The 55,425-nt window shown below is 75.9% G+C and carries 46 protein-coding genes and 1 pseudogene; 14 read left to right on the top strand and 33 right to left on the bottom strand.

Translation table 11 applies throughout. The features are described 5' to 3' along the window. From VGH76_RS05045 to VGH76_RS05005, 9 genes are all read right to left on the bottom strand, one after another. Positions 1-438 (bottom strand): VOC family protein, encoded by a 438-nt coding sequence (locus VGH76_RS05045; RefSeq protein ID WP_331555520.1) that lies wholly within the window; start codon positions 436-438, stop codon positions 1-3. Between the two features lie 21 nt (positions 439-459). Beyond that, entirely contained in the window at positions 460-1,734 is a 1,275-nt protein-coding gene (locus VGH76_RS05040) for a DUF6986 family protein (RefSeq protein ID WP_331555519.1), read from the bottom strand. After that, positions 1,731-3,080, bottom strand: a complete 1,350-nt coding sequence (locus VGH76_RS05035) for an 8-oxoguanine deaminase (RefSeq protein ID WP_414637670.1) — start codon at positions 3,078-3,080, stop codon at positions 1,731-1,733. The genes VGH76_RS05040 and VGH76_RS05035 overlap by 4 nt, the downstream gene beginning before the upstream one ends. A gap of 86 nt (positions 3,081-3,166) precedes the next feature. Beyond that, positions 3,167-4,660, bottom strand: coding sequence for an allantoicase (alc, locus tag VGH76_RS05030; protein WP_331555517.1), 1,494 nt, complete (start codon positions 4,658-4,660; stop codon positions 3,167-3,169). Further along, the gene (gene allB, locus VGH76_RS05025) at positions 4,657-6,042 is read right to left on the bottom strand and encodes an allantoinase AllB (protein WP_331555516.1); all 1,386 of its coding nucleotides are present in this window, start codon (positions 6,040-6,042) and stop codon (positions 4,657-4,659) included. The genes alc and allB overlap by 4 nt, the downstream gene beginning before the upstream one ends. A 40-nt stretch (positions 6,043-6,082) precedes the next feature. Further along, the gene (gene pucL, locus VGH76_RS05020) at positions 6,083-6,979 is read right to left on the bottom strand and encodes a factor-independent urate hydroxylase (protein ID WP_331555515.1); all 897 of its coding nucleotides are present in this window, start codon (positions 6,977-6,979) and stop codon (positions 6,083-6,085) included. A gap of 6 nt (positions 6,980-6,985) precedes the next feature. Next, positions 6,986-7,333: a hydroxyisourate hydrolase gene (gene uraH / locus VGH76_RS05015; RefSeq protein ID WP_331555514.1), complete on the bottom strand. Its 348-nt coding sequence runs from the start codon at positions 7,331-7,333 to the stop codon at positions 6,986-6,988. A 98-nt stretch (positions 7,334-7,431) separates the two neighbouring features. Next, positions 7,432-8,742 (bottom strand): AI-2E family transporter, encoded by a 1,311-nt coding sequence (locus VGH76_RS05010; RefSeq protein ID WP_331555513.1) that lies wholly within the window; start codon positions 8,740-8,742, stop codon positions 7,432-7,434. Positions 8,743-8,872: 130 nt separating this feature from the next. Then, positions 8,873-10,090: an NADP-dependent isocitrate dehydrogenase gene (locus VGH76_RS05005; RefSeq protein WP_331555512.1), complete on the bottom strand. Its 1,218-nt coding sequence runs from the start codon at positions 10,088-10,090 to the stop codon at positions 8,873-8,875. A 306-nt stretch (positions 10,091-10,396) separates the two neighbouring features. On the opposite strand from VGH76_RS05005, the gene VGH76_RS05000 reads away from it, so the two are divergent. Beyond that, positions 10,397-11,788, top strand: coding sequence for an AarF/ABC1/UbiB kinase family protein (locus VGH76_RS05000; protein WP_331555511.1), 1,392 nt, complete (start codon positions 10,397-10,399; stop codon positions 11,786-11,788). Here VGH76_RS05000 and VGH76_RS04995 read toward each other — a convergent pair. Genes VGH76_RS04995 through VGH76_RS04980 form a run of 4 tightly spaced genes read right to left on the bottom strand, consistent with a single transcriptional unit; the run spans position 11,760 to position 15,459 of the window. After that, positions 11,760-12,239 (bottom strand): DUF3017 domain-containing protein, encoded by a 480-nt coding sequence (locus VGH76_RS04995; RefSeq protein ID WP_331555510.1) that lies wholly within the window; start codon positions 12,237-12,239, stop codon positions 11,760-11,762. The genes VGH76_RS05000 and VGH76_RS04995 overlap by 29 nt on opposite strands. Positions 12,240-12,243: 4 nt before the next feature. After that, a complete protein-coding gene (locus VGH76_RS04990) occupies positions 12,244-13,104 on the bottom strand; it encodes a bifunctional methylenetetrahydrofolate dehydrogenase/methenyltetrahydrofolate cyclohydrolase (RefSeq protein WP_331555509.1) in 861 nt (286 codons plus the stop codon). An 8-nt stretch (positions 13,105-13,112) separates the two neighbouring features. Next, entirely contained in the window at positions 13,113-15,023 is a 1,911-nt protein-coding gene (locus VGH76_RS04985; protein ID WP_331555508.1) for an NAD-binding protein, read from the bottom strand. Next, a complete protein-coding gene (locus VGH76_RS04980; RefSeq protein ID WP_331555507.1) occupies positions 15,013-15,459 on the bottom strand; it encodes a hypothetical protein in 447 nt (148 codons plus the stop codon). The genes VGH76_RS04985 and VGH76_RS04980 overlap by 11 nt, the downstream gene beginning before the upstream one ends. A 305-nt stretch (positions 15,460-15,764) precedes the next feature. Here VGH76_RS04980 and VGH76_RS04975 point away from each other — a divergent pair, with 305 nt between their 5' ends. After that, on the top strand, positions 15,765-16,430 hold the full coding sequence (locus VGH76_RS04975; protein ID WP_331555506.1) for a GPR1/FUN34/YaaH family transporter: 666 nt from the start codon (positions 15,765-15,767) through the stop codon (positions 16,428-16,430). 137 nt (positions 16,431-16,567) lie between these two features. Here VGH76_RS04975 and VGH76_RS04970 read toward each other — a convergent pair whose 3' ends face one another. Then, positions 16,568-20,071 (bottom strand): error-prone DNA polymerase, encoded by a 3,504-nt coding sequence (locus VGH76_RS04970; protein WP_331555505.1) that lies wholly within the window; start codon positions 20,069-20,071, stop codon positions 16,568-16,570. A gap of 97 nt (positions 20,072-20,168) precedes the next feature. On the opposite strand from VGH76_RS04970, the gene VGH76_RS04965 reads away from it, so the two are divergent. Then, positions 20,169-20,612, top strand: coding sequence for a VOC family protein (locus VGH76_RS04965; protein ID WP_331555504.1), 444 nt, complete (start codon positions 20,169-20,171; stop codon positions 20,610-20,612). Here the strand turns inward: VGH76_RS04965 and VGH76_RS04960 are convergent. From VGH76_RS04960 to VGH76_RS04910, 11 genes are all read right to left on the bottom strand, one after another. Further along, positions 20,603-22,348: a DNA polymerase Y family protein gene (locus VGH76_RS04960; protein ID WP_331555503.1), complete on the bottom strand. Its 1,746-nt coding sequence runs from the start codon at positions 22,346-22,348 to the stop codon at positions 20,603-20,605. The genes VGH76_RS04965 and VGH76_RS04960 overlap by 10 nt on opposite strands. Then, positions 22,345-23,187, bottom strand: a complete 843-nt coding sequence (locus VGH76_RS04955) for a hypothetical protein (RefSeq protein WP_331555502.1) — start codon at positions 23,185-23,187, stop codon at positions 22,345-22,347. Before VGH76_RS04955 ends, VGH76_RS04960 begins: the two co-directional genes overlap by 4 nt. A gap of 111 nt (positions 23,188-23,298) precedes the next feature. Next, positions 23,299-23,832 (bottom strand): hypothetical protein, encoded by a 534-nt coding sequence (locus VGH76_RS04950; protein WP_331555501.1) that lies wholly within the window; start codon positions 23,830-23,832, stop codon positions 23,299-23,301. Between the two features lie 148 nt (positions 23,833-23,980). Further along, positions 23,981-24,223 (bottom strand): zinc-binding dehydrogenase, encoded by a 243-nt coding sequence (locus VGH76_RS04945; protein ID WP_331555500.1) that lies wholly within the window; start codon positions 24,221-24,223, stop codon positions 23,981-23,983. Between the two features lie 47 nt (positions 24,224-24,270). After that, positions 24,271-25,899, bottom strand: coding sequence for a bifunctional phosphoribosylaminoimidazolecarboxamide formyltransferase/IMP cyclohydrolase (purH, locus tag VGH76_RS04940; protein ID WP_331555522.1), 1,629 nt, complete (start codon positions 25,897-25,899; stop codon positions 24,271-24,273). A gap of 8 nt (positions 25,900-25,907) precedes the next feature. Next, positions 25,908-26,537 (bottom strand): phosphoribosylglycinamide formyltransferase, encoded by a 630-nt coding sequence (gene purN / locus VGH76_RS04935; RefSeq protein ID WP_331555521.1) that lies wholly within the window; start codon positions 26,535-26,537, stop codon positions 25,908-25,910. Between the two features lie 177 nt (positions 26,538-26,714). After that, a complete protein-coding gene (locus VGH76_RS04930) occupies positions 26,715-28,175 on the bottom strand; it encodes a DUF6350 family protein (protein ID WP_331555499.1) in 1,461 nt (486 codons plus the stop codon). Between the two features lie 129 nt (positions 28,176-28,304). Continuing rightward, positions 28,305-30,104 (bottom strand): DUF5336 domain-containing protein, encoded by a 1,800-nt coding sequence (locus tag VGH76_RS04925; protein WP_331555498.1) that lies wholly within the window; start codon positions 30,102-30,104, stop codon positions 28,305-28,307. A gap of 94 nt (positions 30,105-30,198) precedes the next feature. Next, positions 30,199-31,080, bottom strand: coding sequence for a succinate--CoA ligase subunit alpha (gene sucD, locus VGH76_RS04920; protein ID WP_331555497.1), 882 nt, complete (start codon positions 31,078-31,080; stop codon positions 30,199-30,201). Between the two features lies 1 nt (position 31,081). Continuing rightward, positions 31,082-32,254 carry an ADP-forming succinate--CoA ligase subunit beta gene (sucC, locus tag VGH76_RS04915; RefSeq protein WP_331555496.1) on the bottom strand — a complete coding sequence of 391 codons (1,173 nt, stop codon included), beginning with the start codon at positions 32,252-32,254 and terminating at the stop codon, positions 31,082-31,084. Positions 32,255-32,466: 212 nt separating this feature from the next. Continuing rightward, positions 32,467-34,404 carry a hypothetical protein gene (locus tag VGH76_RS04910; RefSeq protein ID WP_331555495.1) on the bottom strand — a complete coding sequence of 646 codons (1,938 nt, stop codon included), beginning with the start codon at positions 34,402-34,404 and terminating at the stop codon, positions 32,467-32,469. A 130-nt stretch (positions 34,405-34,534) separates the two neighbouring features. On the opposite strand from VGH76_RS04910, the gene VGH76_RS04905 reads away from it, so the two are divergent. The 3 genes from VGH76_RS04905 to VGH76_RS04895 all read left to right on the top strand — a co-directional run bounded on the left by VGH76_RS04905 (position 34,535) and on the right by VGH76_RS04895 (position 37,722). Beyond that, the gene (locus VGH76_RS04905) at positions 34,535-35,509 is read left to right on the top strand and encodes an esterase/lipase family protein (RefSeq protein WP_331555494.1); all 975 of its coding nucleotides are present in this window, start codon (positions 34,535-34,537) and stop codon (positions 35,507-35,509) included. A 380-nt stretch (positions 35,510-35,889) separates the two neighbouring features. Next, positions 35,890-36,960 carry a M23 family metallopeptidase gene (locus VGH76_RS04900; RefSeq protein ID WP_331555493.1) on the top strand — a complete coding sequence of 357 codons (1,071 nt, stop codon included), beginning with the start codon at positions 35,890-35,892 and terminating at the stop codon, positions 36,958-36,960. Between the two features lie 33 nt (positions 36,961-36,993). After that, entirely contained in the window at positions 36,994-37,722 is a 729-nt protein-coding gene (locus VGH76_RS04895; protein ID WP_331555492.1) for a carotenoid oxygenase family protein, read from the top strand. Positions 37,723-37,739: 17 nt separating this feature from the next. Here the strand turns inward: VGH76_RS04895 and VGH76_RS04890 are convergent. After that, a pseudogene (locus tag VGH76_RS04890) lies at positions 37,740-38,054 on the bottom strand (oxygenase MpaB family protein); the annotation flags it as partial. Positions 38,055-38,084: 30 nt separating this feature from the next. On the opposite strand from VGH76_RS04890, the gene VGH76_RS04885 reads away from it, so the two are divergent. Then, on the top strand, positions 38,085-38,261 hold the full coding sequence (locus tag VGH76_RS04885) for a hypothetical protein (protein ID WP_331555523.1): 177 nt from the start codon (positions 38,085-38,087) through the stop codon (positions 38,259-38,261). A gap of 19 nt (positions 38,262-38,280) precedes the next feature. Here VGH76_RS04885 and pcrA read toward each other — a convergent pair whose 3' ends face one another. Continuing rightward, positions 38,281-40,815, bottom strand: a complete 2,535-nt coding sequence (gene pcrA, locus VGH76_RS04880; protein WP_331555491.1) for a DNA helicase PcrA — start codon at positions 40,813-40,815, stop codon at positions 38,281-38,283. A gap of 280 nt (positions 40,816-41,095) precedes the next feature. On the opposite strand from pcrA, the gene VGH76_RS04875 reads away from it, so the two are divergent. From VGH76_RS04875 to VGH76_RS04860, 4 genes are all read left to right on the top strand, one after another. Beyond that, complete coding sequence (locus tag VGH76_RS04875; RefSeq protein ID WP_331555490.1) at positions 41,096-41,416, top strand: chorismate mutase; 321 nt, start codon at positions 41,096-41,098, stop codon at positions 41,414-41,416. 68 nt (positions 41,417-41,484) lie between these two features. After that, the gene (locus VGH76_RS04870; RefSeq protein ID WP_331555489.1) at positions 41,485-41,805 is read left to right on the top strand and encodes a hypothetical protein; all 321 of its coding nucleotides are present in this window, start codon (positions 41,485-41,487) and stop codon (positions 41,803-41,805) included. Between the two features lie 378 nt (positions 41,806-42,183). Beyond that, positions 42,184-44,184, top strand: coding sequence for a hypothetical protein (locus tag VGH76_RS04865; protein ID WP_331555488.1), 2,001 nt, complete (start codon positions 42,184-42,186; stop codon positions 44,182-44,184). A 122-nt stretch (positions 44,185-44,306) separates the two neighbouring features. Continuing rightward, complete coding sequence (locus VGH76_RS04860; protein WP_331555487.1) at positions 44,307-45,923, top strand: serine/threonine-protein kinase; 1,617 nt, start codon at positions 44,307-44,309, stop codon at positions 45,921-45,923. 70 nt (positions 45,924-45,993) lie between these two features. Here the strand turns inward: VGH76_RS04860 and VGH76_RS04855 are convergent, their stop codons facing one another. Further along, a complete protein-coding gene (locus tag VGH76_RS04855) occupies positions 45,994-46,665 on the bottom strand; it encodes a response regulator transcription factor (protein WP_331555486.1) in 672 nt (223 codons plus the stop codon). Continuing rightward, positions 46,662-48,041 carry a PspC domain-containing protein gene (locus VGH76_RS04850; RefSeq protein ID WP_331555485.1) on the bottom strand — a complete coding sequence of 460 codons (1,380 nt, stop codon included), beginning with the start codon at positions 48,039-48,041 and terminating at the stop codon, positions 46,662-46,664. The genes VGH76_RS04855 and VGH76_RS04850 overlap by 4 nt, the downstream gene beginning before the upstream one ends. 193 nt (positions 48,042-48,234) lie before the next feature. Here VGH76_RS04850 and VGH76_RS04845 point away from each other — a divergent pair, with 193 nt between their 5' ends. The 3 genes from VGH76_RS04845 to VGH76_RS04835 all read left to right on the top strand — a co-directional run bounded on the left by VGH76_RS04845 (position 48,235) and on the right by VGH76_RS04835 (position 51,648). Beyond that, on the top strand, positions 48,235-49,524 hold the full coding sequence (locus VGH76_RS04845) for a PspC domain-containing protein (RefSeq protein ID WP_331555484.1): 1,290 nt from the start codon (positions 48,235-48,237) through the stop codon (positions 49,522-49,524). Next, complete coding sequence (locus VGH76_RS04840) at positions 49,517-49,810, top strand: hypothetical protein (protein ID WP_331555483.1); 294 nt, start codon at positions 49,517-49,519, stop codon at positions 49,808-49,810. The genes VGH76_RS04845 and VGH76_RS04840 overlap by 8 nt, the downstream gene beginning before the upstream one ends. Positions 49,811-49,995: 185 nt before the next feature. Further along, complete coding sequence (locus VGH76_RS04835) at positions 49,996-51,648, top strand: amidohydrolase (protein WP_331555482.1); 1,653 nt, start codon at positions 49,996-49,998, stop codon at positions 51,646-51,648. Between the two features lie 52 nt (positions 51,649-51,700). Here VGH76_RS04835 and VGH76_RS04830 read toward each other — a convergent pair whose 3' ends face one another. The 4 genes from VGH76_RS04830 to VGH76_RS04815 all read right to left on the bottom strand — a co-directional run. Continuing rightward, positions 51,701-52,939 carry an FAD-dependent monooxygenase gene (locus tag VGH76_RS04830; RefSeq protein ID WP_331555481.1) on the bottom strand — a complete coding sequence of 413 codons (1,239 nt, stop codon included), beginning with the start codon at positions 52,937-52,939 and terminating at the stop codon, positions 51,701-51,703. Between the two features lie 33 nt (positions 52,940-52,972). Beyond that, positions 52,973-53,929 carry a hypothetical protein gene (locus VGH76_RS04825; RefSeq protein WP_331555480.1) on the bottom strand — a complete coding sequence of 319 codons (957 nt, stop codon included), beginning with the start codon at positions 53,927-53,929 and terminating at the stop codon, positions 52,973-52,975. A 90-nt stretch (positions 53,930-54,019) separates the two neighbouring features. After that, positions 54,020-55,150: an aminotransferase class I/II-fold pyridoxal phosphate-dependent enzyme gene (locus VGH76_RS04820; RefSeq protein ID WP_331555479.1), complete on the bottom strand. Its 1,131-nt coding sequence runs from the start codon at positions 55,148-55,150 to the stop codon at positions 54,020-54,022. A 65-nt stretch (positions 55,151-55,215) separates the two neighbouring features. Then, the coding region (locus VGH76_RS04815) for a hypothetical protein (protein ID WP_331555478.1) at positions 55,216-55,425 on the bottom strand (210 nt) is incomplete at its 5' end.

The following is a 55,425-nucleotide window of genomic DNA, read 5'->3' as shown; positions in this document are numbered from 1 at the left end:
CTAGTCCAGGCAGAACTCGTTGCCCTCGGGGTCGGCCATGACGATGTTGCCGCCGATCAGCGGTGGGTCCGGCTCGACCCGCAGCAGCCGGGTCGCCCCGAGGGCCGTGAGCCGGTCGCACTCCGCCTCGAGCGCCGCCATCCGCTCGCCACCGGTCAGCCCGGGGGCGGCCCGCACGTCGAGGTGCACCCGGTTCTTGGCCGTCTTGCCCTCCGGCACGCGCTGGAAGAACAGCCGGGGACCCTCGCCGTCGGGGTCGGTCGCCGCGGAGGCGTCATCGTGGCGCTCGGGCGGGACGCCCCACGCCGTCAGCGCCTCCGGCCAGGTGGCGAACCCCGGGGGCGGGGGCTGCACCTGGTAGCCGAGGACCTCCGCCCAGAACGCGGCCAACCGGCCGGGCGCCGCGGCGTCGAACGTGACCTGCACCTCGCGTGCCATACCGGACATCCTGCCCGCCGGTCAGGGCCCGGCCGGCGACCCGGCCTCGTCGTCGTCGATCGCGCCGCACGCGAGCCCGCGGCGCAGGAACCCGACCAGCGCACGCTCGGTGGCGGGCTCGTCGAGCACCCCGTCCGACGTCCCGCGCCGGTAGGCCCGCAGGCGGCCGACCACGGCGTCGAGACCCTCGCGATGGAAGGCGACGACGACGGCGAGGCGGGCCGGGACCATCGCCGGGTGCATGTCCCAGCCCTGGGTGATGCCGAGCTCGAGGGCGCGGCGCACGGTCCGGGCCTGGACGCGCCAGGCGGCGAACACGGCGTCGCGGTCGCCCACGGCGAGGATCGCCGAGGACCCGTCGCACACGGGGACACCGGCCGCGGCGCCGGCGAGCGCCATGAGGTGCTTGGCGTGCTCGGCGGCGGGGTGGTCGGCGCGCTGCTGGTCGGGGGCGACGCCGAGGGCGGCCGAGTAGTCGTACGTGCCGAAGTGCAGGCCGGCGGCGCGGGCCCCGGCGGCGGCGACGAGCTCGTCGACCCGCTGCGCGCCGCGGGCGGTCTCGATCTGGAGCTCGACCGGCAGCGGACCGATCCCGTGGTGGGCCTCGAGCGCGGCGCAGCCCTCGACGAAGGCCGCGACCTGCTCCGGGGCGGAGATCTTGGGGAGGGTGACGCGGAGCCGGGTCGGGTCGCCGTGGGCGTCGAGGAACGCGGCGGTGAACAGCGCGAGGGAGCGCAGGCCCCGACGACGGGTGGCGCGTTCCATCGACTTGAGGCGCGGGCCGGCGCGGCGGGGTGCCCGGGGGCCGCTCAGGATCGTGGCGGTCGCCTCGCCGGCCGTGACCGCGTGCTCGTCCTCCTCGGCGCCGTCGCGGTGGCCGTAGCCGTCCTCGAGGTCGGCACGCAGGTCGGCGACGGGCTGCCGGTCGAGCACGGCCCGGACACGCGGGAGGGCTTCGGCCAGGGCGGCCGGGTCGAGGCCGAGGACGGCGGGCAGCTCGGCGTCGTCGGCGAAGCGCTCGAGGACGGCGACGGCCTCGTCGCCCCAGTCGGTGGCGGTGGTCGCGGTGACGCGGTCGGCCGGGACGTAGCAGACGTCGACCGGCTCGGGGTCGCGGGCGGCCGCGCGAGCCCGGGCGGCCTCGTCGGCGTCGAGGGCGGCGTCGGTGACGGCGAGGCGGGTGTCGAGGGCGTCGAGAAGGCCGTCGGACAGGCCCGGCGCGCCGTGGGTGAACGACCCCGTCCTGGCGTCAGAGGAAGGGGAGCACGCCGACAGGGTGCCGTTGCTGTCACTCACCCGGCCAGCCCCCGCACCCGGGTCGCGACCTCCCGGTGCCGGACCAGGACGTCGTCGAGACCCGGCGCGGTGACCACGCCGTCGCGCACCACCGGCCGTCCCGCCACCACGGTGTGCCGCGCGACCGTCGGCCCGCACCGCAGCCACGCCGAGACCGGGTCGGCGAGCGCCCCGGCGAACGCCGGTCCGGTCTGCGGCCACACCGCGAGGTCGGCGACCGCGCCCGGGCTCAGCTGCCCGATCTCGCCGTCCCGGCCGAGGCAGCGGGCCCCGTCGCGGGTGGCCATCGTGAGGACCTGCCGCGCCGAGGTGGCCTTCGGCCCACCGCGCAGCCGCCCGAGCAGCATCGCGTGCCGGGACTCGACCCACAGCGAGGCCATGTCGTTCGACGACGACCCGTCGCAGCCCAGCCCCACCGGCACGCCCGCCGCGCGCAGGTCGGTCACCGGGCAGATGCGGGTGTTCCCCAGCACCGAGTTCGACGACGGGCAGTGCGCCACCCCGACGCCGGCCGCGCCGAGCCGGGCGATCTCGGCGTCGTCGGGGAAGACGCAGTGCGCCACCCAGGCCCGGTCGGTGAGCCACCCGACCTCGTCGAACTGGTCCACCGGCCGGCGCCCGAACGTCTCGAGGCAGTAGGTGTCCTCGTCGGCGTCCTCGGCGAGGTGGGTGTGCAGCCGGACGTCGAGGCGCTCGGCCAGCTCCGCGGTGGCGCGCATCAGGTCCGGGGACACGCTGAACGGCGAGCAGGGGGCGAGCGCGACGCGGACCATCGCGCCGAGCGAGGGGTCGTGGAACGCGGCGACCAGCCGCTCCGAGTCGGCGAGCACCTCGTCGTCGTCCTGCACCACGGAGTCCGGCGGCAGCCCGCCGTCCTTGACCGAGCGCGTCATCGAGCCCCGTGTGGGGTGGAAGCGCATCCCCACCTCACCGGCCGCCCGGATCTCGGCGGCCCACAGGTCCCCGGCGCCCCGGGGGGCGACGTAGAGGTGGTCGGTCGAGGTCGTGGTGCCGGACAGCGCGAGCTCCGCGAGCCCGACCCACGCCGAGAGGTACGCGCCCTCCTCGTCCAGCCGGGCCCACACCGGGTAGAGGCCGGTCAGCCACTCGAAGAGCGTCCCGTCGGGATACAGCCCGCGGGTGAGGTTCTGGTAGAGGTGGTGGTGGGTGTTGATCAGACCCGGGGTGACGAGGCAGCCGGTCGCGTCGAGGACCTCGGTCGCGTCCGGTTCCGGGCCGGTACCCACCTCGGCGATCACCCCGTCGCGGATCGCCACCCACCCGCCGGGGAGCTCGGTGCCGGCGTCGTCGCAGGTGGCCACCAGGGTCGCGCCCCGGACGAGCAGGTCGGCACGGCTGAGCGGCGCCGTTCTCGCATCAGAGGAAGGGGAGCACGCCGATAGAGTGCCGTTGCTGGCATCGGGAGACGGGGTCACGGCGTCCACAACCCCTCGATCCGCAGTGCCGTGATCTCCGCGAGCTGGGCCCGCACGACCTCCGCCTCAATCTCGGGATCGTGACGCAGCCGGTCCTCGAGCAGGGCGAGCAGCTCCTCGCCCGACCGGCCGGCCGCACGGACCAGGTAGACGTGCCCGAAGCGCTCCTCGTAGGCCCGGTTGCCCTCGGTCAGCGCGCGCAGCCCGGCCTCGTCGAGCCCCGCGACGCCCGCCTGCTCCCGGGCGCCGGGCCCGCCCTCCGGCGCGCCGACGCGGGCGTGCCCGGCGAGCGCCGCGGCCAGCCCCTTCTCGTCGAGCGCGAGGATGCCCGCGGTCGCGGCGGCGACCAGCGCGTCGAGGTCGGCGTAGGGCCGCCCGGCGACGACCGCGGCCGCCCAGTCCGGCGCACTGCAGCACCCCAGCAGCACCTGCTCGGCCACCACCGAGGGCATCGCGTGGAAGCGCCGCAGCCCCGCGGCCGCCGCGGCCTCGGGGGTCGGGCGCCCGAAGAGCCGCAGCCGCGCGAACCCGCCGTCGGGACGGACCTCCACCCGGACCCGGTCGACGACCAGGCCGTCGTCGAGGCCGTCCGGGACGCCGAACCAGTGCTCGGCGTCGGGCTGCACCGGGGTCTCGGGCAGCAGCTCGACCTCGCCCAGGCCACCCGCGCCGGGCCCGCCCAGACCGACCAGCCGCACCGTCCCCGGCGCGTTGCCGACGAAGTGCGTCGTGTCGACGACCACCTGGTGCACCCGGCCGGCGACGCCGAGCGCCACGTCCACCCAGTCGAACCCGCCCTCCCGACGACGACGGGTCTCCCAGCCATCGCCCATGTGGCCCGCGGTCCCGGGGAGCAGGAGGTTCTCCGGCGGCGAGTAGTGGCGGTTCGAGGCGTCCAGGACGCGCCCGCCCGCCGCGAGCGAGGCGAGGTCGACCCCGATGCCGCGCCAGCGCCGCACGTCGGGCAGGACCTCGCCGAGGACCCGCAGCCGCGCGACCCCGCCGTCGGGATGGATCCGCAGCCGCACGTGGGTGGCCGCGCGCGGGTGCTCCACCTCCACCGTGTGCGCCGTGTCGCCCTGCAGCGGCGTGCCGCAGAGCGGCTCCCACGGCCCGTCGACGACCTCGGCGGGCGAGGGGTGCCCCTCGATCCAGCGGACGTCGACCTCGGCCGAGACCGGGTGGTTGCCGTCGAAGAACGCGGTGTCGACGACGACGCGGTGCACGATCCCCGGCAGCCCGAGCCGGATCACCGCCCAGTCGTCGCCCGCCGGGTCCATCGGCCCCGGACCGTCGGGGACCGCCCGACGACGCCGGGTCTCCCACCCGTCGTAGATCTGGCCCTTGTGCCCGAAGGTGTGCGCCGCGTGGGTCGGGGCGGCGGTGGTGACGAGGTTCTCCTTCTCCGCGAAGGTCTCGTCGCTGGCGGCCACCACCCCGCCGCCCGCCGCACGCACGGCGAGATCGACCCACGCCCCGGACCCGCTCACGCGTTCCCCTTCCGTTCCGGGGCGAGCAGCCGCCCGCTCGGTGAGTCCGTTCCGCCCCGCTCGGTCCCGTGCAGCCACACCCGCCGCACCGCGCCGCGCAGGGCGAGCCCGGCGTACGGGGTGACGGGGTGGCGGTGGTGCAGCGCGGCCGGGTCCACCTCGGCGATCTCGTCGGGCGCGAACGCCACCAGGTCGGCGACGCGGCCGGCCGCGATCGCGCCCTTGGCCCCGGGTCCGCGGTCCAGGCCGGCGAGCGCGGCCGGGGCCGCGGCCATCCAGCCGACGAGGTCGTCGAGGGTGTGGCCCCGCGCGTGCGCCCCCGACCACACGACCCGCAGCGCGACCTCGAGCGAGGACACCCCACCCCATGCCTGCCCGAACCCGCCGTCCTTGAGCTCGGGCGGGCAGGGCGAGTGGTCGGAGACGACGGCCTGCAGCCGGCCCGCCGCGAGCGCGCCCCACAGCAGCTCGCGGTTGGACTCCGAGCGGACCGGCGGGCAGCACTTGCCCGCGGTGCTGGTCATCGTCTCGGAGGCCAGGGCGAGGTAGTGCGGGCAGGTCTCGCCGGTCAACCGGAGCCCGGCCGCCCGGGCCGCGCCGATCTCCTCGGCGGCCTCGAACGCGGAGACGTGCAGGACATGGACGTGGGCGCCGGTCCGAGCGGCGATCCCGGCGAGCCGCAGCACCGCCGTGGTCTCCGCGCCGGGCGGGCGGGAAGCGAGGAAGGAGCGGTAGTCCTCGCCTGCGGGCGGGGCCTCGCCGAGCACCCCGTCGTCCTCGGCGTGCACCACCAGCGGCACGTCGAGCTCGGCGCACGTGCGGGCGGCGAGCCCGAGGTCGTCGTGCGAGACGGGCGGGAACTCCGGCACCCCGGAGCCGGTGAGGAAGCACTTGAACCCGCAGACGCCGGCGTCGACGAGCGCGGCCATCCGGTCGGGGTCGACGGCGCCCGCGGCGTCCGGAACGCCGTCGCACAGCGGCACCGCGCCGCCCCAGAACGCCACGTCGACGGCGACCTGGTGGCGAGCCGCGTCGCGCTTGGTGATCAGCGCGTCGACGTCGACGGTCGGCGGGATCGAGTTGAGCGGCATGTCGACGAGCGTGGTGATCCCGCCCGCGGCGGCCGCCGCGGTCGCCGTCGCGAACCCCTCCCAGTCGGTGCGGCCGGGCTCGTCGACGTGGACGTGGCTGTCGACCAGCCCCGGGAGCAGCACCTCGTCGGCGGCGAGGTCGACGACGACGGCACCGTCCGGCGCCGGCGCCCCGTGGTCGAGGACGTCGGTGATCCGGCCGTCGGCGACGACGACGGCGGCCGGAGCGGTCCCGGTGGGCAGCACCGCGCGGCGGGCGCGGACGACGAGGGTCTGGCGATCGGGCTCCATCGCCTGGCGAGACTAGCCGTCCCGGATCCGGGGCCGGCGCTCAGCAGAACCCCGTGATCCCGGCCCAGGCGGCGTCGTCGGCGGGCAGGTCGTCGCGGGTGACGGCCGCCTCGATGAGTCCATAGGGGCGGTCGGCGGCGTACCAGACCTCGTTCGGGTTCTCGAGGCCCCAGGGCGAGAGGTCGACGAGGAAGTGGTGCTTGTTCGGCATCGAGAACCGGATCTCGGCGATCTCCGGATGGGCCTCCAGCACGCCCTGGCCCATCGCGTAGAGGGTCTGCTGCAGCGAGTAGCTGTGGGTGCCGGCGAAGCGATCGAGCAGGATCTGGCGCACCGAGGCGAACGACTTGTCCCAGTCGACGTCCGAGCTCGTGTACCGCCACCGCGACGACACCGCCGTGGCGAGGATGCGGTCGGTCGTCTCGACCAGCGAGGTGTACTCGACCTCCGGGAAGCCCCAGAACTCGCTGCCGGTGCTCTTGAGGACGACGAGGTCGGTCAGGCCCGAGATCACGGTCTCGTCCTCGCCGCGTTTGGTGACGACGACGGTGCGGATCTCGGTGCCCGACCGGACGAAGGCGTGATCGTGCGGGTCGGAGTCGGACGTCTCGATCCGGCCCCAGCCGTACTGCTCGATCTCCTGCCGGGCCCCGATGACCTGGTCGTACTTGTCGACGAAGTTGCGCGCCATCCGCAGCGCGAACTCCTCGATCGTCGTGATGCCCCCGGTGCGCGCCAGCGCGTACACGGTGTTCTTCTGCGTGTCGGTGGCGATGACCGCGGCGTTGGAGCCGGTCAGGTGCGTCTCGGTGAAGTCGCCGAACAGCTGGCTGGTGACGTTGACGTCGGTGATGACGTGCCGCGGCGTCGAGCGGTCCACGTGGACCAGCCGCACCTCGGCCTTGCCGTACTGGTTGGTGCCCAGGACGATGCCCACTCGCGATCAGCTCCCCAGGTAGGTCGTGTGCGAGAACGGCCCGGCCAGGACGGGCAGGTGATAGTGGCTCCGCCGGCCGTCGAGCCGGACGTGCACCGTGATCCGGGGGTGGAAGACGGTGCCGTGCGTCCGGGCGACGTAGTGCTCGACGTCGAAGGTCAGCGTCACGTCCCCGGGCGGGATCGGCTCGTCGTTGAGCCGCGCGACCCGGCCGTCGGCGTCGGTGGTCCCGCGTCCGAGCACGGCCTGGTCCGCGGCGCGCACCAGCACGACCGGGACGCCGTCGGCGGGCCTCCCGGTCGCGATGTCGAGCACGTGGGTCGACAGCCGCTCGACGGACTCGCTCTCGGGCAACGGGATCGGTGCTCCTTCCGGCGGGCCGGCCGTGGTCGCGACCGAGTGAAGGCCAGCGATGTTGCCCCGTCGTGAACACCTCCGTCACCCGGGGAGGTTCACTCGTTCGTCGCAGCGCTCCCGGTGGATGCCACGCCGTTCGGTGCCGACCCGTCGTCGGGGGCCTCGATGCCGTCCGGACCGGCCTCGCCGTCGGCGCGGCCGTTGCGCCGGCTCCGCACCTTGCGCAGGATCGACCAGCGGCCGGCCCCCTGTTTCGAGGGCGCCGGCGGCGCGGTGTCGGACGGGTGCTCCTCGTCCGAGCGGGCCCGGGCGTCGATCTGCTCGTTGATGTAGCGCGCGATCTCCGCGGTGACCGCGACGACGGGGACGGCGAGGAACGCCCCGACGATGCCCGCGACGCTCCCGCCGCCGGTCACCGCGAGGATGATGACCGCGGCGTGCAGGCCCAGGCCCCGGCCCTGGACCAGCGGCTGGAGCAGGTTCCCCTCGATCTGCTGCACGGCGAGGATGAGGACCAGCACGATGAGGGCCGTGGTGAAGCCCTTGGACACCAGGGCGATGAGCATCGAGAGCGCGCCGGCCGTGAGCGCCCCGACGATCGGGATGAACGCGCCGAAGAAGGTCAGCACGGCCAGCGGCAGCGCGAGCGGCACGCCGATGATCACCAGGCCGACGCCGATGCACAGCGCGTCGATGAAGCCGACGATCGCCTGGGAGCGGATGAACCCCCCGAGGCGGTCCCACGCGCGGGCCCCGACCTCCGCCAGGTGCTCCCCCGCCCCGGCTCCGACCTGGCGGCGCAACCAGGGCAGGAACCGGTAGCCGTCCTTGACGAACAGGAACGCGAGGACGAGCGCGAGGACGGCGTCGATGACGCCGTTCGCGATCGTCGTGAGCCCGGTGAGCACCGTGCCCGCGATGGAGGTCGCGGAGCTCTGCAACTGGTTGACCGCGCCCTGGATGACCCCGCCGATCTGGCTCTGCCCGAGACCGAAGGTCGACGAGACCCAACGCTCGACGTCGGAGAGGCCCGCCGTGGTGCCCGCCGCGAGCTGCGGGACCTGCGCGACGACCTGCGGCGCGATCACCGCGATCACCCCGCCGACGATCGCCAGGGCCCCGAGGACGACGATCAGCGCCGCGAGCAGCGGCGGCACGCGGTGCAGCCGCATCCAGGTCGCCGGCGGCTCCAGGACGGTCGCGATGATCAGGCCGAGGAGCACCGGCAGCACGATCGACCACAGCTGGCCGATCACGACGCCGATGAGCGACAGGCCCAGCGCGGCGAGGATGAGGCGCAGGCTCCAGCGGGCGGTCCAGGACAGCCCGTCCCCGATCAGCCGGCCCCGGCTCTCCCGCCGGGCAGGCGGGGACCCACGGCCACCCCCGGCGTTCGGCTGCGTCACGTCGTCATCCCTCCGGACCGAGCCCCGGGCGCGGTCGCTCGGAGGATGCCCTGTCGTACCCACAAGCGCACGAAGGGCACCCCCGGATTCTCCTCCGGGGATGCCCTTCGCCGCGGTGTCGGCCGGGAGGTCAGTCGGCCATCGCCTTCTGCAGGCCCTCGTCGAGCGCGTCGAGGAAGTCCTGGGTGTTGAGGTAGGGCGCGTCCTTGCCGATCAGCAGCGCGAGGTCCTTGGTCATCTTGCCGTCCTCGACGGTCTGGACGCAGACCTTCTCGATCTTCTCGGCGAAGTCGACGAGCGCGTCGTTGCCATCGAGGCGCCCGCGCTGGGCCAGACCCCGCGACCACGCGAAGATCGACGCGATCGGGTTGGTCGAGGTCTCCTTGCCCTGTTGGTGCTGGCGGAAGTGCCGGGTCACCGTGCCGTGGGCGGCCTCGGCCTCGACCGTGCCGTCGGGGGTCATGAGCACCGAGGTCATCAGGCCCAGCGAGCCGAAGCCCTGCGCGACGACGTCGGACTCGACGTCGCCGTCGTAGTTCTTGCAGGCCCAGACGTAGCCGCCCTCCCACTTGAGGGCCGCGGCGACCATGTCGTCGATGAGGCGGTGCTCGTAGGTGAGCCCCGCCTTCTCGAAGTCGGCCTTGTACTCGGACTCGAAGACCTCCTCGAAGGTGTCGCGGAACATGCCGTCGTACGCCTTGAGGATGGTGTTCTTCGTCGACAGGTAGACCGGGAAGTTCCGGTCCAGGCCGTAGCGCAGCGAGGCGCGGGCGAAGTCGCGGATCGAGTTCTTGAAGTTGTACATGCCCAGCGCGACGCCCCCCTCCTCGGGGAACTTCGCGACCTGGAACTCCATCGGCTCGCCCTCGCCGTCGGGCGTGTAGCTGATGGTGACGGTGCCCGGGCCGGGCACCTTGAAGTCCTGCGCGAGGTACTGGTCACCGTGGGCGTGACGGCCGACGACGATCGGCCGGGTCCAGTGCGGGACGTAGCGCGGAATGTTGGAACAGACGATCGGCTCACGGAAGATCGTGCCGCCGAGGATGTTGCGGATCGTGCCGTTGGGCGAGCGGTACATCCGCTTGAGGTCGAATTCCTCGACCCGCGCCTCGTCCGGGGTGATCGTCGCGCACTTGACGCCCACGCCGTACTTCTTGATGGCGTTCGCGGCGTCGACCGTGACCTGGTCGTCGGTCTCGTCACGGTGCTCGATCCCGAGGTCGTAGTACTCGAGGTCGATGTCGAGGTACGGGTGGATCAGCTTGTCCTTGATGAACTGCCAGATGATCCGGGTCATCTCGTCACCGTCGAGCTCGACGACGGTGCCCTCCACCTTGATCTTCGCCACGTCTGCGGGCTCTCCTCTCGCGCCGGGTGACGGCGCCGCACGGATGTCCGGGGGCGTCGCCGGGGCTTCCCGAGGGTGCCCGTGCGCTCCCACTGGGGACGCACGCTATCAACGCCGATCGGTTGGCGACGGTCCACAGGGCGTCGCCCGGGTCACCGGTCCGGGGGCGTCCGCGGGTGCCGGCGGCCCTCGCGCGGTCGGTCGCGACGTCCCGGGGACCGCAGGCCCGTTCGGCGCACGGTGCTCTGGCACCCTGAGCAGCCACTGCGGCCACCTGCCGCGCTCGGCGGAGAGGTGGTCGACGCCGTGATCGACGACGGACGCGGGGACGTGACTCGGCGCGTGGTCGGCGGTACGGCCCGCCGGGGCGGTCGCCTGGCCGCGCTGCCGCTGGGTGCGGCGGGCCGCTCGCTCGCCGGCTGGGGCCGCCGCGCCCTCGGCGGCGACCCCGAGGCGCTCGGCCGTGAGGCCCTGGCGCGCAACGCCGAGCAGGTCTTCGCCGTGCTCGGCGAGCTCAAGGGCGGGGCGATGAAGCTCGGCCAGACCCTCGCGGTGTTCGAGACGATGATGCCCGCGGAGGTCGCCGAGCCCTACCGCGAGGCCCTCACCCGGCTGCAGACCACCGCCGAGCCGATGCCCGCCGCGACCGTGCACCGCGTCCTCGCCGAGCAGCTCGGGCGGGGCTGGCGCTCGCGGTTCGCCGCGTTCGACGACGAGCCCGCCGGCGTCGCGAGCCTCGGGCAGGTTCACCGCGCGGTGTGGAGCGGCGGCCGGGGGCGGGACGACCGCGAGGTCGCGGTGAAGGTGCAGCACCCCGGCGCGGACGTGGCGCTGCGCTCCGACCTGGCCCTCCTGCGCCGCACGTCCTGGGTGCTGGCGCGGCTCATGCCCGGACTCGACGCCCGGGCCCTGCTCGACGAGATCGCCGACCGGACCGCCGCGGAGCTCGACTACCGCCGGGAGGCCGACCACCAGCGCGCCCACGCCGCCGCGCTCGCGGGCGACCCCGAGGTGTGCGTCCCGGCCGTCGTGGCCTCCTCACCCCGGGTCCTCGTCTCGGAGTGGCTCGACGGGGTCCCGCTCTCGGCGTGGAGCATCCGGCCGGCGACGACCGCGGCGGAGCAGGCCGAGCGGGACCGGGTGGCCGGGGCCCTGGTGGAGCTGCTCTTCTCCAGCCCGGCCCGGGTCGGGCTGCTGCACGCCGACCCCCACCCGGGCAACGTGCTCGTGCTCCGCGACGGCCGCGTCGGGCTCGTCGACTTCGGCGCGGTGGCCGAGCTCCCGGACGGGGTGCCGGCCGTGCTGGGCCGGCTGATGCGGATGCTCGCCGACGACGACCCGGGGGTCACCGCGGCCGCCCGGGCGGCCGGGTTCCTCACCGGGGACACCGGGGACGAGGACCTTGGCGCCTGGGTCGGCGGGATGGCGGACCCGCTGAGGGACGAGACGTTCCATTTCACCGAGGCGTGGATGCGCCGCCAGGGCCACCGGGTGGTGTCGCCGTTCGGGGCCGCGCACCGCGGCACCGGCCGCTCGCTCGACCTGCCGGCCCGCTGGATGTCGCTGCTGCGCGTGACGGGCGGCTGGATGAGCGTGCTCGCCCGCCTCGACGTGACGGTGCCGGTGCGCGGGTGCGCCGAGGCGTGGGTGGCGGGGTTCGCCGACCCCGTCATCGACTCGCCAGCGGTCCCCCGGTGATCGTGAGGGACACGAGGATGACGACGAGCCCGAACGCGGTGTAGGTCGCGACGTCCACCCGGCGCGGGCGGACGGCGAGCAGCCCGGCGGTGCGGTCGGGCAGGGCGGCGCGCAGGACCGCCGCGAGCAGCAGCGCGAGGCCGAGCTCCGTCGTGCCCTCGCGCCAGTGCTGCAGCCCGATCCGGACGAAGGCGATCGCCACGACCACGAGGACCGCGGTGAGCGCGGCCTGCGCCCGGACCCGGCGGCCGAGCGCGCGCACGTAGTGGGCGGTGGTCCGCGGCGGGCGCGCGTGGCGGCCGGCGCCGGGGCGACCGCCGTCGCCCTCGGGGAGGACCGTGGTCGGGAGCGACCCGGTGCTCGTCGCCGGCCCCTCCGCCCGGTCGCCGCCGGGGAGCCCGTGCTCGGCCGCGGCCGGCTCGGCGGGGGCGCCGCGGTCGTCGTCGCTCACGCGGTCACGCCCCGCTGCCGAGCAGCGCCTCCGCGCGCTCGACCACGTTGGTGAGCAGCATCGCCCGCGTCATCGGCCCGACACCGCCGGGGTTGGGCGCGACGTGCCCCGCGACCTCGCGCACGTCCTCGGCGACGTCGCCGAGGATGCCGTGGGGACCGCGGGAGACGCCGACGTCGAGGACGGCGGCACCGGGCCGGACCATGTCGGCGGTGATGATGCCGGGCACGCCGGCGGCCGCCACGACGATGTCCGCGGCCCGCACCTCGGCCGCCAGGTCCCGCGTCCCGGTGTGGCAGAGGGTCACAGTCGCGTTCTCGGTGCGGCGGGTGAGCAGCAGACCCAGCGGCCGCCCGACCGTGATGCCGCGGCCGAGCACCGTGACCTTCGCGCCGTCGAGCGGCACGTCGTAGCGGCGCAGCAGCTCGACGATGCCCCGCGGGGTGCAGGGCAGCGGCGCGGGCTCGTTGAGGACCAGGCGCCCGAGGTTGGTCGGGTGCAGCCCGTCGGCGTCCTTGTCGGGGTCGACGCGCTCGAGCACCGCGTTGGCGTCGAGCCCCTTCGGCAGCGGCAGCTGGACGATGTAGCCGGTGCAGGCCGGGTCGGCGTTGAGCTCGTCGACGGCGGCCTCGACGTCGGCCTGGGTGGCGTCGGCCGGCAGGTCCCGGCGGATCGAGGTGATCCCGACCTTGGCGCAGTCGCGGTGCTTCGCGCGGACGTAGGACTGCGAGCCCGGGTCCTCCCCCACCAGGACGGTCCCCAGCCCCGGGGTGCGGCCCGCCGCGGCGAGCTTCGCGACCCGCTCGGAGAGCTCGCCGATGATGGTCGCCAGGGTCGCCTTGCCGTCCAGGATCGTCGCGGTCACGGCGCCCATCATCGCGCGCCGGGCGCGCTGGTGTCCCGGGTGCTCGTCGCCGCGCCCGCGCGCGAGCGGGCCAGCACCTCGAGCAGCTCCTCGTCGGGGCCCACGAGGAACGCCTCGTCCCCGGCGGCGAAGCGGGTGTCGCGGCGCGGTGGGTGCTCCAGCGGCGCCCGGCCGTGGAGGTCGACGGCCCGCCGGAGCGCCACCACCCGGGTCCGCAGCGACAGGTCGCGCATCGCGAGCCCGTCGAGGCCGCTGCCGGCGCCCACCCGCAGCCGACCGAGCAGGAACGCCTGGCCGTGCACCGGGAAGGTGCCCAGCACGTCGAGCCCGAGGGCGGCGCCGACGAACCACGGGGCCGCGAGCTCGACGATCGAGCGCACCGATCCGAAGCCGAACCGGTGCGCGACCGTGCGGGCGAGCTCCCGGTCGAAGAGCCGGAGCACCACCGGGACCTCCCCGCGGCGCTCCCCCAGCAGGTCGCGCACCGCGAGGCCGGTCTCGATGTTGGCCATGTCGTCGCTGGTGGTCACCGCGACGGCGGCCGCCCGCCCGATCCGCGCGTCGCGGAGCGGGGTCGCCGTGGTCGCGTCGCCGAACACGACCGGGACCCCGAGGGCGCGCGCCCGGGGCAGGTGACGGTTGGCCGGGTCGGACTCCACGACGACGACCTCACACCCGCGCCCGTGCAGCGCCTCGACCACCGACACCCCCACGGCGCCCAGCCCGACGATCACGACGTGCCCCACGTACGGCGATGCCGCGCGCCGGCCGGCCGTGGCCGAGAGCCGGCGGCTGATGAGCATGTCGGTGAAGAACGCGATGGGGATCGCGGTCGTCACGACGCCCGCGAGCATGAGGAACACCGCCCAGAGGCGCAGCCACACCGCCTGGTCGGCGAAGCTGTAGTCCCCGAAGCCGACGGTGGCGACCGACTCCACGGTGAAGTAGAGGGCGTCGACCAGCCCGAGCCCGTGCCCGTCGGGATACCGGTAGCCGAGCCTGATCACCGTCGTCGAGACCACCAGCAGCGCGACGAGCGCGGCGATCGCCCAGCGCAGCCCGCGGTCGGACTCCCGGCCGAGCGCGAGGAGCGCCCCGGCCGCACGGGGCAGGATCCCGGCCCGGCCGTGGACGGCGTCGGGGTCGTGGCCGCCGCCGCGCCGGGTGGTCGGGCCGCGCCGCGGTGCCGCGGCGGGCGCGGTCTCCACCCCGATCTCGGCCAGATCCTCGTCGGTCCCCAGCACGGTGACCCGGTCGCCGGCCGCGACCCGGTGGTCGCGGCTGGGGCACAGCGTGGTCGTCTCGGGATCCGTGGTGACGGCGAGCGGGGCGAGGTCGCCGTAGAGGGCGCGCAGGGTCGCGGGGGCCCGCGCGGTCGTGGCCGCGGCGACGAAGCGGGTCCCGGCGACGTCGAGCGCGTGCACCGGGCTGCGCAGGCACGCCTCGACGAGGGCCGGGGTCACCAGGGCGGCGACGTCGAGTACCGCCCCGGGCCCCGGGTCGGCGGCGACGGCGCGCCCGATCGCCGCGTTGCCCAGCGAGGTCACGACGCGGACGTCGGGGCGGCGCTCGCGGACGTGCAGGGCGACGTGGAGGTTGCGCAGCTCGCCCTCGTCACCGGCCATCACGCACACCACGGCGCGGGCCGTGCCGAGCCCCGCGGCGTCGAGGCTGCCCGGCACCGTCGGGTCGGTCTCGATCAGCGGAACGCCCCAGGTCTCGAGGACGTGGGCGCCCCGGGCGTGCCCGCGGTCGTCGTCGACGACCACCACCGGCTCGCCCCGGTGGTGCAGCTTCTCCACGATCCGCAGCCCGAGGCCGCCCAGCCCGCAGACGACGACGTGGCCCTCGAGCGCCGGCCGCGCGGCCGCCCGTCCGTCCTCGGCGGCCCCGGGACGGGCGACGACGTCAGGGCGCACGACGCACGAGCACGGCGTCGGCGCCGGCGACCGCACCGGCGTAGACCGCGTGCTGGACGAGGCTGACGGTGAGCAGGCGGGGTCCCCAGCGCCAGGGCACCGGGGTGTCGCCGAGCACGGGGAAGAGACCCAGGGCCATGACCTCGCAGCCGACGAAGAAGACCACGCCCGCCGCCGGCTCGCCTCCGAGGCGGTGGCGCAGCTCCGCGTGCACCGCCCCGACGGCGGAACCGTATCCCCAGTGCACCAGCCAGAACAGCGTCCGCCGGCCGCGCGTGCTGCGCGGCGCCCACCCGACGACCCGGCGCAGGACCGTCGACGCGGCCACCACGACGTGGTCGGAGTCGTCGTAGTCCAGGAGCTCGGTGATCTCCTCGGGCCTCATGCCGCGCCGGCGGGCGTACACCTCGCGGTAGGCGCGACCGGTCGCCGACATCGCGGCGGTCCCGGCCGCTCCGGCGATCACCCCGGTTACAGCTCGACGAATCACCCGGACGGCCCTGTCCGATCGGAGGGTTGGTCGCGGCGCGAGGGGGAGCCGGCCGGAGCGTCTCATGGCTCCTGAGCATGCCTGAACCGGTTCACGAACCATACCGACGGGACCGGTACCCCTACGGACGGTCGGTACCGCCTACGCAGTGCGTGAGATCACACTCTGACGGTCAGCGGGCGGTGACGGCACGAGGGCGACAGCGTGCGTCAGGGACGCCCGTCGGAACCGCGCGAAGGAGTGTCGAGTCGATGACCACAGTCGACGAGGGTGCCGGGGCTCATGCCGCCCAGGCCCCGGCCGCAGATGCCGCTGCCGCGGAGGCGGCCTCGGCAGCGGCGAACCCCGCACTGGTCGGCGTCCCCACGTTCGTGATCGGCTCGGTCGCGCTCGGCCTGTACCTCGTCGGGTTCACCGGGTCCGACAACGCCGTGCTCGGCCTGGTCCCGATCCTGTTCATGTGCACCGGGATCGGCCAGATCATCGGGTGCCTCTGGGCGATCCGGACCCACGCCGGCCCGGTGGCCGCGATCTTCGGCATCTTCGCCGGGTTCTGGCTGAGCTTCGCGGTCCTGGTGACGAGCCTCGGCCACAACTGGTTCGGTGACGCCACCGCCACCGGGGCGGCGACCGGAGCGAAGGAGACCTTTCTGCTCACCTGGCTGATCGGCATCGTGATGCTCACGCTGGCGACGCTGCGGTTGCCGTCGGTCTTCACGCTGCTGTTCGTGCTGGTGGATCTCGCCCTGCTGCTCGTGCTGCTCGGCACCGCCGCCGGCTCGACGGGGCTGCTGGCCATCGGTGGGATCGCGGTGTTCGCGTTCACGCTGGTCGGTGTGTACCTGTTCTTCGACGCCATGAGCGTCGCGAACGGCGGGACGTCGCTGCCGATGGGGCCGCCGCTGATCAAGAGCTGACCGCCCGCTCGACCGACCCCGAGGTCGGTCGGATCGCTGACCTGGTGGGGGTGCCTCCGGCCGTCGGAACCGGCCGGAGACACCCCCATCAGTGTCCGTGGTGTCCGGAATCGTCGACGGCCAGGGTTCCGTCACGATCACTGGAAGTCCCGGGACCGCGACGGCACCACCAGGTCGAGCCGCTCCACCCGGTCGGCCACGAGGTTGACCACGGTGGGGGCGTCGGGCGCCCGCTCCACCCGCCCCCGGATGACCAGGGCCGCGCTCGTGCGCGCCACCACCCGGTGACGGGCCCAGAGCCCCTCCGAGCAGACCACGTTGAGCATCCCGGTCTCGTCCTCGAGGTTGAGGAACGTCGTCCCGCCCGCGGTCGCGGGACGCTGCCGGTGGGTGACCACCCCGCCCACCTCGATCCGCTCCCCCTCCCCGACCGCGGCGACCCCGGCCACGCTCAGCGCGCCCCGCTCCTCGAGCGCCGCCCGCAGGTGCGTGACGGGGTGGCCGTCCGGGGTCACGCCCGTCGCCCACACGTCCGCGATCGTCAGCTCCACCGCCGACATGCCCGGCAGCGCCGGCGCGTCGAGCCCCACCGCGGTGTCCGGGAGCCGGTCGTGGCGCTCGCCCGCCCGCACCGCCGCCGTGCCGGCCGCGGCCGCCCCCGCCGCCCACAGGGCCTCCCGGCGCTCGAGCCCGAAGCAGCCGAGCGCGCCCCCGGTGGCCAGGGCCTCCAGGTGTGCGGTGGTGAGGTCGGCCCGCCGCGCCAGATCGGCCGCGCCGGCGAAGGGTCCCCCGCCGCGGGCCTCCACGATGCGCTCCGCGACCTCGTCCCCGAGCCCCCGCACCGACGCCAGCCCGAGCCGGACCGCGACCCCGCCCTCGCTGCCCGGGTGGGCCTCCAGGTCGGGCCCGGCCCGGCTGCACGTCACGTCCGGACCGAGGACGACCACCCCGTGGCGGCGGGCGTCGGCGACCAGGCTCTGCGGGGAGTAGAAGCCCATCGGCTGGGCCCGCAGCAGCGCCGCGCAGAACGCCGCCGGGAAGTAGTGCTTGAACCACGCCGAGACGTACACCAGTGACGCGAAGCTGATCGAGTGGCTCTCCGGGAAGCCGAAGTTCGCGAACGCCTTGGTCTTGGCGAAGATCCGGTCGGCCACCTCGCCGGTGATCTGGTTGGCCGCCATCCCCGCGTAGAACCGCGCGCGCAGCCGCTCGAGCCGTTCCTCGGACCGCTTCGCCGACAGCGCCCGGCGCAGCTCGTCGGCCTCGGCGGCGCTGAACCCGGCGACGTCGGTCGCCAGCTGCATGAGCTGCTCCTGGAACAGCGGCACCCCGAGGGTCTTGCGCAGCGCGGGCTCGCAGAGCGGGTGGTCGTAGACGACCCGCTCCTGCTTGTTCCGCCTGCGGATGTACGGGTGCACCGACCCGCCCTGGATCGGCCCCGGACGGATGAGCGCGACCTCGACCACCAGGTCGTAGAACTCCCGCGGCTTCAACCGGGGCAGGGTGGCCATCTGGGCGCGGGACTCCACCTGGAACACGCCCACCGAGTCGCCCCGCGCCAGCATGGCGAAGACCTCGGGGTCGGTGGGCTGCAGGTCGTGGAGCTCGACGCGGCGGCCGTGGTGGGCGGCCACGTAGTCGCTCGCGTAGTGCAGCACCGAGAGCATGCCCAGCCCGAGCAGGTCGAACTTCACCAGGCCCACCGCGGCCGCGTCGTCCTTGTCCCACTGGATGACGCTGCGCTTCGCCATCCGTGCCCACTCCACCGGCACCACCTGGTCCACCGGCCGGTCGCAGATGACCATTCCCCCGGAGTGGATGCCGAGGTGGCGGGGGAAGCCTGCGATCTCCTCCGCCAGCGAGGCGACCGCGCTGGGCATCCCCGGTACCTGGTCGCCCAGGGCTGTACCTCCCCCTCCGGGCAACGGGCCCCACCGGTCGATGAGCTTGCTCCACGCGTCCTGCTGGCCCTGGGCGAAGCCGAGTGCCCGGGCGGCGTCGCGGACCGCCGAGCGCGGCCGGTAGGTGATGACGTTGGCGACCTGCGCGGCCCGGTCCCGCCCGTAGCGCTCGTAGACGTACTGGATGGCCTCCTCGCGACGGTCGGACTCGATGTCCAGGTCGATGTCGGGGTAGCCGTCGCGCTCCGGGGAGAGGAACCGCTCGAAGAGCAGGCCGGCGGCGACCGCGTCGACGTGGGTGATCCCGAGCGCGAAGCACACCGCCGAGTTCGCGGCCGAGCCACGACCCTGGCAATAGATGTTCGCCTCGCCGCAGAACCGCACGATGTCGGCGACGATGAGGAAGTAGCCGGGGAAGCCCTGCCCCTCGATGATCGCCATCTCGTGGTCGATCACCTCCCACGCCCGCGGGTCGTCCGCCCGGCTGCCGTACCGGTCCCGGGCGCCGTGGTCGACGAGGTGGCGCAGCCAGCTCGCCTCGGTCTCCCCCTCCGGCACGCCGAACGGCGGCAGCTCGGGGGCCAGCAGGGACAGCTCGAAGGCGCACTCGCGCCCGAGCACCGCTGCGTGCGTGACCGCCTCGGGGTGACGGGCGAAGCGCACGGCCATCTCGGCCCCGGAGCGCAGGTGCGCGGTGCCCGGCGGGAGCCAGCCCTCGGCCTCGTCGAGGCTGCGCCGCGCCCGGACCGCCCCGAGCGCCGCGGCGACCCGGGCGCGGTCCGGGGTGGCGTAGTGCGCGGCCGTGCTCGCGACCGTGGGCAGCCCGGCGCGGGCGGCGAGCTCGGCGAGCAGGTCGTTGCGCTCGACGTCGACGGGCAGCCCGTGATCGGTCAGCTCGACCGCCACCGACCCCGCCCCGAACAGCCCCACCAGCCGGTCCAGGGCCCGGGCCGCGGCATCCGGGCCCCTATCGGCGTGCTGAGTCGAATTGCCGTCGAGGGCCCGCCGCACGTGGCCCTTGCGGCAGCCGGTGAGCACGACGACCCGGTCCCGCAGCGTCGCCGCGGTGCGCTCCAGATCGTGCACCGGGCGACCCTTCTCGGCGTCCCCGTGCATCGCGGCCTCGGTGATCGCCCGGGAGATCGCCCGGTAACCGGCGGGATCGCGGGCCAGGACGAGCAGGTGCTCCCCCTCCGGATCGGCCACCCCGTTCTGCGGCGCGGAGAGCCCCAGCGAGAGCTCGGCGCCGAACACCGTGCGCACCCCCAGCTCCTGCGCGGCCTCGGCGAAGCGGACCACCCCGTACATCCCGTCGTGGTCGGTGAGCGCGATCGCCTCCAGGCCGAGGCGGTGGGCCTCCTCGACGAGCTCCTCGGGCTGGCTCGCGCCGTCGAGGAAGCTGTAGGTGGAGTGCGTGTGCAGCTCGGCGAAGGGGACCGTCGGCGGGACGGCCCCGGTGTCCGGCCCGGCCGGCGGCCGGTAGGGCGCGCGGGTGCGGCTCCAGGCCGGCGAGTCCCCTCCGTCCCCGGGATGCGGCACGTCGCGCGACCGGCCCCGGTGCCCGCCCTCCCGGGCCCCGACGGTGCCCACGTCCGCCGGGTGGAGCGTGCCCGGGCCGTCGACCTCCGGGGCCCCCGCGCCACCCGCGCCGGCGCCGGACGTGCGGCCGGACCGGACCGGCTTCCCCGCGAGGATCCGCTCCATCTCCGACCAGCTCACCGCCGGATTGCCCCAGCCCATCCCGCCTCCCGATCCCGCTCGACTCGAACACCTGTTCGATGTGAACGAGGGTAACGCCGAGGTCCGACAGCGTGGGCGCGGGCCGGGGATCCCGATGATGGACTCGACGGTCCTGGTCTGCTATCACCACTGCGTGCCCGTTCCCGTGGTCCTCGCCCTGCCCACCGACGACCGGGTGCGGGCGCACGCCTTCTACCGCGACGGCCTCGGGTTCGCCGCGGTCGGCGAGCCCGCCGACGACGGCGTGCCCGAGCCGCTGCAGGTCGTCGTCTCCGACGGACTGCACCTCATGCTGATCCCCCGGGGCGGTTTCGGGTGGGTGACCGGCGATCACGGGGTAGCCGCCCCCGGCACCAGCGAGTGCCTGCTGAGCCTCCCCGCCGCCGACGACGCCGAGGTCGACGCGGTGCTCGCCCGGGCCGAGGCGGCGGGCGCCACGGTGGTGACCCGTCCGACGACGCTGCCGTGGGGCCACCTCGCGACCTTCGCCGACCCGGACGGCCACCTCTGGCAGGTCATCCACGCCCCCGCTCAGTCGTAGATCCCCTCCACCGCCCACCGGTCGTCGCGCAGCACGAGCAGCAGCGCCAGGCCCACCGCGTCGGCCGAGGAGGCGGCCGGATCCGGCGCCAGGTCGGCCGCCGGGTCGGGGTCGTCGCCCCCGTCGGCGCGGGGACCGTCCCCGAGCTCGCCGGTCGTCCCCGCCGCCGGCCAGGAGACCGGGGGGACGCACACCACCTGCACCCGCAGGCAGCCGGCCGGGCCCCGCGGGTCCCACCACCGGCCCTCCTCCGGCCAGGGGCCGCCCCAGGCCCGCACGGGCGCCGGTGGGCTCCCGTCGCCGAGCGCCACCTGGGCCGGGGCCGCCGAGAGCCCGCCGCGCGGGGCCGCGCGGACCGGGCGTCCGTGGGCGTCGAGGACCGAGGCCGGCAGGGGCGCGGGCGGGACCGTGGACGGCGAGGGGGCCGGCAGCATCCCCGGCCAGGGAGCCGCCGGATCGAGCGACGGGGTCCGCTCGTCGCCCCACGGCACGGGCACGACCCGCTCGGCCGGCCCCCGGCCGCCGCCGGGGACCCCGGTGAGCACCTCCTCCGGCCCGAGCAGCCCCTGCACCCGCACCAGCGCACGCCCGGCCCGCTCGTCGGCGACCCCGGTCTCTCCCCACAGCCCGAGCTGCAGGCGGCCCGCGTCGACCACCTCCTCGGGCACCAGCCGGAGCACCGTGAGCCCCTCGCCCCCGTGCGACGGCGTCTCCCGGCGCCGCGACAGCCAACCCTCGAGCTGCCAGCGGACCCGGTCGGCCGTGGCCGCAGGGGTGAGCGGCTCGGCGCAGCGCCAGGTGCGGGCGAGCTCGTCCCCGGACGTCGTCCTGGCCTGGACGCCGAGGCGGGTGCAGGCGAGCCCGGCGTCGCCCAGGACGGCGTGGAGCCGCTCGGCGAGCGCCCGGGAGGCGAACGCGGCGGCGTCCACGCGGTCGACCGGGGGATCGAGGGGCACCTCGACGGTGAGCTCGTCGGGCACCCGGCGCCGGGAGGGCGGGCGCTCGTCGAGACCGCGCGCGAGCCGGTGGGCCCGCACCGCGGCGGCGTCGAACCGCGAGGCGACGTCCGCCGCGGACAGGGCGGCGAAGTCCCCGAGGGTGGTCAGCCCCAGGCGGCGGAGCAGCCCGACGAGTTCGGCCCGGGCGGTCGCCCCCGGGACGTCGGCCCCCGCGGTGTCCGGCTCCACCCCGGGCTCCATCTCGAGCTCGGTGACCGGCCGCGGGGCGAGGAAGGCCGCCGAGCCCCCCGGCGGGACGAGCGCGCTGCGCCGGGCGGCGAGGGCGGCCGCGAACACCCCGTCGGCCACCCCGACCTGGCACTCGACCCGGGCGCGGGAGGCGACGTGGTCCACGAGGCGCTCGGCGACGACCTCCTCGCTCCCGAAGTAGCGGGCGGGACCGCGCGCCGCGAGCACCACCAGCCCGGGGCGGATCACCTCGACGCCCGGGGTGATCTCCTCCACCGCCGCGGCGACGACCTCGAAGGCCCGCGCGTCCCGGTCGGCGTCGCGGCCGAGCACCGCCAGGTCCGGGCACCGCGCCTGCGCCTCCCGCCGGCGCAGGCCCCGGCGGATGCCCTGTGCCCGGGCGGTGGCCGAGCAGGCGACCACCCGGTGGGCCACGAGGACCGCGGCGGGCCGGTCGGCAGGGATGCCGGACTCGGCGCACGCGGCGACGACCGGCCAGTCCGGGCACCACAGCGCCACCACCCGGATCGGGGCCGCGGCGTCGTTCACCCCGTCCTCGCGGGCAGGTCGGCCGGGAGCTCCGCGATCGCCCCCTCGGACCCGGCGACCCCCGCGACCCGTCCGTCGGGACCGGGGAGCAGGACGTCCTCGCGGTGGTCCCGGGCGCGGCCCCGGGCGGCGCAGCGCAGGTGCACGCGCCGCGACCGCAACCGGCCCGCCCCGTCGCCCAGCAGCCCCGACCAGGTGCCCCCGGTGGCGTGCAGCTCGACGTCCGCCCCCGGCCAGGCGCCCACCGGGACCAGCACCGCACCCTTCTGACGCACCCGCGCGGCCAGCCGCTGCCGGTCCCCCGCCCGCCACGCCGAGGCGCCCCCGAGCACCACGACGTCCAGCCCGTCGACCAGCGCCGCGACGACGCTCGCCGGCCGCGGGCCGGGACGGGGGACCAGGGCGGTGCGCGCCAGGTCCAGCCCGGCCTCACCGGCGGCGGCCAGCCCCACCCCCGGCAGCCCGACCAGCGCGCACCACGAGCCGGCCCGGGAGGCCTCCGCCACCAGGGCGAGCAGCAACGCCGTCGACCCGTGCACCGACACCGTCGACCCTCGCCGCAGCCCACCCCACGGCAGGAGCCCGGTGAGCGGCCCGGACACCGGCAGCAGGGCCCGCTCCGGGTCCCGCGCCGGCTCCGGCTCCGGTTCCGGATCCCGCTCCGGCTGCGGCCCGCGCGGGGCCGGGTCCGCGTGCGATGCTGCGGCCCGGACCGCTCGCCCCGGCCCCGCCCTCCCGGGCCCCGCGCGGCCGGCCAGCTCGGACGCCCGGACCAGCCCCAGCTCGGAGACCCGCCGGGAGAGGACCTCGCGCGCGGACGCCTCGGCGGACGGGACCATGACGACCTCCCCGTGTCGAACACTATCTCGAACACCTGTTCGAACGAGGAGAACGCTAACCCACCCCACCGACAACGCGCCACGACGGCGCGGACACCGACGGGGTGACGCTCAGAACGTCGGCGTCCTGTCCGCCGTCGTGCCCGCCGTCGTGCCCCCGTCCTGCCGCTCCCGGCGCTGCTCGGCCAGGCGCCGCTGCCGGGCGGCCTGCCGTTCCGCCTTCGCCGGGCCCGCAGCGGTCGTGGCGTGGGCCGTCGCGGCTGGCGCGGCGGCGTCGGCGACGGCGTAGCCCGCCCCGAACCCGCCGCCGAGCAGGACCAGGCCGGCCAGCGTCGCGGCGGCCCCCGTCCGGACGCGCGACGACCGCCACCAGCGGGGTCGAGCCGGCGGACCGACCCGGGTGCTCCGCGCCGTCGGGGGGTCCTGCGGCGGCGTCCCGCCGGACGGGCCCGCCTGCGACAGCACCGACTGCGGCGGCACCGGCGGCGACGGAACCGGCCCGGTCGCCGGATCCGTCGGACCCGACGCGGCACGTGCCTCGTCGCCCTCCCACGCGGGCGCCGGCTCGGCCTCCTCCGCGTGGTCGCTCGGCTCGTCGTGCCCGGTGCCGTACCAGGGCTCCTCCGGATCGTGCGGTCCGGTCACGGTCTCCTCCTGTGCGCCGACGTCGACCCGGAGACTCCGCCGAACCCGGGGGCGGCCGCGACCGATCGGCACCACCCTTCAGCGCAGGATCAGGGACCGTCCGGGGCGACCAGCTCGCCTTGTCGCGCAGGACACCCCGGGACCCGGATCAGCCGACCACCAGCACCAGCCGGCCCCGCACGTGGCCGTCCTCGCTCACCCGGTGCGCCTCGGCGATCTCGCCGAGCGGGAAGGTGCGGTCGACCGGGAGCCAGAACCGCCCGGCCTCGACCAGCTCCCCGATCCCGCCCAGCGCACGGAACCCGTGACCGTCGACCGACCCCTTCCCGCACACCACGCGCCACGCCGCCGAGCTGACCGCGGGCGAGGGCCACCAGCGGTTCGACTTCACATCGGCCCTCGTGATCGACGGGTTGCGGCCGGGGACGTCGTAGAGGATCAGTGCGCGAAGTGCCGCGTCCCCGTCAGGTACATCGCGACGCCGGCCTTCTCCGCCGCCTCGATCGTCTGGCTGTCGCGCACCGACCCGCCGGGCTGGACCACCGCGGCGACGCCGGCCTCGGCGAGCACCTCGAACCCGTCGGGGAAGGGGAAGAACGCGTCGGAGGCGGCGACCGAGCCGCGCACCCGGTCGCCGGCGCGGGCCACCGCGAGCTTGGCCGAGTCGACCCGGTTGACCTGCCCCATCCCGACGCCGACGGTGGCGCCGTCGTGCGCCAGCAGGATCGCGTTCGACTTGACCGCCCGGCACGCCCGCCACGCGAACGCGAGGTCGGCCAGCACCTCGTCGGACACGGCCGCGCCGGTCGCGAGCGTCCACGACGACGGGTCGTCCCCGGGCGCGTCGACGGCGTCGCGCTCCTGCACGAGCGTCCCGCCGGAGATCGGGCGCTGCTCGACCGCCGGCGGCGACCACTGCGCCGTCAGCACCCGGATGTTCTTCTTGCGGGCCAGCACCTCGAGTGCGCCCTCGGCGTAGGACGGCGCGACGATCACCTCGGTGAAGATCTCGGCGATCTGCTCGGCGGCCGCGGCGGTCACCTCGCGGTTGACCGCGATGACGCCGCCGAACGCCGACGTCGGGTCGCAGGCGTGGGCCCGGGCGTGGGCGTCCGCGACGTCGTCTCCCCCGTCGCTGCGCTCGCCCCGGATCGCCCCGACGGCGATCCCGCACGGGTTGGCGTGCTTGATGATCGCGACGCAGACGCGCTCGTCGCCGTGGTCGTGCGCGGCGCGCCAAGCGGCGTCGGCGTCGACGTAGTTGTTGTAGGACATCTCCTTGCCGTGCAGCTGCACCGCGCCCGCGAGACCGGACGTGTCCCCGGGCTCGCCGTAGAGCGCCGCGGCCTGGTGGGGGTTCTCGCCGTAGCGCAGGCTCTGGCGCAGTCGGCCCGTCGTCCCCACCCAGTCCGGGAAGCCCTCGGCCGGCGGCGCGAGTACCGACCCCATCCACGTCGCCACCGCCACGTCGTAGGACGCGGTGTGCCGGAAGGCCTCGGCGGCGAGCGCCTGGCGGTCGGCGCGGGTCACGCCGCCGGCCCCGGCCTCGGCGAGCACCCAGGCGTAGCGCTCCGGGTCGGTGACGACGGCGACGGTCTCGTGGTTCTTCGCCGCTGCGCGGATCATCGCGGGGCCGCCGATGTCGATCTGCTCGACGCAGTCGTCGGGCGACGCGCCGGACGCGACGGTCCGGGAGAACGGGTAGAGGTTGACCACGAGCAGGTCGAACGGCTCGATCCCCAGCGAGGAGAGCTGCTCGACGTGGGTGGGCAGCCGCGAGTCGGCGAGCAGCCCGGCGTGCACCCGGGGGTGCAGGGTCTTGACGCGGCCGTCGAGGCACTCCGGGAAGCCGGTGAGCTCCTCCACCCGGGTCACCGGCACGCCGGCGTCCGCGATCCGGGACGCCGTCGAGCCCGTGGAGACGACTTCGACGCCCGCGGCGTGCAGGCCGGTCGCGAGGTCGAGCAGGCCCGCCTTGTCGAAGACGCTGACGAGGGCGCGGCGGATCGGGCGGCGGCCCTCGGTCCCCTGGCTGACGGGGGTGGTCTGCCGGGCGGCCGAGTCGATGGCGGAGCTCACGGGATCCTCACAGTTCGTCCGGTGATGGTGGCGCCGTGCCGCACCAGGGCGGCCACGGTCTCGACGAGCATGCGGCGCTCCACGACCTTGATCCGTTCGTGCAGCGTCTCGGGGGAGTCGTCGGGATCGACGACCACGGCCTGCTGGGCCAGGACCGGCCCGGTGTCGACGCCCGCGTCGACGAGGTGGACGGTCGCGCCGGTGACCTTGACGCCGTAGGCGAGCGCGTCCGCGACCCCGTGCGCCCCCGGGAAGGCAGGCAGCAGCGCGGGGTGGCTGTTGATCGTCCGGCCGCCGAAGCGGGCCAGGTAGGCGGGCCCGAGGACCTTCATGAAGCCGGCACAGACGACGAGGTCCGGGTCGTGGACGGCGACGGCGGCGGTGAGCGCGGCGTCCCACGCGGCCCGGTCGACGGTGCCGTCACCCGCCCGGTGGTCGCCGAGGCGGACGACCACGGGTTCGGCCTTCGCGTCGACCGCCCGGTCCAGCGCGGGGACCCCGGGGCGGTCGGAGACGACCGCGACCACCTCGACGTCGATGGCGGCGGCGTCGTCGAGCAGGGCCTGTAGCAGGGTGCCGGAACCGGAGGCGAGGACGACGACGCGCGCCGGCGCCCGGACCTCCAGGCGTGTGCCACCGGGGGAACCACCCCGCTCACCCGGGCCCGCGTGCGTGCTCAGCGCGATCTCCCTGCCGCCGGTGCACAGACCTGGGCTCCCGGCGTCTCGACGATCCTCGCCCGCGAGACTAACCGGGCTCCCGGCGACGCGGCCGTGGTGGTCTTCACACCCGGCGGCGCCGGGTCAGTCGCTCCCGCGTCCGTCGTCCTCGGTGGCGGTGTCGCGCGTGTCGCCCATGGCGTCCGTGTCGTCGGCGTCCTCGTCGTCCGAGTCGTGCTCGGCGACGAGGTCGTCGTCGGGCCCCCCGGGCGCCGGGGCCTCGGACCCGCGAGCGACGGGCCGCACTGCCCGCGGCGGCGCGCCCGCGGGAGCGGCGAGCAGGGCGACGACCACCCCGGGCACCGCGATCCACGCGAACGTCGCGACCAGGACCGCCCCGGCCGGGACGACGACGGGGTCGAAGGGCCCGGACCCGAGCCGCCCGCCCGCGAGCGCGGCCGCGAGCGCGAGCACCGCCGCGGTGACGAGGGCGGCCACCAGGACCGGACGGACCCGGCGGACCAGGTCCCCGCCGGCGGCGCCCACCGGGGCCAGCAGCCACCCGACCACCGACCCGACCGCCAGGGGCAGCGCGAACACCAGGCCCGCCCACGACGGCGGTGGCCCTGCCGGGAGCAGGACGGCGAGCGGCACCGGCGGGACGAGGCCCGGGGTGGCCCCGGTGGGCGCGGCGGCCACCGCGCCCACCGCGTACCCGGGGCCGAGCAGCCAGGACGTGGCGGCGACGACGGCGTTGGGCAGGTATGCGGCATCGAGCAGCCACAGCCCCGCGCCGCTGCCGGCGTCGGGCGCGACGGCGGCGAAGGAGCCGGCGACGGCATCGGCGTGGGCGAGGAGCGCGACGAGCAGCAGCGCCGCCCCGCTCGCGACGAGGGCGACCGCGCCCCCGAGGCCGACCCGCAGGCCGCGCCCCACCCACTCCGGGCACGCCCGCAGCCGCGCCCCGAGGCCGCACGGCCCGGCGACCCCGCCCGCGGCGGCCAGCGCGGCGAGCAGCCCGGCGACCGTGCCCGCCGTCGCGGGCGACGCGTCCGCCGGGATGGTGCCGGAGTCCGGGGTGAGCAGCGCGGCGGCGAGCACCCCGGCCGCGGCGTGCACAGCCGCGACCGCCGCGACGACCGGGACGGCGTGCGAGGTCCAGCGGTCGTGCAGGTCCGTCTCGGTACCGTCGTCCTCGACGCCCGGGAGCACCCCGAGCCGGACGACGCCCCGCCGCGCCAGCACCGCGACGAGCACCGCCACTCCCGCGGCCGGGGCCAGCGGCAGCATCCCGACGGGCACCCCGGAGAGCGTCAGCGGCACGAGGTGCACGGCCAGCCACAGCGGCACGCCGGAGCCCAACGCCTGGGCGAGGCCGGGCTGACCGCCGGGGGTGGTCCCGGACGCGGAGGCCGTGACCAGCGCGGCGAGCACGACGACCGCGGCGTACGACACGACCACCGGCACGAGGGCGACCTCGGCCAGCACACCGAGTCGGGGTGGGATGCCGCCACGACGGACGGGGCGGGTGCCCCGGGAGCCGGACCGGTCCGGGGCGGACGTCCCGGGCGTGGAGACGCCGGAGGTCGGGGCCACTGCGCTCACGCGGCCCCACGATTCCACCCGATCGGGCGCGCTCCCGGGTGCCACGCCGCCGGGCCACCGAACCCGTCCGGAGCCGGCCGGCCGGCGCGGTTGCCTCGGAGGTGCCGGCGGCGCGGGGTGGTGTCCGCTCTAGTCGGCCTCGTGGGAGCCGCGACGCTCCCGGCCGTCGACCTCGCCCGGGGACGCGTCGGCCCCGTCCACCGGCACACCCCACCCGCTCGGGCGCGGGATGCCGGAGGGCGGGGTGTCCTCGCCGGAGCCGTCGGCGGCCGTGGTGGCCTCCGGTGTGGAGCGGCCGGCGGCCTCCCCCGAGGACGGGGTGGCGGCGCGCTCGGTGAACGACTCCCCGCCGAGCATGGTCGTGGCGGGCCGTTGACCCTCGACGGTCGACGCCGACGCCGACGCCGCGGAGGGCCGCTCGACGGTGGTCTCCGAGGAGCCCGCGGGGGCCTCGTGACCCGAGGTGCCGGTCGGCGCGGCGCGGCCGTCGCTCAGCGGCGCCGCGGTGGTGGGGGCGGGGAAGGAGCCGGACGGGTCGCCCGAGGCCGGCGTCCGGGCCTCCGACGGCGCGGCGGCACCCGACTGCGCCGCTCCCGACTGCGCCGCTCCCGACTGCGCCGTTCCCGACTGGGCCCGCGGCACGACCTGCGTCCGGGCCGCCGCGTCGTCCGCCGAGGGCTCACCCGGCCGGCCGACGGCGGGGAACGACGACGACGGCCAGGGGCGCTGACCCTGACCGGGCCCCGACGGGCCCCCGCCGTGCGGCCCCACCGCCTGCTGCGGCGCCGAGGCCGGACCCACGGTCCGGCCGACGCGCTGGGTGGTCTGCTCGCCCGGGGGGAAGGGGTTCGACGCGGTGCCGCCGGGCTCGGCCGGGGAGCCGGCCCCGACCCCGGGACGTCCCGGCGGGGTCCCCGGAGCGGACCGGGTCGGCTCGGTGAACACCGGGGGCGAGTTCCCCGCGACCGTGCCGCCGGCGCCGCGGGGAGCGGAGGTCCCCCCGGCGAGCAGGCCGATCGCGGACAGCGCCGCGACGACCGCGGCGGCGGCGGCGAGGATCGCGAGCACCACCACCGCGATGTCGAACCCGTCGCTCACCTGCAGCGTCTGGAGGCTGACCAGGGCGGCGGTGACCGTCAGCACCGCGCCCGGCAGCACGGTCCGCGGCGCGGCGGGCAGCACGGCGACCCCGACCGTCAGACCCCCGCCGAGCAGGAGCGCGGGGAGCAGCCCGCCGGGATCGAAGCTGGTGAAGAAGGTCCCGAGGAACGCGAGGACACCGAGGCCCGCGGCGGCGAGCGCGGCGGTGCGGCCGGTCCCGACGGGCACCCCGGTCGCGCCACGCGAGGTCTGTCCGGGGGAGCCGGACGCCGTCGGAGACCCCGACGACGACGGCGAGGGTTGCGCGCCGGCCGCGGGTGCCGAGGGCACCGTCGCTGCTGCGGCGGGGTTGCCGCCCTGACGCTCGGCCGGCATCCCACGCGAGGGCGTGGGTGGCGGGGCCGGACGCCCCCAGCCCGGCGGCTGGCCGCCCTGGCCTCCCTGACCGCCCGGGGCCTGCCCCGACGGCGCCGGTCCCGAGCCGGGTCCGCCGGCGCCGGCCCACGACGAGCCGCCGTACGGGGAGACGCCCCCGAACGGTCGACTCGGCGGCCCTACGGCGGGCCCGGGCTGGGAGGGCGGACCGACCGCGCCGGGCGCGCCCTGGCCCGCGGGTCGGTTGCCGTGCGGGGGCGACGGTGGCACCTGCTGGCCCGGAGCCGCCTGCCCCGGGGCCTGCCCCTGTGCCGCCTGCCCCTGGGCCGCCGGTCCCTGGGCCGTCGCGTCCGGGCCGGGCGACGAGACCGTCTCGGCCCCCGGCGACTCCTGACCGACGGCCGCGCCGCCCCACCGCTCGGGCGACCCCGGGTTCGAGGATCCTGTGCTCATCGGTTGTCCTCCTGCGGACGGCGTCGTCGGCCCCCGGACCGGCCGCGTCGGGTGACGCGGCCGGTCTGGCGGCCCAGCCTCCTACATCCCGCCCCTAGGAGACGAGGGAACGCGCGAGGTCGGCGGTCTCGGTCGGCGTCTTCCCGACCTTGACGCCCGCCGCCTCGAGGGCCTCCTTCTTCGCCTGCGCGGTGCCGGCGGACCCGGACACGATCGCGCCGGCGTGACCCATCGTCTTGCCCTCGGGCGCGGTGAACCCGGCCACGTAGCCGACGACGGGCTTGGAGACGTTCGCCTTGATGTAGTCCGCGGCGCGCTCCTCGGCGTCGCCACCGATCTCACCGATCATGACGATGGCCTCGGTCTCGGGGTCCGCCTCGAACGCCTCGAGGGCGTCGATGTGCGTGGTGCCGATGACCGGGTCGCCGCCGATGCCGATGCCGGTGGAGAAGCCGACGTCGCGCAGCTCGTACATCATCTGGTAGGTCAGCGTGCCCGACTTGGACACCAGACCCATCTTCCCCGGGCCGGAGATGTTCGCCGGGATGATGCCCGCGAGCGACTTCCCGGGCGAGATGATCCCCGGACAGTTCGGGCCGATGATCCGGGTGCGGTTGCCGTTGGCGCAGGCGTGCGCCCAGAACCACGCGGAGTCGTGCACCGGGATGCCCTCGGTGATCACGACGGCGAGCCCGATGCCGGCGTCGATGGCCTCGACCGCGGCGTCCTTGGCGAACTTCGGAGGCACGAAGAGCACCGAGACGTCCGCCCCGGTCTCCTTCATGGCCTCCTCGACGCCGCCGAAGACCGGCACCGAGGTGCCGTCGACGTCGACCGACGTGCCGGCCTTGCGGGCGTTGACGCCGCCGACGAGCTGCGTGCCCGCGGCGAGCATCTTGCGGCCGTGCTTCATGCCCTCGGAGCCGGTGAGGCCCTGGACGATGACCTTGCTGTTCTCGTTGAGGAAGATCGACATGTCAGGCTCCCTGCGCGGCCAGCTCGGCGGCCTTGGCGGCGGCGTCGTCCATCGTGCCCACCACGGTGACCAGCGGGTGGTTCGCCTCGGCGAGGATCCGGCGGCCCTCGTCGACGTTGTTGCCGTCCAGGCGGACGACCAGCGGCTTGGTGGCCTCGTCGCCGAGGATCTTGAGGGCCTCGACGATGCCGTCCGCGACTGCGTCGCAGGCGGTGATCCCGCCGAAGACGTTGACGAAGACGCTGCGGACGTCGTCGTCGCCGAGGATGACGTCCAGGCCCGCGGCCATGATCTCCGCGGAGGCGCCGCCGCCGATGTCGAGGAAGTTCGCGGGCTTCATGCCGCCGTACTGCTCACCGGCGTAGGCGACGACGTCGAGCGTGGACATGACCAGCCCCGCGCCGTTGCCGATGATGCCGACCTGGCCGTCGTCGAGCTTGACGTAGTTCAGGCCCTTTGCCTTGGCCTTCGCCTCGAGCGGGTTCTCGGTGCGCTCGTCGACCAGGGCGGCGTGCGCCTCGTGGCGGAACAGGGCGTTGTCGTCGAGGGTGACCTTGCCGTCGAGGGCGATCACCCGGTCCTGCGGGTCGCGGACCAGCGGGTTCACCTCGACGAGCGTGGCGTCCTCGCCGACGAAGGTGTCCCAGAGCTTGACGATGACGTCGGCGGCCTCGTCGGCGACCTCGGTGGGCAGCTTGGCCTCGGCGACGATCTCGGAGGCCTTGGCCTTGTCCACCCCGGCGATCGCGTCGATCGGCACGCGGGCCAGCGCCTCGGGCTTCTCGACCGCGAGCTGCTCGATCTCCATGCCGCCCTCGGCCGAGGCCATGGCGAGGAAGGTGCGGTTCGAGCGGTCGAGCAGGAAGGAGAAGTAGTACTCCTCGGCGATGTCGCTGGCCTCGGTGACGAGGACGCGGTGCACGACGTGGCCCGTGATGTCCAGGCCGAGGATCTTCTCGGCCTTCTCCTTGGCCTCCGCGGGGCTCTCGGCGAGCTTGACGCCGCCGGCCTTCCCGCGGCCGCCGACCTTGACCTGGGCCTTGACGACGACCGCGCCGCCGATCTCACCGGCGGCGGCCTCGGCATCGGCTGCGGTGTCGACGGTCCGGCCGGGCAGGACCGGCACTCCGTGGGCGGCGAAGAGGTCCTTCGCCTGGTACTCGTACAGGTCCACTCGTGAACTCCTCCATCACTGACCGGCAGCATCCGTCGGTGGACTCCGGCGGCGGCCCCGCCCCGGCGAGGCGGCCCGGCCCCACCGCAGCGGGCGGCGGACGGCGCGGACCCGATCGGCGGGACCGAGGGCGACCCTAGCGGCGTGTCGCGGACCCGGGCGCGGCACCGGGGGCGACCCCCGCCACACCCCGCCCGATCGCGCGACCGGCGCTACGCGGCCGAGGGCTCCGGCGCGCCGGGGTGCTTCGCCTCGCGGATGCGCATGATCGCGACGCCGGCGGCCGCCAGGGTCACGACGAGACAGGCGACCGCGGCCCAGGTGCCGATACCGACGCTCTCGCCGGGACGGGGCGGGGTCAGGACCAGCGCGGACAGCCGCACGACGAGCAGCGCGCCCGCCGCGCCGAGCAGCGCGAGCGCCCGGGCGGGCCGGGCCCGGGGCGCGAGCAGCGCCGCGATCGCGACCCCCACCACGCCGGCGAGCGACCCCCACGCGGCGGCCCCGGGGTTCTGCCAGGCCCCGCCCGCGGCGCTCGAGGCGAGGGCGTCGCGCGCGAGCGGGCCCCCGAAGCCCGGCACGGCGAGCACGGCGGCGATCGCGGCCATCGGCAGCATCGTCGGGTCGGGCTCCACGGTGTCGGTGCCGTCGGCCGGCCGCGCCCCCAGCGGCGTCCCGGGCGCCGACCTGCCACCGACGACGTCCCGGCGCTCCGCGAACCCGGCGCCCACCGCGAGCACCGCGGTCAGCACGGCCAGCACCAGCGCGGCCAGGACCGCCCAGCCCCCGGTCCCGACGCCGACCGGGACGGTGTCCGCGGCCGTCGACCCGAGTCCGGGGTCGAGGACGGCGGCGGGCGTCCCGGCGCCGTCGACACCGGCGAGCACGACGTCGAGGGCCGGGCCCGCCGCGAACGGGACCGTGAGCCACGCGACGGACAGCGTCGGGCGGGCGCGGACCACCACGCGGGGCGTCCCGACGACGACGAGCATGGCCGGCACGGCGAGCACCACCGCCGCCGGGAGGAGCAGGATCCCGGCGCCGGTCTCCAGGGGGCTACCGGCGGCCTCGGAGGCTCCGGAGAGCGTCGGCAGGAGCGCGCCGAACAGCGCGGCGACCGCCGTGAGCAGGGCCGCGACGCCGGCCGCGCGCGAGCGCAGCACCGCGGTCCGGGCCGGCACCCCGATGAGGAGGACCCCGCCGGCGACGGCGAGGACGGCACCGGGCGAGGCGGCCAGGCCGGCGCGGGCGATCGAGGCGACGAGCACCGGGGCACTGCCGGCGACGACCCCCGCCCCGAGCGCGGTGTGGACCGCGCGGCGGACCCGCATCCCGGTCTCGTCGGCCTCCGTCGGGACGGCGCGGCGGGCGGGGGCGGACCGGTCGGTCACGGCCGGGTCGGCCACCGCCCGGACGCCCGGCAGCAGGGCGACGACGACGACGGTCGCGGCGAGCAGCGCCACGCCCGCGCCGGCGGGTGCCGGCGTGTCGAGCACGGCGTGCGGCGCGAACCCGGTGCCGGGCGCGGCCACCGAGAACGGCGCCGCGACCAGCCCGGCGGCGGCGAGCAGGGCACCGAGCCCGGCACGGACGAGCGCGCTGCCGCGCTGGGTGCCGAACACCGAGCCGCCGGCGCGCCGGACGAGCGCGACCAGCCCCGTCGTCGCGACGGTCGCCGCCGCGAGCAGGGCGACGTCCGCGGCCAGGAGGGCGGCGGCGAGTCCCAGCGGCAGGCCGGAGGTGCCGCGGGCGAGGACGTCCGGACGGGCGGCGGCCTCCGGGCTCACCAGCAGCAGGAGGTCGACGACCAGGCTGCCCGCGCCCAGCGCGCCGAGCGCGGCCGGGGCGGAGAGGGAGGCGACACCGAGGGGACGACGGCCCCGTCGGGTGGCGAGGCCGGGCGCGACCGCGGCGGCCAGCGCGAGCAGCGGGGCCAGCACCCCGGCGGCGCGCACCGGGGCCCCGATCGGGCCCGGGGCGAGGACCGCCACCCCGAGGCGCAGGACGGCGGCGACGGCGACGAGGGTGACGGCGGCCCACCACACGCGGACGACCTGGCCCCGGGTCCGGTCACCGGTTCCCTGCCCGGTCGGGGCCACCGGGACGGGCCCGGGGCGCCGTGATCCGGCGTCGGCCGCAGAAGCCGTCATGTCCGCGGAGACTAAAGAGGTGTCGGTGGGGACGACGCACGTACCCGCCCGTGTCGGGTGTTCATTCCTGGATCGATCACCCGACACCCCGGGCGCGACACGCCGGTGAACGTCGCCTAACGTCGTGCTCATGGACGTGACCGCGGTCATGTCGCCGACGGGGGCGACGCCCGCAGAGCAGGAGGCGCGGCCCTCCGCGCCCACCTCCGTGGCGGCGGTGGCCGCCACGGCCTGGAGCGGACTGTCCTACCTCGCCCGCACCATGGGCGTCCCGCGCGGGCTGCGCGGCCTCGCCGTCGAGGTCGCCTGGACCGCGGTGCACCTGTCGGTCTACCCGTGGGGGCTCCTCGACGAGGCCCTGCGCCCCGGGGGCGTCCACGCCCACCACCGCACCGACCCGCTGCCGCCCGGCGAGCGGTCGCTGCTGGTCTCCGACCTCGACGGTGCCGGCACCCCGGTCCTGCTCGTGCACGGCATCGTCGACAACCGCTCGATCTTCGTCCACCTCGCCCGGGTGCTGCGTCGCCGCGGCCACGGCACGGTGCAGGCGGTCAACTACAGCCCGCTGACGGCGTTGACCGGCGACATCCGGGCGGCGGCCCGCGACCTCGGCCAGCACGTCGAGCGGCTGTGCGCCGCCTCGGGGAGCGACCGGGTGCACATCGTCGGGCACTCGCTGGGCGGGCTCATCGCGCGCTACTACGTGCAGCGCCTCGGCGGCGACGCCCTCGTCGACACCCTGGTCACCCTGGGCACCCCGCACCGCGGGTCGCGCATCGCGCACCTGCTGCCGCCGACCGTGGTGCCCCGTCAGCTCCTGCCGGACTCCGACCTGCTGCGCGAGCTCGACGAGCCCGCCCCGGGCTGCCGGACCCGGTTCCTCGCGGTGTGGAGCCGCATGGACCAGCTGATCGTCCCGCAGCGCAACGCCCGGCTCGCCCACCCCGACCTGCAGGTGTCGAACGTCCGGCTCGACCACGTGGGCCACATGGCGATGACGATCGACCCCGAGGTCGTGCACCTCGTGACGTGCACGCTCTCGGGGACCCGTCCCACCCGTGAGCGCGCCGCCGCCGCGGCCGCCCTGCCCGCCGCCGCGGGCTGAGCCCGGGGCCCTGGTTCCCGGCCCGGGACGGGGTCCTGTCGCGGGGAATCGCGGGTCCACCCCTCGCCTCGTCGTGGTGAACCACAACGACAGGGCGGCCCTGCCTTCGCCGGAACCCCCCGACAAGGCGTCCGCACCGACCCTCGGAACGAGGGGGAACCGCTCAACCGCTCAGCGCGCCGGGTCGTGCACACGGCGTGTCGGCCGACCATCTCGTGGTCGAGGGTTTGCCGGTCCTTGGGTTTCCGTGTCACCGTCCGGGAGCCCCCATCACGGTGCGGTCACGAACGGCTCACGGATCGACCCCGACGATCCGGCCCGGCGCTCCCCACGCCACCGCCAGACGTTCCTGCCCGCGCCCCGACCGCGAGAGGAAGGTCGTGGCGCGTCACAGCTCCCCCCGCCCGGCTCCGTCCTTCGCAACCCCGGATCCTCCCCGCTCGCTCGGCCTGCTCGTGGGCTTCGGCACTCCCGCCCTCGCGGGTGCGCCGGGTGTGTTCGGCGGACCCCGCCTACCCGTCGCCCCGCGCCGCCCCGCGGCCCGGGATCGTCCGGCGGAGCAGGGCCGGACCGCATCCTTCGTCGGCGGCACCGGCCGCGCCCCCGCGCTGCCCGCACGGCCGCCGTCGGGGGTGCGCCCGGCCGCTCCCGCCGGCCCGCCGACCAGCGGCCGACCGACCGCCGGCCAACCGACCACCGGCCGGCGGACCGCCGGCCCACCGACCGACGACCCGTCGTCACGCCGTCGCGGGCCGCTGACCGGCCGCCTCGCCGTCACCGCCGTCGCCGCGGGTGCCATCGCGACCGCGGGCCACGCGCTCGTGACCGACTTCGACGCGCCGACCGGCGAGACCCGGGCCGACCTGTCGCTGTCCTCGGCGAGCGCCCCCGGCGGCGCCGCGGCCGGGGCGGCCGCGCTCGACGCCGCCACGACCGGCATCATGGCCGTCTCCCCCGCCGAGTCGCCGGCCGCCCCGCACGCCGCCTCGCTCGCGAAGGCCCGCAAGGTCGCCGACGCGGCCGCCGCCCGGGAGGCCGCCGCCCGGGCCCCGAAGTTCGTCAAGCCGGCCGACGGCCGCTTCACCTCCGGGTTCGGGGAACGGTGGGGCACCGCCCACAAGGGCGTCGACATCGCGAACGCGATCGGCACCCCGATCGTCTCCGCCGCCGACGGCACCGTGGTCGAGTCCGGCCCCGCCAGCGGGTTCGGCATGTGGGTCCGGGTGCAGCTCGCCGACGGCACGATCAACGTCTACGGGCACATCAACCGCTCGTACGTGCGCGAGGGCCAGAAGGTCAGGGCGGGCCAGCAGATCGCGGAGATCGGCAACCGCGGGCAGTCCACGGGCCCCCACCTGCACTTCGAGGTGTGGACCCCGGACGGGACGAAGATCAACCCGCTGCCTTGGCTCACCGAACGCGGCATCTCGCTGGGCGCCGCGGCGGACTAGCCGCGTGGCGCGTCCGACCTCCCACGCGCAGAGGTGGACCGGGACCTGGGCACGATCGGGCCCTGCGACTTCGGCGGGCGCCTGCACACCGCCATGACCGCCCACCCCAAGACCGACCCGGACACCGGCGAGCTGCACTTCTACGGCTACTCCCCAGTCCCGCCGTACCTCACCTACCACCGGCTCTCCGCCGTCGGCGAGCTCGTCGTCAGCCGTCGGGTGAGGGTGCCGAAGCCGACGCTGATGCACGACGCGGCCATCACCGCCCACCACGTGGTGTGGCTCGACCTGCCGCTGACCTTCTCGCTGCGCCGGATGCTGACCGGCTTCCCCTTCGGCTGGGAGGAGTCCTACGGCGCCCGGCTCGGCGTCATGCGCCACGACGACCCGATGGCGACGGTGCGCTGGTTCGAGATCGACCCCTGCTACGTCTTCCACGTCGGTACCGCGCACGAGGACGAGACCGGGAAGATCGTGCTCGACGGCGCGCGCTACGCCGCCGCGGACATGGCGGCCGCGTGGTCCGGACGACGGCGCCGGGCGGCCTCCGGCGCCGCGGGGGCCGAGGGTCCCGACGGGGTTCCACGGCTCGTGGATCCCCGAGCGCGCCTGAGGCGGCGTCAGGCGCTGCGCACCAGGTCCCGGGCCCGGGCGATCCGCGGCGGCATCGGCGGGTCGGGCAGCAGCGTCGTCGCACCGCTGGTGAGACGCAGCGCCAGGCCGGCCGCGGCGTCGGTGGTGGGCAGCTCGAGCAGCCCGTAGAGCCGACGCGCCCAGCGGGGCAGGGTGCCGAAGGCGAGGCCCGCGATGGTGGACAGCGCGATCGCGGCCGAGGCGGGCGCGTGCGGCTGCGGGGTCAGGAGCCCGCCGACGCCGAGCCGGGCCTCGTCGGAGAGCCGCAGCGAGGGCCGCGCGCGGTCGAAGTAGGCCGCCAGCGCACGGCGCGACGACGGCACGATCGTCGGGTCGAGCCCCACGACCTCCGCGGCCCGGACGCTCTCGGCGACGTGGGCGTCGGCGTCCGCGGCGTCGAGGACCCCGGCGCGGCGGGCGACGTCGACGTAGGAGTCGATCTCGCAGGCGTGCACCCAGAGCGGGCTCCCGGGAGGTCGAGGCGGAAGTCGGTGCCGGTGCCGGTGTCGGTGTCGTACCCCCGCAGCGTCGCGTGCAGCCGGCGCACGCGGCCCGCGGCGGCCTCGATCTCGGCGGTGCTGCCGAAGGTCCGGGTGCCGACGAACTCGACGGTGCGGTGGAAGCGGGGCCAGGCCTTCTTCGGGTCGAACAGCGCCGAGTTCTGGTAGGTGCCGCGCATCACGCGGGTCAGAGCTTCTGCATCGGCACGCCACCGATGAGCATGAGCCGCACCCTCCCCGCCGACCCGAAGTCGATCGTCGCGGTCTGCTTCGACCCGACGCCGTCGACCACCGTCACGAGACCGAGCCCGTACTTGTCGTGGCTCACGCGGTCGCCGACCTCGAGCTGCAGCGCCGGCGCGCCCGACCCCGACGACGACCGCATGGGCGAGGGCCGCGACGGCGACCCGGTGAGGTCTCGCCCCCAGCTGCGGCCCGAGCCGAAGCTGGTCCGCGCGCTGGGGGCCGCACGCTCCGGGCCGCTGCGCCGCCAGTCGACGACGTCGTCGGGCAGTTCGTCGAGGAACCGCGACGGCGGGTTGGCCTGGGGCTGGCCGAACGCCGACCGCATGAGCGCCCGGGAGACGTAGAGCCGCTGCTGGGCGCGGGTGATCCCGACGTAGGCCAGCCGCCGCTCCTCGGAGAGCTCCGTGGGGTCGGCCAGCGCCCGCTGGTGCGGGAACACGCCGTCCTCCCACCCGGTGAGGAAGACGACCGGGAACTCCAGGCCCTTCGCGGTGTGCAGCGTCATGAGGGTGACGACGCCGTCGCCGCCGTCGGGGATCGAGTCGGCGTCCGCGACCAGCGAGACCCGCTCGAGGAAGGCCTCGAGCGAGCCCGGCTCGGGCCCGTCGCCGTCGGTCACGACCCCGGCCGGCACCTCCGCCGCGCCGTCCGTCGTCGCCTCCTCCGCGATCGCCGCGTTGGCGCGCGCGTCGCCCACGAACTCCCGCGCGACGCTGACGAGCTCGGTCAGGTTCTCCAGACGCGACTGCTCCTGGGGGTCCTCGGAGTGCTCCAGCTCGGCGCGGTAGCCGGTCTTGTCGAGCACCGCGTCGACGGTGTCGGCGACCTCCTCGCCGCCGGCGACGCCGACCGCGAGCGCGTCCATCATCTCGACGAAGTCGGCGATGTTCCGCTGCGAGCGGGTGGCGAGCCCGTGGACCTCGCCCGCCGCGGCCCGGCGCAGCGCGGCGGCGAAGGTGACGTGCTCACGCTCGGCGTGGTCGGCGACGACGGCCTCCGCGCGGTCACCGATCCCGCGCTTGGGGACGTTGAGGATGCGCCGCAGGGAGACGGTGTCCTCGGGGTTGGAGAGCACCTTGAGGTAGGCCAGCGCGTCGCGGACCTCGCGACGCTCGTAGAACCGCACCCCACCGACGATCTTGTAGGGCATCCCGAGCCGCACGAACACGTCCTCGAACACGCGCGACTGGGCGTTCGTCCGGTAGAAGACCGCCACCTCGCCGAACCGGACGTCCCCGGCGTCGACCAGCCGGTCGATCTCGGCGGCGACGAAGGCGGCCTCGTCGTGCTCGTTGTCGGCGACGTAGCCGACGACCTTCTCGCCGTCGCCCTGGTCGGTCCACAGCCGCTTGTCCCGGCGGTCCTGGTTGCGGGCGATCACCCCGTTCGCGGCGGTGAGGATCATCTGCGTGGAGCGGTAGTTCTGCTCCAGCAGGATGGTGCGCGCGTCGGGGTAGTCGCGCTCGAACTCGATGATGTTGCGGATCGTGGCGCCGCGGAACGCGTAGATCGACTGGTCGGCGTCGCCGACCACGCACAGCTCGGCGGGCGGGGTGGCGCCGTCCTCCGAGCCCGAGGCGAGGGCGCGGACCAGCGCGTACTGCGCGTGGTTGGTGTCCTGGTACTCGTCGACGAGCACGTGGCGGAAGCGGCGCCGGTAGTGCTCGGCGACGTCGGGGAACCGCGTGAGCAGGTCGACGGTGCGGCCGATGAGGTCGTCGAAGTCCAGCGAGTTCGAGGACTGCAGTCGCTGCTGGTAGGCGGCGTACACCTCTGCGCAGCGCCGCTCGTAGTCGTTGCCCGCGGCGTCGGCCGCCGTGACCGGGTCGGTCAGCTCGTTCTTCCACGCCGAGATCTGCCCGAGCAGCCCGCGGGGCGGGTAGCGCTTGGGGTCGAGGTCGAGCTGCTTGGTGATCGTGGCGACCAGACGCCGGGAGTCGTCCGCGTCGTAGATCGAGAAGGTGCTCGACAGCTCGAGGTGCTTGTACTCCCGGCGCAGGATGCGCACGCACATCGAGTGGAAGGTCGACACCCACATCGCGTTCGCCCGCCGTCCGACGAGGGCGGCGACGCGCTCGCGCATCTCGGCGGCGGCCTTGTTGGTGAACGTGATCGCCAGGATCTGCCCGGGGTGCGCGCCCTGGGCGAGCTGCCAGGCGATCCGGTGCGTGAGCACCCGCGTCTTCCCGGAACCCGCGCCCGCGACGATGAGCAGCGGCGACCCGGAGTGCACCACCGCCTCCCGCTGCTGCGGGTTCATCCCCTCGAGCAGCGCCTCCGCCTGTTCCCGACGCCGCTCCTCCCGCCGGAGGCTCTCCTCGGCGTGGCCGGACTCCCGGCCGGGCTCGGGCCGGGCCGGGTCCCCTCCGGTGCGACGCAGCGCGGTGGAGCCGGCGGCACCCGCGAGCCGTGCCGCGAGCCCGCCCGCCGCGCTCGTCCGGGCCCCCCGGGCCGGACCGGTGTCAGTGCTACTCATCGCCTGGTCACGCTACCCGCCACCCCTGACGGTCCGGGGCCCGTCCGCGCGGTCCGGAGGGGTCGACCGATCGCCCGGACCGTGGCGTCGACCCGCGTCCGGGACTACGCTTCCCCCTCGTGTCGGCGAGCGGGCGATTTGCGTACGGGTACCGGACCTCGGTGCCCGTGGTCGCCCGGCACTGACCCGCCGTCCACCACCCGCCCCGGAGTCCGAGGACGCCGGGGCTTTCGCGTGCCGGGGTCCGGACGGCTCCGACCCCTCTCGGAGGACCACCGCCGTGACCGACAGCCCGACCTCGACCGACACCCCGACGAGCACCGACGCGGAGCCCCCCGCCCTCGCGCCGGCGACCGCGGAGGAGATCCCGGGCCTGCGCGTCGAGATCGACTCGATCGACGCCGAGATCCTGCGCCTCATCAAGCGCCGCTCGGAGATCTCGCAGCGCATCGGGCTCGCCCGCATGAACGCCGGCGGGCCCCGCATCGTCTACAACCGCGAGATGCAGGTACTCGCGCGGTTCCGCGACCTCGGCGCCGAGGGCCGGGAGCTCGGGATGCTCCTGCTGCGCCTGGGCCGCGGGAAGCTCGGCGGTCGCTGAGGGCGGACGGGACGGACACGGGCCCGAAGCAGACACCCACCACGCACCCGAGCTGGCATCCTGGCTCCATGGGTACGGTCATCGACCTGATCGCGACGATCGTCGCGGTCCTGGGTCTGCTCGGCGCGCTGGGCTACGGCGGCTATTTGCTGATGCTGCAGTCGGTCGCCAAGAAGCGGCCGGGCGCCTCCCACCTCGCCGGGGACGCCCGCAAGCGCCTGCCGGCGGCGGGCGGTCTCACGCTCGGGGCGCTCGTCGCACTGCTGTTCACCGGCGGCGGCCTCGCGCCCGACGTCATCGGCCTGCTGCTCGGCGGCGGCATCGGCCTCGTGTCGGTCAACCAGCTGCAGGCGGCCCGGCGGCGGCTCGCCAACCCACCCTCGGCCTGATTCGCGCGTTCTTCCCCCGACCGGACCATCGTAGGCCGGACGAGTGGCGGTATCCGCCACAGATCGTGGCCACTGTCGGTCATCGCACTGCTCCTCACCGTCGCCGAGCGGTGCGCTGTCTGCGGTGAACGACCGTGACTTCTCGGCGTGTGGGTCGTTCGGACGAGTGGCGGTCGTTTCTGACGCTCCGTGCCCGCAATACGTCCGCACGGCGACGGGGGACGGTCGATGGGCCCAAGCGACCACTCACCGCTTCATCGCGTGTCGAACCCGCGGGTACATGTGTCTCCAGGAAGCGGGACGTTCGGCGGGGGCTGACCATTCGGGAGTGGCGACGTGAGCATCTCGGCGTCGATGCACGATGGCGACGATCGACGGATGCGCAGGCTGAGCGGTTGGGCGGGCCTGTCGGGCACCGCGGGGCCGGAGGACCCGGTCCTGCCCCCGCTGCCCGATGCGCCCCACAAGCGCGGCCGCGGACCGGCCCGGCACACGACGGGGATCGCCGTCTCCGAACTGGTCCTCCGTGACGACACCGGCTCGTTCTCGTCGCCCGGGGCCGTCGTCACCGCGGGCGGCCGCATCCATCGGCACGCCGCACCGCTCGCCCTGCGTCCCAGCGCGGCCGCGACCCGCGTGACGACGGCGGCGGTGCTCGTCGGCGGGACCGCGCTCGGCGTCGTGGGGGCGACCCTCGGCCCCCTGAGCCCGCCGGTCGACGACACCCCGGCCATCGGCCCGGACGGCACCCCGCTGGGCGTCTCCCCGGTGCCGGGCGCGACCGGGGCCGTGGGGACCCCCGTCGTCGCCACCCCGCAGACCGTCGCCTTCAGCACCGTGGCCGAGAGCCTCGGTCTCCCGAGCGGAGCGCTCGGGGGTGCACTGGCCGGGGCCTTCTCCGCCCCGACCACGGCCGGCACGACGTCGCTCCCCGGCGCGGCCGCCGTCACCGCACCCGTCCTCGGTGGAACGGGGGCGGGGGGAACCACCACGACGCCCGGCGCGGGCACCGGCGGGGGCGTCCTCCCCGGCGGGCCGACGCAGCCCGTCGGGAATGGGAGCGGTGACGGCGGTACGGGGGGCGGCTCCACCGGCGGAGGCCTGGGCGGCGTCGTGGGGTCGGTGGGCGACGGCCTCGGCGGCGCCGTGGGGTCGGTCGGCAGCGGCCTCGGCGGCGCCGTGGGCTCCGTCGGCAGCGGCCTCGGCGGCGCCGTGGGCTCCGTGGGCGGCACGGTCGGATCCGTCGGCGACGGGCTCGGCGGCACCGTGGGCTCCATCGGCAGCGGCCTCGGCGGGGTGCTGCCCGACCCCCTCGGCGGGCTCGTCACCGGAACGACGGGCGCGTTGGGCGGCACGGTCGGCGGGGTCGCCGGCGCCGTCGGGGGAACGGTGGGTTCCGTGGGCGGCACCGTCACCAGCCTGACCGGCACCGTGGGCAGCACGGTGACCGGCGCCAGCGGCGCCCTGGGCACCACCGTCTCCGGCGCGAGCACCGCACTGGGTGGCGCCGTCACCGGGGTGACCGGCGCGGGCAGCCCGGCGAACCTGGTCGGCCTGAAGGTCGTCGCCCCCGTCGGCTCCACCGTGGGCGGCACGGTGGACGCCGCCGGCGGCGTGACCGGCGGCCTGCCCCTGATCGGTGGGACGACGACGGATCTGACGAAGACCCTCGGCGGCGTCGTGCCTGCCGGCGCCGCGACGGCGCCGGCAAGCACGTCGAGCTCGCCTACCGAGCCCGCCGTGTCCCCGGCGGCGCCGGCCGCGCCCCTGGTCCAGACGACCACCAGCACCGCCGCCGACTACGTGGCCAAGACGTCCCAGGCCGTGGCGGGCACCGTCAGCGGCCTGACCGGCGGCGCCGGCTCGTCGTCCTCCGCCGCGCCGAGCACGAGCTCGTCGTCGGGGTCCGACTCGTCCTCCTCGACGGAGACGGGCTCGGCCGCGAAGAGCACCGTCGACTCGACGGCGGCGAAGACGACGAACACGGTCACCGGCCTCGTCGGGGGCCTGACCGGCGGCTCCTCCTCGTCGTCGACGAGCTCCGACGGCTCCTCGAGCTCGGACTCCACCCAGGCGACGGACTCCGGCTCCTCGAACTCCAGCTCCTCGAGCTCCTCGAGCTCCTCGGACTCCGGCTCCTCCAGCTCCTCGAAGTCCGGCTCCTCCGGCTCCTCGGACTCCGGCTCCTCCAGCTCCTCCGGCTCCTCCGGCTCCTCCGGCTCCTCCGGCTCCGGCTCCTCCAGCTCCTCGGACTCGAAGGACTCCGGGTCGTCCAGCTCGTCCGACTCGAAGGGCTCCGGTGACTCCGGCAGCGGCTCGAAGGACCTCGTCAGCTCGGTCACCGACACCGCTTCGGGTCTGCTCGGCGGCGGCCACTGAGGCCCCCCGCCGCGCCCGCGGGGACACACGTCACCCGACCGTGGGACCTCGAAGGCCGTGACCTCTACCCTGATGCCCCGAGGGGGCCCGGAGGGGCCGCAGGCTCGGGCGGAGGGAGGCCGGTGACACCTCGTCGCGTCGTCGCCGGGCGGTATCGCCTCGAGGAGCGGATCGGCTCGGGTGCGATGGGCGTCGTGTGGCGGGGCACCGACGAGCGTCTGGGCCGTGTCGTCGCGGTCAAGCAGGTCTTCCTCAACCAGGGTCTCGATGAGCGCGAGGCCGACGAGGTGCGCCAGCGGACGCTGCGGGAGGGGCGGATCGCGGCCCGGCTGCAGCACCCGCACGCGATCTCGGTGTTCGACGCGTCCATCGAGGGCGACGAGCCGTGGCTCGTCATGGAGTACCTGCCCTCGCGCAGCCTGGCCGCGATGCTCGGTGAGCACGGCCCCCTCGAGCCGCGGCTCGTGGCCCGCATCGGGCGGCAGGTGGCGGACGCCCTCGACGCCGCGCACCAGGCCGGCATCGTGCACCGCGACGTCAAGCCGGGGAACGTCCTCATCGGCGCCGACGGCACCGTCAAGATCACCGACTTCGGCATCTCCCGCGCCACCGGCGACCTCACCCTGACCCGCACCGGCATGCTCGCCGGCACACCCGCCTACCTGGCCCCCGAGGTCGCGCGCGGCGAGGACTCGACGTTCGCCTCCGACGTGTTCTCCCTCGGCGCGACGCTCTACGCCGCCGTCGAGGGCGTGCCGCCCTTCGGGTCGGACGACAACGCGCTCGCCCTGCTGCACTCCGTCGCGGCCGGCGCGGTGAACCCCCCGGTGCAGGCGGGCCCACTGACGGCGCTGATCATGCGCCTGCTGCGGGCCGACCCCGACGAGCGCCCCACCCCTGCCGAGGCGCGCCGCGAGCTGGGCCGGATCGCGCACTCCTCGAACAGCACCTCGACGTCCGGCTGGCCACGGGCCGACCTCGACGCCGCCGACGCCCGCATCCCGGACTCCCGGCGGTCCGCCGAGTCCGACCCGGTCACGCCCGGCGGCCGCGGCCGGCCCGCCCCGACCCCCACCTGGCGCGGCAGCCCGTTCGACCTCGAGCCCGAGCCGAAGGAGGCGCTGCGCAGCCCCGCTCCCGGCACGCCACCGCCCCGCCCGATGATTCAGCACGCCGATAGGGGTTCCGGTCCGCAGCCGGCCCCGACCGAGGCGAGGGCGGTTGCGCCGGCGACCCCGGCGCCGTCGTCGACGTCGACCCGACGCGGTCGGCCGACCACCCTCGTGGTCGTCGTGGTCCTCGCGCTCGCGCTGCTCGCCGGGATCGTCGTCGCGTTCCTCGTGGCTCGCCCCACCGGGTCGGACGCGGCCTCGACGGGCGCCTCCGTCGGCGCCGCCCCGACCACCGCCGTCGCCGACCCGCACGCGGCGATGGTGGCGGCGGTGCGCGACTACTACGGCATCGTCCCCGGAAACCCCGCCGCCGGCTGGGCCCGGCTCGGCCCCGACCAGCAGCGCTCGTCGGGCGGGTACTCGGCCTACCAGGGGTTCTGGTCGACGATCTCGTCGGTGCAGGTCTCCAGCGCCACCGCGGTCGACGACGACACGGTCCGCGCCTCGCTGCTGTTCTTCCCGCAGGGCCGCTCACCGGTCCGCGAGAGCCACGACCTGGGCATGGTCCAGGGCCCGAACGGCGCCTGGCTGATCAACTCGGACCGGGTGCTGCCGTCGGGCTCGTAGGTGGCCTCCGGCCGTGTGAGCACTGATCCGTCTCATAGGGCGGAATAGTGCTCACGAGCGCGGAGCGCATCTATACGAGACGCCGGTCCGAGGCCCAGCGCGAGAGCTCGTGCCGGTTCGAGGACTGCGTCTTGCGCAGCACGCTCGACACGTGGGTCTCGACCGTCTTGATGGAGATGACGAGCTCGGCCGCGATCTCCTTGTAGGCGTAGCCCCGGGCGAGCAGGCGCAGCACGTCGCGCTCGCGGCGGGTGAGCTGGTCGACCTCGGGGTCCACCGGGGGTGCGGCGCCGGGCCGGTCGGCGAACGCGTCGAGGACGAACCCGGCCAGCCGCGGGCTGAACACCGGGTCCCCGGCGCGCACCCGGCGCACCGCATCCGCGAGGTCCCGCCCCGAGATGGTCTTGGTGACGTAGCCACGCGCGCCGGCCCGGATGACGGAGATGACGTCCTCGGCCGCGTCCGACACCGACAGGGCGAGGAACACGACCTCGGGGTGCTCGACGCGGGTCCGGGCCAGCACCGCCGCCCCGCCGCCCTCGGGCATGTGGACGTCGAGCAGCACGACGTCGGGGCGGTAGTGCCCGATGCCCGCGACGGCCTCACCCACCGACCCCGCCTCGCCGACGACGGTCACCCCGGCCGCCGCGGGGCCCTCCAGCTCGGCGCGCACGCCGCGGCGGAAGAGCGCGTGGTCGTCGACGATGAAGACGCGGACGGGATCGTCGCTCGGCGTGCTCATGCCACCTCACTCGTCGTGCGGTCGGGTGTCTCGGGAGCCGGCACCGCGCGCGGCAGGGTCAGCGCCACCTCGGTGCCCTCCCCGGGCGCGGTGCGCACCCGCACCGTGCCGCCCTGGCGCTCGACGCGGGCGCGGACGGAGTCGGTGAGCCCGTGGCGGTCGGCTGGAACGGCATCGGGGTCGAACCCGCAGCCGCGGTCGCGGACGAACACCGCGAGCGTGCCGGCCTGCCCGTCGCCGTCCGTGTCGTCGGGGTCCTCCACCTCGGCGTACACGCTGATCTCGTCGACCCCGGCATGCTTGGCGGCGTTGACCATCGCCTCGCGGGCCGCGGCGACGAGGGCGGCGGTGCGCGCGTCGTGCGCGGCGTCCCCGACGACGACGGGCGCGACGGTCACCGCGAACGCGTCCTCGACCTCCCCGGCGGCCGCGCGCAGCGCCGCGGCGAAGCAGCGGCCGACGGCGGGGTCCGCGGCGTCCTCCCCGACGCCGTCGGGCCCGGCCGGGTGCTCCCGCTCGCCGTAGAGCCACTCCCGCAGCTCGCGCTCCTGACGGCGGGCCAGGCGCCGGACCTCGCGCACCGCCGACGACTCGTCGTCCCCGCTCTCGGTGTGGCGCTGGATGAGCGCGAGCGTCTGCAGCACCGAGTCGTGCAGGTGCGCGGCGATCTCGGCCCGCTCCTCGGAGCGGATCCGCTCGCGCCGCTCGGCGGTGAGCTCGCGTGCGAGGCGCATCCACCACGGCACGGTGAGCACCACGACCCCGACCAGCGTCGCCGTCGCGGCCAGCAGCCCGAACTGCACTGCGCCGACGTTCAGTCGCCCGACCAGGAAGATCGCGATGCCGCCGGCGACGAGCACCGCGCCGAGCACCGCTCGGAAGACCCCACCGCGGCCGGAGACGATCCGGGGCCGGCCGCGGCGGCGGGACCTGGACACGGCGTCCGTGGTGTCGCCGTCGGCCTCCCGCCACACCACCGCCGCCCCGACGAGCGCGATGCCGAGCGGGCCGAGGACCCAGCCGGAGACCTGCTCGCCGACCGCGGAGAGCACCAGGGCCAGCGCGAGCCCCAGGGCCACGAGCCCGTAACCGCGCAGCCGGTCGCGGTCGTCGACCTCGCGCTCGGTGCCGGCCGGCTCGAGGGGACAGAACGCCCAGAGCCCCCCGTAGGCGAGCACCCCGGCGCCGCCGAGGGCGCACAGCGCCGTCAGCACGATCCGGACCCGCAGCACCGGCACACCGAGGTGGTCGGCGACCCCGCCGGCCACCCCGGCGACGACCGCGCCGCGGCGGTGGCGCAGCACCCGGTGCGCGGGGTCCGGCGCCGCGACGGCGTCGCCGGGGCCCGCGTCGCGCAGCGGCTCGGGAGCGGTCACGGAGCCATCGTCACACGTCCCGGGACCGGGGGACCTCGGGATCGACCGGCCGCGGACCCCGGGAAAACCGGGGGTCCCCCGAGGGGGAACACCGGGGAGCACCCGGACGCCCCCGCCCGCCCGCTCCACGACGCTTGATCCCAGACGACGCCGGACGTACCCCGGCGCCACGCCAGCGGAGAGGATGGAGCCCATGAGCGGGCCGGCCGGAACACAGCGCGGTGACCGCGCGCGGGCGGGGACCGACGTCGCGGGGGTCGTGCGCTCGGCCTGGGAGACGCGACCGGCCCGCCGTGGGGAGGACAGCAGGATCGCGGGGGTCGCCGGGGCGATCGCCCGCCGTTACGACCTGTACCCGACGCTCGTGCGGGTCGCGTTCGTGGTGTGGGCGATCGTCGGGGGTGGGCTCCTGCTCTACCTGGTCGGTTGGCTGGTGCTCCCGCCCGATCCGGCCGATCCGCCCCGTCGCGACCGCGCCGCGGGGGCGAGATCGGCCCGCGCCGGGCACCGTCCCGGTCCGCCGGTGATCGTGGTGGTCGCGACGGTGATCGTCGGCGCGGCCACGCTGATCCCGGCGTTCTCCGGACGGGTCGTCACGCTCGTCGCACTCGCCCTGGCGGGCCTGGCGCTCTACCTCGTGCACACCGCGCGGGCCGACCTCGGGGTGCCCGGCACGCCGGGGACGCTGCCGTGGACCGCCGAGGTCCCGGGTCCCACCGCGGCGGAGGGTCACGACGACGAGCTCCCGGTCGCCTGGGACCCGCTCGGCGCGGCTCCGCGGGGGTGGAGCCTGCCCGCCGAGCCGCACCCGCACCCCGTCGTCGGGAAGCCGGTGCGCGGCCCGCGGTCGGTGCTCACCCCGGTCACGCTGGCGCTGGCGCTGGTGGCGGCCGGCCTGGCCGGGGCCGCCCTGCTCGTCGGGCTGCCCGGGGTGACCCCCGTCTGGATCCCGGCGGCCGCGCTCGCCGTCGTCGGGCTCGGTCTGGTCCTCGGGTCGATCGCGCCGCGGCGCCCCCGCCGGGGGCTCGTGGTCGCGGCGGTCCCGCTGGTCATCCTCACCGTGCTCGGGTCGCTCGCGATCACCCAGCCCGGGTTCGGCCCGCCGTGGGCGGGTCCGGGCTCCGGGGGCGGGCAGGGTGCGGGTGACCTCACCGCGACCCCGACGCTGGCCGCCGCGGTCGCCCCGGACTACCGCACCGGGCTCGGCGACATCGATCTCGACCTGACCCGGCTCGCCGTGACGCCGGGCGCACCGCCGATCCGCACGATGGTCGAGAGCGGCGCCGGGGACGTCACGGTCCGGGTCCCCGCGACCGCCGACGTCACGGTGAGCTGCGGGACCGGCCTCGGCAGCGTGGACTGCCTCGGCGCGACCTCCGGCGTGAACGGTCGCGTCGACCTCGGGCCCGACGGCCCGGGCGGGCCCGTCATCGACCTGACCGCCCACAGCGGCGCGGGCGACGTGGCGGTGCGCCGTGGCTGATCACGACGAGCCGGTCGACGCGCCCGCGTCCTGGCACACCCCCGGCCAGCCCTACACCGTCCACGCGGACGCCGCCCTGGCCACCGCGCCTCCGGCCGAGGAGCTGCCACGCCGCCGGTTCGACCCGCTCGCGATGCTCGTCGGCCTGGTCTGCCTCGCGGTGGCCGCCCTCGCCGTCGTCGCCCCCGCCACGCTCGCCTCGGTGGACCCGCGGTGGGTGTTGGCCGGCGCGGCGGTCGTGGTCGGGGGCGGGGCGCTGCTCGCGACGGTGCGGCGCCGCCGCTGAGCACCCCGCCGGCATCTGAGCGAGGGGCACCTCCGGTCGAGTAGATCGACCAGAGGTGCCCGTCGCTCGATCCCGGTCCGGCGCGGCGGATTCCGGCGAAGGGCTCCCCCGCCCCGTCCTTGCCGAGCGGAGGTGCCCTTCGGTCGAATCCCGGGGTCACCGTTTCGCGACCGGAGGCCGCCGCCGTGCAGATCGATCTCCACGTCCACGACGCCGACGTGCTCACCCTCGACGGCGAGGGCGTCGGCCGGCGCGGGCGCGGGCTGGCCGTCCACCAGGGTCGGGTGCTCGCGGTGCTCGACGACGACGACCTCCCGGCCGGCGTGACCGCACGACGCCGCGCCGGGTGCGGCGGCGCGACCGTCGTGCCCGGCCTCGGCGACGCGCACATGGCCTGGTTCGGCCAGACCCTCGGCGAGATCGACCTCTCCCGCGCAACCACCCTCGACGAGGTCTACGACGCCGTCGCCGCCCGCGCCGCCGAGCTGCCCGCGGACGCGTTCGTCGTGGGGGCCGGCTACGACGACGTCGTCCTCGGCGGCTCCCCGCACCACGCGGTGCTCGACCGGGCGGCCGGCGGGCGCCCCGTGCGGCTGCAGCACCGCTCCGGACACGTGTGCGCCGGCTCGAGCGAGGCGCTGCGCCGGGCCGGGATCCTCGACGCGTCCGGCCGCCGGGGGCCGGTGCCGGTGCCCGAGGGCGGGAAGGTGGTGCTCGACGACGACGGCGTGCCCACCGGCGTCGTCGAGGAGGCCGCGCAGCCCCTGATCGCGGACCTGCTGCGGCCGTTCGCGCAGGACGACGTCGTCGACGCGCTGGACCGGGCCTCACGGGTCTACGCCGCGCAGGGGCTCACGCACGTGACGGAGTGCGGGATCGCCGGCGGGTTCATGGGGCGCACGCCCCACGAGCTCGCCGCCTACCAGGAGGCCCGTGAGCGGGGGGTGCTACGCCAGCGGGTCGTCGTCATGCCCGTCGACGCCGTGCTGCACGCGGTGCCCGGCGGCGACGGGGTGTCGCTCGACCTCGGTGTGCGGACCGGCTTCGGCGACGACGACCTGCGCCTCGGCCCCATGAAGATCTTTTTCGACGGCGCGCTCAGTTCCCGGACCGCGGCGATGGCGGCGCCGTTCGTCGACCGCGACCACGCCGGCTACTTCCAGGACGACCCGGACCACATGCACGTGATGGTCGTCGGAGCCCACCTCGCGGGCTGGACGGTCGCGGCCCACGCCATCGGCGACCGCGCGGTGGCCGCCGCCCTCGACGCGTTCGCCGACGCCCAGGTGCGCCTGCCGCGCCCCGAGGTCCGGCACCGCATCGAGCACGCCGGGGTGGTCACCGACGCCGAGGTGCGCCGCTTCGCCGCGCTCGGCGTCACCCCGGTGCCACAGGCCCGCTTCCTGCCCGAGATCGGCGATTCGATGGTCGCGGCGGTCGGCGAGGAACGCGCCGACCTGCTCTACCGGCACGCCTCGTTCCTGCGGGCCGGGGTCCGCGTGCCGTCGTCGTCCGACCGGCCGTGCGTGGCCGATGGGCACCCGCTGCGCACGATGCAGGCGATGGTCGAGCGGCGCTCGTCGTCGGGACGCCTCATCGGTCCCGACGAGCGTGTCGACGCCGTCACCGCGCTGCGCTCGCTGACCGTCGACACCGCGTGGGTCGCCGGCGACGAGGACCGTCGCGGGACCCTGGCCCCCGGGATGCTGGCCGACCTCGTCGTGCTCGGCGACGACGTCACGCGCGTGGCGCCGGAGCGCATCGGCGCCACCGAGGTGGTGGCCACGCTGCGCGGGGGCGAGCCGACGCACGGGGCCAGCACGCTCGGGTTGGGCTGACGCCGTGTGCGTGCGTTTCCGTCTCTGGGCACGGAAACACACGCACACGGCGTCAGCCCACCGCGATCACCGGCACGGGGGCGGGCACCCGCACCCCGACCCGCCGCCCCGCCAGCCGCCGGAACACGGGAATCGCCGACAGCACCCGCAGGACCGGCGGCGGCCCCACCACCCCCGACGCGTTGCGCTTGGCCGCCGCCTGCTCGGTGCGGACCTGCCGGCGCTGCTCGGCGTCCACGCCCGGCCGGCGCACGGCCTCGAGCCGGGCCGCGGCGGCGTCGACCTCGTCGGGCCCGGCCCCGTCGCGCAGCGGCCCCACCAGCTGGTTCGCGAGCTCCGCCGCGTCGGCGAGCGCCAGGTTGATCCCGTTCCCCCCGACCGGTGACACCACGTGCGCCGCGTCCCCGAGCAGGACCACGCCTGGCCGTGACCAGGAGTCCGTCGTCGTGATCCGCACCGGCAGCAGCGTCAGGTCGTTCACCGACGTCAGCGCCGCCCGCAGCCGCGGCGCGAGCCACGGGAGCACCGCGGCGACGGCGTCGACGAGCGGCCCGACGCCGCCCGCGCGCACCTCCGGGTACGTCCCCGCCGGGATCGACCAGCCCACCTGCCACTGAGACCCTTCATCTGGCCTCGCACCCTGGTCCAGCAGCGCGATCGTCCCGCCGGGCCGGGCGAACAGGTCGAGCCCGGAGTAGGCCGGGTCGTCGTCGTGCCGCTCCACCGCGAACCAGAGCAGGTCCAGGCTCGCGCCCAGCTCCGTCGCCTCGATCCCGGCGGCGCCGCGGACCTTCGACGACCGGCCGTCGGACCCGACGACGAGAGCAGCCTCGATCCGGTGTCCCACGGCGTCGACGGTGTACTCCACGCCGCAGACCCGGCCGGCGCCGTCGCGGACGAGTGCCGAGAACCGCGCCCCCATCGCGACCGTCGCGCCGTACGCCTCGGCGCGTCCGGCCAGCCACGGCAGGAACCGCGCCTGCGGCATGAGCGCGTAGAAGGGGAACCGTTCGCTCGCCCCCCGGTAGTCGACGAGCTCGTACGTCTTCCCCGGGGTGTGCCAGCGGAAGGCCTCGGAGCGGGTGTACGGGACCTCTGCGAGCAGGTCGCGGGCGAGGCCGAGGTCGTCGAGGTACTCCAGCACACCGGGCGCGAGGGTGTCGCCGCGGAAGCGCCGCGCGAAGTCGTGCCGCCCCTCGAGCAGGGTCACCTCGACGCCGCCGCGGGCCAGCAGGTAGGTCAGCAGCACCCCACCCGGCCCGCCGCCGACCACGACCACCCGTCCGCCCATCCGGCCACGCTAGCCGCGGCAGCGGCTCCTCGGTCATCGCCGCCGGGCGGCCGACGGGTGGGGCGGGAGGCCGCGCGGAGCGGGCAACGTCTCGGCGGCCGGTGCCCGCGCGACGTCCCCCGGGGCGCGACGCCCGACGCGGTGGTCGCGGGGGACGAACGTGATGACCTCGCGGCAGCCGAGGTCGAGCAGCCGTTCGACGAGCCCCTCGGTCCGGTCATGCTCGACGAGCAACCGCACCGTGTTCCACCCCGAGGTCAGCGGGCTGACCTCCGGGGGCCGGGTGGAGGTCACGAGCCCGGTGGTCTCCTCGACCAGGACCGTGGGGCAGTCGTACTGGAGCAGCACGGTGCCGCTCGCGGTCCCGGCGGCGCGCAGCCGCGCCAGGACCTGCGTCTTCACCAGGCGCGTCACGTCGTCGCGCGGGGTCCGGCCCTCGACGACGACGAGGCGGCCCACCCGGACGCCGCCGAGCCGGTGCATCGTGCGCAGCGGCCCGCAGTGCGCGACGCGGGGGTCGACGACGGCGGCCACGGCGTCCGCGATGCCGAGGGCGACGGCGTGCTCGGTCGGGTCGAGCGGGATCACCCGGTGCGCGGCGATCGCCGACATCGCGAGGTGGCGGCGCACCAGGTTCGGCAGCGGCGTCGCGATCCGCGCGCCGTGCAGGTCTCCCTCGGTGCGGACGTTCGGGTCGGAGGAGAACAGCGCGAGCTCGTGAGGCCCGACGTCGAGGTCGAGCACCACCGGGACCGTCACCGACGCCTCGTCGACGGTGAGCGAACCGGTGATCGCGAGGTGCAGGCCGCCCTCGGCCGCGTACATCGGGATGTCGCGCTCGGGCAGCGCGAAGACCTTCACCGGGGCGCCGAGCAGCGTCGGGCCGGTGAGCAGGCTGGCCGGCGAGGTGCCGTAGCCGGTGGCGTCGAGAAGGGCCCGGGCGGCGGCCGCCACCGCGCCACGGTCAGGAACAGCGATGCGCAGCACCACGGGCCACCTTCGGGTTCGCCGGCCGAACCGGAAAAAGAGACACTAGTCCGCTTCCCCACGATCTCCGACCGGGGGTGGCCGCGCTGCCGCCTACAGTTTCCGCAACCGCAGCAGGGCGTCGGCCAGCACCTCGTCGCGCTTGCAGCAGGCGAACCGGACCTGGGTCTCGACGCCCTCCGGGGACGCGTGGAAGACCTGGTTCGGCACCGCGGCGACGCCCACGCGGGCCGGCAGCGCGCGGCAGAACTCGAGCGAGTCGGTCTCCCCGAGCGGCGCGATGTCGGCGGTGACGAAGTAGGTGGCCTTGGAGTGGTAGACCTCCATGCCCAGCTCGCGCAGCCCCTCGGTGAGGATGTCCCGCTTGCGCGCCAGCTCCCGCCCGAGCAGCGCGAACCGCTCGTCGGGCAGCCCCAGGCCGACCACCACCGCGTGCTGCAGCGGGGTGCCGGAGGCGAACGAGAACCACTGCTTGACGTTCAGCACCCGCTCGATCAGCTCCGCCGGCCCGGTCGCCCAGCCGATCTTCCAGCCGGTCACCGAGAACGTCTTGCCGGCCGAGGAGACCGTGACGGTCCGCTCCGCCATGCCCGGCAGAGAAGAAATGGGGATGTGCGCTGTGCCGTCCCCGTCGTCGAACAGGAGATGTTCGTAGACCTCGTCGGTGATCACCAGCAGGTCGTGCTCGCGGGCCACCGCGGCCACGTCCTCCAGCTCGGCCCGTGAGAGCACCGCCCCGGTCGGGTTGTGCGGCGAGTTGAGCAGGATGACCTTCGTCTTCCCGGTGACCGCCGCCCGCAGCAGGTCCGGGTCGAGGCGGTAGTCCGGCGCCGAGATGCGCACCGGCACCAGCGAGGCCCCGACGAGCGCGCCGGTGGCCGCGTAGAGGTCGTAGAACGGCTCGAGCGCGATCACCTCGTCGCCCGGGGCGACCAGCGCCATCAGCGCCGACGAGAGCGCCTCCGACGCCCCCGCGCACACCACGACCTGCGACGCCGGGTCGAGCTCGATCCCGTAGAAGCGCCGCTGGTGGGCGCAGATCGCCTCGCGCAGCGCGGGCACGCCGATCGCCGGCGGGTACTGGTTGAGGCCCCGACGCATCGCGGCGACGGCCGCGTCGACGACCTCCTGCGGCCCGGGGGTGTCCGGGAACCCCTGCCCGAGATTGATCGCGTCGTACTCGGCGGCCAGAGCCGACATCTCGCTGAAGATGGTCGTCGCCATGGTGGTCCATCCTCGCCGCTGCGGAGACGGACCACCACCAGGGACCGTCCCCGCCGGGCGCGGGTTCACACGACAGCGTTCTCGCCCCAGATGTCCTCGAGGTAGCGCCCGCCGGCGCGCAGCCCGGCGAACCGGGCCTGCGCGTCGGCCTCGCTGGTGGCGGTCTTGGCGCGGAACACCTCGGCCAGCGCGGCGCGGACCCCGGGGGCCATGGTCGCGGCGTTGCCGCACACGTAGACCACCGCGTCGGACTGCAGCAGCTCCCACACCGCGTC

The sequence above is a fragment of the Actinomycetospora sp. genome (assembly GCF_036497585.1).
In the GTDB taxonomy this organism is placed as follows: domain Bacteria; phylum Actinomycetota; class Actinomycetes; order Mycobacteriales; family Pseudonocardiaceae; genus Actinomycetospora.
This window is presented reverse-complemented; position numbering and strand designations above follow the sequence as displayed.

Coding starts and splice junctions, on each gene's coding strand:
- VGH76_RS04970 (WP_331555505.1), bottom strand. CDS start 20,071: ATGGGCTGGGGCAATCCGGCGGTGAGCTGGTCGGAGATGGAGCGGATC.
- VGH76_RS04965 (WP_331555504.1), top strand. CDS start 20,169: ATGGACTCGACGGTCCTGGTCTGCTATCACCACTGCGTGCCCGTTCCC.
- VGH76_RS04905 (WP_331555494.1), top strand. CDS start 34,535: ATGGACGTGACCGCGGTCATGTCGCCGACGGGGGCGACGCCCGCAGAG.
- VGH76_RS04955 (WP_331555502.1), bottom strand. CDS start 23,187: ATGGTCCCGTCCGCCGAGGCGTCCGCGCGCGAGGTCCTCTCCCGGCGG.
- sucD (WP_331555497.1), bottom strand. CDS start 31,080: ATGTCGATCTTCCTCAACGAGAACAGCAAGGTCATCGTCCAGGGCCTC.
- allB (WP_331555516.1), bottom strand. CDS start 6,042: ATGGAGCCCGATCGCCAGACCCTCGTCGTCCGCGCCCGCCGCGCGGTG.
- VGH76_RS04865 (WP_331555488.1), top strand. CDS start 42,184: ATGCGCAGGCTGAGCGGTTGGGCGGGCCTGTCGGGCACCGCGGGGCCG.
- VGH76_RS04925 (WP_331555498.1), bottom strand. CDS start 30,104: ATGAGCACAGGATCCTCGAACCCGGGGTCGCCCGAGCGGTGGGGCGGC.
- VGH76_RS04820 (WP_331555479.1), bottom strand. CDS start 55,150: ATGGCGACGACCATCTTCAGCGAGATGTCGGCTCTGGCCGCCGAGTAC.
- VGH76_RS04975 (WP_331555506.1), top strand. CDS start 15,765: ATGACCACAGTCGACGAGGGTGCCGGGGCTCATGCCGCCCAGGCCCCG.
- VGH76_RS04830 (WP_331555481.1), bottom strand. CDS start 52,939: ATGGGCGGACGGGTGGTCGTGGTCGGCGGCGGGCCGGGTGGGGTGCTG.
- VGH76_RS04855 (WP_331555486.1), bottom strand. CDS start 46,665: ATGAGCACGCCGAGCGACGATCCCGTCCGCGTCTTCATCGTCGACGAC.
- VGH76_RS04870 (WP_331555489.1), top strand. CDS start 41,485: ATGGGTACGGTCATCGACCTGATCGCGACGATCGTCGCGGTCCTGGGT.
- VGH76_RS04845 (WP_331555484.1), top strand. CDS start 48,235: ATGAGCGGGCCGGCCGGAACACAGCGCGGTGACCGCGCGCGGGCGGGG.
- pcrA (WP_331555491.1), bottom strand. CDS start 40,815: ATGAGTAGCACTGACACCGGTCCGGCCCGGGGGGCCCGGACGAGCGCG.
- VGH76_RS05045 (WP_331555520.1), bottom strand. CDS start 438: ATGGCACGCGAGGTGCAGGTCACGTTCGACGCCGCGGCGCCCGGCCGG.
- VGH76_RS04910 (WP_331555495.1), bottom strand. CDS start 34,404: ATGACGGCTTCTGCGGCCGACGCCGGATCACGGCGCCCCGGGCCCGTC.
- VGH76_RS04980 (WP_331555507.1), bottom strand. CDS start 15,459: ATGTCGGCGACCGGTCGCGCCTACCGCGAGGTGTACGCCCGCCGGCGC.